The sequence below is a fragment of the Paenibacillus sp. PAMC 26794 genome (assembly GCF_000316035.1).
Taxonomy (GTDB): domain Bacteria; phylum Bacillota; class Bacilli; order Paenibacillales; family Paenibacillaceae; genus Paenibacillus.
Genome location: NZ_ANHX01000040.1, coordinates 1 through 57,671 on the forward strand (window position 1 = coordinate 1; position 57,671 = coordinate 57,671).

Below are 57,671 nucleotides of genomic sequence, written 5' to 3' on the forward strand. Positions count from 1 at the left end.
CTCACGTTATTTGACTCTTTATCTAGTTCTGCAGGCGTTTCTCCATCAGTGTCCGGATATTCAACACTTACGCCAAAATTTTGTAAGCGAAATAAAGAGAAAAACCATCTTGCGGTAATATTAAATATCTCATCCTTCCAATCATCTAATTCGCTTAGTCCTACATATTTAATATCTTTGTGATCTTTTAAATTACTATTAGTATTATGAAGTTCTATTGCTCGTTCTATTGGTGAATCAATTTTTATAAACTGATATTCGTGCCCATAACATCCTCCGAAGTGAGTAATTAAATTACTTACCCCTTCTAAATATCCATTGATTTTATTGAATAGTTCATGATTCATACAGTCACATCCAATATCTTAGTAAATTGATTTTATCTGTTTCACAATTAAATTCCTTATTTACTCCATAAACTCTTAATATCTTCTACTATAATTTTTGTAATATGTTTGGATGAATCCTGCGGATACAACCATACTGTTACGATAAGAGTTAAACATATCGTTAATCCTAGAATAACTCGCCCAACAACTTTAAATCCGGTGTATTTAAGCAAAAAATAAACTAAACTAGCTAAGATCAGAATAATCATACCATTCACCAAAAAGGTCATGGGCAAGCTTATAATCCTGCCTAATCCGGTGTTAGGATATTTTAATAAAAGTAAAATCTCTAATACTACAAATGGAACTGACAGTAGAACAATATAAAAAAAATGACTTTTGAATTTCCTCTTCACCACTGAGCTCTCCTACTCCAACTCTTTTAATACAATTGCACATAACATTTGGTGTTTACGAGCCCGAGAACCCTAACTGACCAGTAATTATTATTCTTGCTTCCATTGATGTGATTCGTGTAGTTTACCAGTTTCATAAAAATACTTTAGCACTTCAAGCATGGGTATTAATTCTATACAAATGTTATCGCAATAATTTCCCAACTGACCACCAATCACTAGAGAAATTTCACTATTTCCCCGCTTATCGTTCATAAGCGTAAATATATGTTCATCCATTGTAATAGACACTACAAAATATTCCGGTCCGCCTCCAACTAATGCTGAACCCGTGTCTGATACCTCAAAAAAAACTAATGTAAATTTATCTCCATCGAGTTTTCTCAAAACGTAAACTGTCTGCCCATGTAGGGTTCATAATGATCTCTTCATTAAATGTGGTCCCATTCCGTTCATCAATGCTAATAGAATTTATCACTTTTTCTTTTTATCTTCCTTCTTTCATCACACATATCCATCTTCAGGTTCACCAACATCAAAACCCAACACTTTTGTCGCTTCCAACTTAAATGTTTCTATCCAAGATATCCATACATCGCTATTCATCTGTGCATAAAATGATACCCCATTAGGCTCAACGGATGCTTCAATGAAAACATCATCCTCTTCAGTTCCAAACCAATATGGAATTCCGCTTTTATAACCAATCCACCCTGGCATGCGCTCATATACTTTAGAAACTTTAGCCCACACCTCATCAGGCAGGTCATACCTTATATTTAGGTTGCAATTATGAGAGTTTATGTTGTTCATTTACATTCTCTCCTTCTACCTTAGACGTATCTCAAAATTCATCCTCTATTTTTATGTAAAGTACTACAACTCTTCCACCACTTGCTCATAGTTGTATCTCTTGGTCCTTACACACTTTTCTCGTTATCATTTTTGTATATTTTAATCTCGTGATTTCAATCAGGTCATTTGACTGCATCATATTCAGAATAGGACTATCTTTGATTAAAACTTTGCTATTACCTCGTCCCAACCCTTTAACTATTATGATATTTTTATTCTTCTTCACATCTACAATTTGTCCGATCGTTATGAATTGCTCTTGTTTCTTGAGATCAAGATAAGTTACAAGGCCCAGTATACAAAATATAATAAAGCTACATGTTGATAATGCAGTTGTCCATGCAGGAGGATGATATACAAAGTATCTGGTAGCTAATTGAATTCCAATTATAAAAACAAATAAAACGATGAGTAGGAATTGCTTTTTTAATTTCCCTTTAGCTTTTTCGTTCATAGTCTCTCCTTCTAATCTTTACGGAGATGAATCACAAAGTCTTGATTCGACGTATGATATACAACGTTACCAGGCTCTACTCGAAAAAACTCTTTATTTGCATCTTGTTCTGATACGGTGCGAATTGGTGCAACTTCATCTACAATTTTTTTGTTATCTTCCTCATGATATTGAATGATAGAAACCAGAACAAATTGGTCAGGGAACAGTTCTCTAACCTCTTGCCATTTCATGTGTTATACCTCCTGTTATTCGTATTTGTTCAACTTACTATCATTTTAACATATAGGTTAGTCAAAATAGTCAACGGCTCGGCGACAGGCGAGTCTCACCTTTTCTAGGAGCAACTCATAAACTGCTTAGGCCACAGAAGCATTCAAAGGAGCCTAGAAGTAAAAAACAAATTGAAAGTTCTCAACCTTAGATGAGTAAAGAAAACAACGCCCCGTCTTTTTAAACGAGCGTTGCTTTTCATTATGCTTAAATGTTAGCTTTTCCTAGTTCACAACCAGCGATTATCAACTTATTTTATAGCATTGTAAAGCTCAGTCATTTGGTCTGCTAACTCTGATTGTGGCTGCATCCGCTGGTGATTTATATCAGTAGGCGTCATATATAACATTTCTTTCCCCTGCTCAAACATAGTGACATGAAACAGAACCCCTGTTGTATCTTCTTGTTCTTGATCAAGTACGATTTTTATGTGGCGTACTTTTCCAATCCATTCCTGAATAAGTGCTTGATCTGTAGTTGTTTTTTTTGTGCCATCACTGCCACTCATTATTTCAATAGAATCAACCTGTGTAATGTCGCCAGGATAGAAGGTTTCTAATTCCTTTGGTTCCTTGCTTACTCCCGCCTGATTGGACTGACTAGAAATCTGACAACCGCTAAGAATCAAAGTCAACAATAAAGCACAACTTAAGGTGTAAAGTGAATATTTTTTCATCATATTCCCCCCTTAATCATTAAACGAATTTTACATTTGAATTGTTCCATATGTTTAAAAAAAAACGCTGGGGTAACCAGCGTTTAACTTAGCACAACTTCTTTATTCTTTGATTTTCCACATATCAGTAACCGAACCATACTGCCCTAATAAAAGATAAACGTTAACCCCAGTGCTTGCCCAATTGTCATGTACAATTGCATATTGAGGGTTCGACCAGTCACTGGTATCTGTGTATGTTTCATAACCAACTAAATTTACTAGATGACCTCCATCTGAACCTTCAGGAGTATATCCATAGTTCACTAGACGTAAGAATGGAGGAGTTTTAGCATTAACTTCGGATTTCATTTTATTAAAAGTTGGTGATGAATCCCATGTTGTAGTGAAGTTCGAGTAACCCTTCTCAGAAGTGTATGAGTTCATCCCTGGAGCAATTTTACTAGAATATACTCCGTAGGTATCACTGTGGCTCATTAATACTCCTAAACGATCCGCAACATTTTTCCATAAACCACTAGATGATAAGTTGGTATAACCTTGATTCCGCCAGTACATAATTACATTGGCACCAGCCGTTGGAACACAGTCGTTACCCATACTAGTATTATCATTTTGTTGATAATCAGGCACTCCATTAACAAAACCATATTCATAATTAATAATTGTATTAATACTAACATCATTATTTAATGATTGGCTTTCACTTGAAGGAGCTAGATCCAATATATCTGCTGCTTTCAACCTGTTAACTTTTATCTCTTGCAATGAATCAGCTTCAAAGGTCTGATCTGTACTTAATTCTTCGAATGTATTGCTATCAACTTTGTTTGCGTAAAAAAGTGGGCCAAAGTAATAAAGATTGTTTTCATCCTCGCCTTGACCTGGATAGACACCTCCCGTAGCAAATTCAATGAGAAGTCCAGAGTTATTATCAATAATAAAATATCCCGCTATGCCGCTTTCTCTTTGTAAAACTACAAGAGATTTAGTGATTTCTTCATTCTCATCTTTCATTCCAATAATTTTACCGGCGGTAACTCCTTCAAATTCCGTATGTCCTAGCTGTATACGTTCTTCAATTTTTTGGTTTGCAATATTTAAAATGTCTTTACTCGCCGTTGTAGAATCCGCTGCAAACGCGCTAGGTACAAGAAGGGTAAACGCTAAAACTGCTGAAAGTGTTAATCTCGCAATTTTTTTCAATTGAATTCCTCCGTATCTTATTATAATTGGCGTGTAGCTGGATACTCATAGAGTATCAATTGCAAACCCACCCCCTCTTTCATAAAAATGCACGAGTGACTCGCCACAAAAAACTTATTTTCCCATTCTTGGTGAATATCTATAAAAACGCAGCAAAACACCAAAAGTTACAGTGATATTTTGAAATTAACAAAAAAATCTGATTATACAAAGTGGATACTATACAAAGTCAACTAAATGTAGTTTCACCGCAAAGGTATACCTTTGCGGTACAACAAAAAACGAATAAAGGACCGCTAATCACACATTGATGTAGACTTTGGTCTCAATTATGATACGTCTCTGTTTGAAGAAGCTCTCCACTAATTCAATGAATTCTGAATATATGGTAAATAGGGGGAGTCTCAATCATAACTCCCTCTCAAGCCAACAATGCCTGTTCAATCTGATCCACAATGCCATTGATGCCTGTTGGTCCATAACAACCGATCCATGTCGCGGCATCTACGGAGTGTATTTGCTGTCTCTCATCCGTATCGAGCATCCCCCAGACACGTTGCTCTGTTGCCGATATACCCTTCTGCATGATCTCATTGCTAAGCAGGAAGTAGTGGCTCGCCTGCACAGCCGGTAGTCTGTCAACGGAGATATGATAGGCCGTGTCGGTGGTATCTGCTACAAATAACGGAACGGGCAGACCCAGATCACGGTACAGCACAGCACCTGTACGATGCGAGGCAGAATGTACGCGAACGAGAGAATCTAGCGGACGAATCAGTGCCACGCTCTTACCTGCCAGTACTGGAGCAAGTTCTTCAGAAAGCAATGTGGTTCGTCGGTGATAATCCGCAAGTATACGTTTTGCCTCTGCTCGTTTACCAGTTAATTCACCGAACAGGCTAAGAATGGTCTGCCAGCTCTCATTGCGTTTAAACATAAGAACTGGAGCGATCCGGCTGAGCCGTTCATAGTACTGATCATGCACCTCGGTGCAAATAATCAGATCCGGCAACAGTCGTTCCACAGCAAGCAGATCAGGGTACTCATACGTTCCGAGTAATTCGGTACCCTGAAGTCCTGCCCTGATATATTGCGGGAAATGGAACGTTCCACTTCCTAGTCCCACACTTCCTGCTGGAGACAATCCAAGCGCAAGCAAATGATCTGCATATTGCACATCAAGTACAGCGATACGCTGTGGAGAACGGGTGACAGGATATTCACCTCGCATATGGCATATCACCGGACCTTGGGCCGACTCGTACGAAGAAGCCATCCGATTCCGCAGCAAGGATTGAGCATAGTTTGCATCTGTTTCCTTAGCGGCATCAAGCCGATAACGCAGCGGAGGAACCCCATAATATTTCTTAAAGGCCCTACTGAAATAATACATGTCGCGGTAGCCCATCTTGTCAGCAATTTCCCCAATGGACGCATCCGTATGATGCAGCATCCGCGATGCATTTTCCATACGTAGCTGGATGACGTACTCCATCGGTCCGAGCTGCTTCTCTTGTTTGAATCGTCGCTGCAACTGTCTTACGCTACATCCAGCGAGAGCTGCCAGCTCCTTAAGCTCCAGATTCTGGCGATAATGCGATGATATATATGACACGACTACATCCACCATGTCAGACTCTGCTCCCCCTTGACCACGTTCATACTCCATGATCAGTTCATAGATCATCCCCTGGAGCAACGCATGGGCATGAAACCGTTCCAGTCCTTCGCCACGACGCCATTTGGCAACAATTTTTTCCGCGTTCTGGATCCATTCTGCCTGAGTCACAGGGTTCTGAATAAACGAATTTTGCAGCGGATGTTTGCGATAGGAGGGCATGGCATGGGAGGCTCCTTCCATGGAAGAAGCCTCGTACATGATCACGATATAATAAAGTTCGTCTGATCTGGCCGTAAGCGTAAAGGATGACCCCTTCACCACATGACAGGCAAAAGAAGCTCCAATGTGGCAACCCTCGCCATCCATTGCAAGCTCCCCTTCCCCTCCATATGCCAGCAGCAGCACATTTGAAGTTAAATCCGTTTCGTGTAAAACGCTGCCTGTCTGCAAAGTACCGCTATACCCGTCAAGCATCTTGATCGTTGTATCACTCCATAGACTCGTCTGTTCTTGCAGCGGCATTTCTCTCATCTCCTGACAATCGCAAAGGTAAAGTTGTTGCTGTTGTCATTTTAGTTGAGATTCTTTCTCATTGTCAATTTTCGGACATTTCCGGCAATATTCCCCTGACATCTGATAATAGAAACAGCAGGTAATTCGCTCGCTTTTGGCAACATGCACATTGTCCTTACAATCGGTGAAGCGGGTTAACGGATTCTTCCTCTCACCAAACACTTCCCCGGATGCCACCTGCGTCAGATATGAAAAGTCCTCCCGAATGATCTTACTTTCCTGCTCATTCTCGGCTTCATCAGGAGCGAATAGTCGGCCTATGCGTACCATGACATTCTCCCAGAGAATACTCATCGAAAGAGGCGCAATCGCAGCAAGTGTCTTTAACAGGGGTGTAAGCTGTACCGCAAACATCTCCTGGGCCACCTTTTCCCGCCATACTGCCCTGTCTCCCTTAAGTCCTTCAGCCTGCAGTCCATTCACCGCTAGAAAAGGAAATCGTGTGCCGCCCTCATGATCTGAGAGCGCCGGATGATAGAGAAAGCTGTTCTCCAGCTGAAACGAGACATGCTGATGATGAAAAGTCATCGCGGTCACCAGCGGAGCCGTCCACAGATAGCCAATTCGCTTGGCTAACATCGAAGCGGCAACCTTCATGTCAGGCGCATCGATATACTCCTGAAACCAACCGATATACTCTCGGCATGCCGCTTCGTCATGCAACTCACTTAGAGCAATGGTACGGACACTATGTTCAGGCGGCTCACCAAGCAAAATCGAATGATCCTCCACGGTCTCTTTCCATATGTCTGTCGAGAGATACTGGTTCATATTAATTCGATCCGAGCAGGGCTTCCGATGCCTGATCTACAATCAGATTAATCGCAAGAGGTCCGTAGTATGCAATCCACAGTGTTGAGTTTACGTCATACGTGCGGTTATTTTTCACAGCATCAAGGGACTTCCACACGGGATTACTCACCATAGCTTCTGCCTCTGCCGCAAACAGCTCATCCGACAGCACAAAATAACGATCTGCCCCAATGTCAGGAACCTTCTCCATCGAGATTTCAACAGAGGTATCATCCTTGATCTCCTTAACGAGTTCAGGCATGTTCAAGCCCAAATCCTGATACAGAATGCCGCCTGTACGATGCTCGATCCCATGAACACGAATGCCTTCTTTTCTCGGACGAATAAGCGCTACCGTTTCATCTCCCATTTTCTCTGAAAGCTTCGTCTTCAGTCCAGCAACTTTCTCCTCATAGGCAGTGCGCACTTTCTCCGCTTCGTCCTGCTTGTCTGTAATCTTAGCAACTGTGGCTAACGTATCACGCCAGTCTTCGTAAAAATCAAGTACCAGGGTAGGTGCAATTTTGCTTACACTCTCATACTGTTTCTCCTGGAAGTCCGTCATGATAATCAGATCCGGATCCAACGCTACAATCGCTTCCAGATTAGGCTCGTCCCGTGTACCCAGTACCTGTACGTCACTCGGCTGATCTCCTAAGTACTCTGGAAAATCGGTGTTACCTCCAGCGATAACACTACCTGCCGGCTTCTCACCAACCGCTAACATCTGATCCAGAAACTTAACATCAAGCACTGCAATTCTCTGTGGTTTTTCGTTTAGCGTCAGCTCACCCTTCATGTGTGTGATCGTTACAGGAAAAGCTCCGTCTGTCTGTGTTTCTGCATTCGCAGGTGTCTCCGCTGGCGTTGCCGCAGATTGTTTACCGCTATCTGTACCTGTTCCAGCACCGCAAGCCGTCAGGACAAGAATAAGGGCCAACATCAAGCCCATGAATAATCGTGATTTGTGAGCAGCATATGCCTTGCTTCCAGCAGCCTGCCCCTTTGTTCCTTGATTCATGATGAATCCCCCTTATGTATAATACTGATAATGATTTTCATTATCGAAACATAAAGAGAGTATAAACGATCTCCGCATCGCGTTACCATGTACTTTTGCGACATTTGAGTCGGACTAATGCGACATCGTAAGCCGCTTATCCACCCTTTAATGTTTCAGTGATATATGCTTGCAGTCTCCCCCTATCTCTACAAAAAAAATAAATTAGTATATTATTTAAGTGAGCCTAATATTTCTAAACGTAGAATTCTGTTCTGATTAAATACAATAAATCGATGCCCAATGAATATTGAGACATCGATTCATATCATCTAATTATGAGGTGAATCATGAGTATGCGACCAAACATGAAGTATAGCATTATTATTAGCGCAGTTATTATTGTCGTTGTTCCTATTATCATTGGATTTTATATGTTGAACAAGGTTGTCGATCCTGACGAGACAATGGTTACGAGAACTGAAGTTTCTCCTGAGCTTATTACTATAGAAGGTGGATTTGCAGACAGTATTAGCAGATATCACGGCTACTACCTATCACATGATAACAATTCACTTTTCATTCAGATTAAAGGCAGTAAACTTCCTATCGGTGGTAGTAAAGACTTCACAATTTCATTTTCTAATCCTTATGGGAGTGTTGATGAAATCTACTTATTAGGTCCTGGCAACTCTAAGAAAAAGATTTGGCCGAATCCCTAACTTTCATTGAAATAGATATCATATTATCTGACGCAATCAGCTGCAGTCTCTTAGTCTCTTAGTCTCTTCTGCTTAACTTCTTAAATGCCGAGTATTCCTGATCGGACTTCATATAACTTAATATTTTTTCCGCACATGCAGCTGAGCTAAGCTCTTCCGTATTCACTTCCAGATCATATTCATCATAGGAGTAGATGTAGTCCAACTGGGAATGGGCAAGTCCAATCTCGCGATCTCCCCTGCTCTGCTCTCTTCTGGTAAGTTCTTCTTTCGAGGAATGCACGCCTACAAACAATATCGGATAATCCGAAAGCAAATTATAAAAATCGTTAAACCACTTGTCATTGCTGATAACCGTATCCACGATGACATTCAAACCCAGCTCCGAAAACAGCTTAATGGTTGCACAGTACAGCGAATTGATGGGGTCGAACAGGATATCGGTCATCACATGGTGTTCCACTTCTCTTGTTGGTTTCATATCTGGATATGTATTGTCGATAAACTGATCATAATTATGCAGAAATTGATCTACAGATAGATGATGAAACGGAATGTCTCCCTGATTTTTCATTTCCATCGCAATGCTTGTCTTCCCCGAACTTGACGTTCCGTTCAAAAATATAATGAGTCCTCGTTCCATATTGATCACCCTTATCATTAAAATTGGAAAACGCTGTTCAGCCGAATTACCACTCTCTCCATTCTTCCGTAATATCTTCATCCTCCTGAATGTCTAATCCAGCCAGCCTAGCCGCCTTGTCTATAAAATCAGCCAATTCTTCACGTTCCATCGTTTCAATAAAGTAACCATTGGCCTCATTCATTTCATTAAACCTAAGCACAACTTCCTCTACAGCCTTCATCATGCGCTTGGAATCTTTCGTTTCTTGTAATGCTATTAATTGGTGCAAATATGTATCCAGGGCTTGATCAGACATGAGTAATCTCTCTTCTGTGAAAAGCTCATCTCCGTGTTTAACCATTCTCTCGTTCCATAGTTTCGTTGGTTTTTCATGAAATAAGTTTTGTAACGTCATTGGAGTCACCCCTCTAAAATTCTATACTTTACCTGTAACCAAAATTATGAACAAGCGTTCTCGCTTATTCACTTTCACCCTATTCGCTCCATAGCCTTGTCACGTTCTCTAATTCCATCTCGTCAAATTGTAATCGATAAATGTCCGGTTTCTTGGTTTGATTCATAAAATCCAATCCGTAACTCGAATCAAAGTAGTTCATCATCAACGTCATTACATGTCCGTGTGTGCCGATCGCCACTTTTTCACCCTTGTATTCTTTTAAAATCTGTTTCAACACGCCCACTGCTCTATTCTGGCAAACCGTGTTCGATTCGCCTCCTGGCAATGCATAATCAGGGTCATCAAACATTTTCTTCGAAGCAGGCTCAAACTCTTCATCCGCAATCATATCATCTGAAAAATGCCTTTCCCGAAGATCCTCCATGATCTGAATATCTAATTCTAACGCTGCTGCCACACCCTCTAAGGTCAGAATAGCCCTGGCATAAGGACTTGAGACAATGGAATGTATTCCTTCATTCGTTAATATTTCAGTTATTCGTTCTGCATTCATCTTGCCCTCCAGAGTAAGTCCCCTCGTTCTTTCCGTTCCTTCCGTATACGGTGACTCCGCATGCCTTACCATATAAACGATGGTCTTCATAGGACCCTCCTTGAATTTCTTCTATCGAAATTTACTGCCTTCTTTAATCTATTTCACTTCTTTACAAGACTAACGTCAAATGATGAAGTTATCGATTTTTGTCTAAAATCATTGGGTATCACTTTAATCTCCACGTTTAGATGTATAGATTCAGGCAGATTCATTTCAGTTATATTCTCATAACCAATGAAGTAATAATGCTTTTCGTCCAGTTCTATCAAACCTCCACCTGTTGAGCCAGAAGTTGAAATTAAATGTCCGTCATGATAAAGCTCACAAGCAATATTATATTCCTCCAAACTGAACCCTTTCACTTCATATCCAACCTTGATTTGATTTTCCGTGTAATCAGCATTTCGTAAACTAATCGCACCACGATCGACCATTTGGGTCTGAATTGCAATATTTGCATCGGGCATCTCTGGTTTCCTTAATAAATAGCCTACTTTTAGGTACCATATAGCTCCTAATACAACTACAGCAAGTACAATCATTGCAATGATGAACTTCTTTTCTTTTTTATCCATAATCCTTACTCCTTACATCTTACATCTTTTCTGCCATACATCGTGAAGAAGTTAACATGCCAACTAAAGAGGGGATTGCTGTCTTCAATGGTCTCCTGTTTGACGTTCATATCTATTAATGTCAGTTGTGTTGCTTTGAAAATAATCATGCACGACTCCCCTGTTCATTTAGCTGATTATACATTAGTAAACGATCTCTGTAGCATCAATGTCTTCCTCTATATATTCCATACATGGCTCACATAATTGTTCTAATGACTCCGCTTCAAAATAATAAACATTGTATACAGCCACTTGTTTTTTACCCTTCAACTTGCATTGTTCACAGTACTTATTTCTTTGCTTATTCTTTTCAACGACTCTGGGATAAGCAACCCCAGCTTGCTCTGCCCCGATATCCATCAGTTCAACAAGACTTATATAACTTTCGCCCATATCATATATATATTCCAGCTTGTCTCCTGATTGAAATTTCAAATCTTGGATCTTCTTGTTTGCTCCCCTACCTTGTCCACCTGGTTCGATCTCTCCATACCCCTGTGCTGACCAAGCCTTTCCTCTGTAAAACGCACTCAAATGATCATCGTCGTAGCCGAATGACTCTCTAATCTTTTGATCGAAGTCACCTAATGTTTGAGTCTCCTGGATCTCTATCTTTCTCCAGATGGATTTTCTATGTTTGTTTGTTATTTTAAACAGATAAATTGCCATGGCAGATACACCTCTCTGCATATAAAATTTTAAAATATCCTATTGGCTGAATCATGTTCACACATTTCACTATTCTTTATACGTTATTCCATTTATTTCACACCACTCAATTGCGATCTCTCTGTAACACTGACCTTGATATCGATACCATGCTTCCAACAGTCCCAGATCTGCCGCTTTATCTTTGAATCTCCTAAAAGCCCCTTTACCCCGAATAGCATCGTCTAATATCGCGGATTGCTTGTCATCGATTAATGTAGCAATGAATCTCTCCATCATGCCGTATGCATTGTAATCCATTTCAGTTGGAAGGGCTGCATAATCGTCCTCATGTTCAATGAATTCGATTGCAATTTCCATATCCACTTGCCGCCAATCCGGTAATTCGCTTATTTCTTGCTCGTCAATGTCCTCTGCATCTCTCAGATCATCTTCGGATATGGAAACCACTTCACCCGTTTTCAGATTGATATACGCACCGGTCCCTTCAAACTGCATTTCAATATGGTCAATGATCTCTTGTAAATTCACTTTCATTTTACTCATCCCTTCAAAGATTCATCTATCTGACTAAAAAGTAATTCGATGTCTTCATCATCCTCAAGCTCTTCCATATACTCCGAGTAAAAGGGAGTTATATTTTGCTCATCTAAGACTTTCTTCTGTTTTATCATCTCCTTCCTTTTTATTTTATTTTGCAAGTCTGCTCTCAGCTCCTTTTTGTAGTTATCCTCTATGCTTATTCCGATCATCTCCAACTCTCTTACGGCACCCAATAGATCGATGGCAAAATGTTTACTGTAACCTCTGACAATGTTTTTTCCGTTATACGTACGTAACCATGATTTTACTGCACGAAGTCTGCCTTCACGGTTAAGTCTTTTATGTCTTGGTGTATTATTTTTCTTCAAATTAACCCCAGAACATTCCATTATGACCTTCGTCCACGATCTTGAGCTGTGTTTCAAAATCTTCATTCGGTTCAATATCATCGATGAAATGCCATTTGCCTTTACTGTCCTGCCAATACACTTTCCATACCTTCTCATCCAATCTGAACTGTGCTACCGGCATCTGTACCCATCGTTCACTTTGAAAGGCTTGTCTTTCTTCAATCAACGTCACATGGTTACCTCTGATTTTATAACTAATCTTCATCTGACTTTTCACATGCTCAGGTACTGCATTTCCAGTGTAATGGTCCATAATCTTTTGAATGCGTTTCTTCGTAAAATCATCCATGTTTTCTAACTATCCTTCCTTGATCCATTTTGCTTTGATTATATCACGATGTTTTCTCCGATTTAAATGATGCTTTTAGTGTTGTAAAGGTAAACCGGGACGCGACTTGTACAATGGTAAGCCGCGTCAGGGTGAGGTGCTGCGCCCAATGGGGCAGCGCCTCATGGGGATGCACCTCGTGCATCCGTGCGGTGCTCATGCTGCCATCTCGAGCAAACTTCCGTGATGGCAGCACTTGGTGCATCCACCGTTGCTACGCTGTGTGATGCACGCCACAAAGCGCCACGACCCCATAGCCGTGGCGCTTCCCCCTGCTGCATGATGCATTCGGCCATGCAGCTTGTGTTACGCTGCTGCGTCCCATAGGCGCAGCAGCTCTCGGGGAAAGCGCCGCGTCAATGATCGCGGTGCATCCCCCGAGGTAACTGATTGAGAATTATGTTATACGATGTCAACGACTTCTTTGCAAGTGCATTCTTTTTAGACTTTCAAATGCGTGAATACGTGTTAGAGCCCAGCTCCTTTGCGATCGCTCGTGAGTTTTTGCCCTGCTGGTGGAGGATTTCTTGCTACGTTTGATTATGCTAAGATGTGTGTAGCTCATGGTGGATTCTCCTTGTGTGAATGGTGTTGTGGTGACTTCATTCTACACGAATCCGGCCATGGCCCTTTTTTATTTATTTCCAATAGGTGTCGCACTTCATATTACAATCCATCGTCAAGAATGGATACCGATTAGAGTTGAAGGAGATGGAAGAAGTGATACTGATTTTTGCATAATTGGAGCATATAATACTTGGCTTCTTAACTAAGGCTATATAGAAACAGTCCACTCAATAATATATAGTTAAGATAAGTTGACGCCAATTGATGTTAGCTTCAACTACTTATTCAAAGGAGATATGATGTATAGAAAACTAATAATTTTTGCTTGTCTGATAGAAGTGTCTTTTTTAATTTTTTTACAATATCGTTACAATAATGTTTTGGATGTGATTGCTTTTATTGGATTGTTAGTTTTTTTCATGGTGTTGAGTTATTTCTTAAAAGTTAAACTAAGCAAAAGACGTAAAGAAATAGCACTTTTTTCACAAACACTCTCTTTGATATTCATTCCAATTTATGTAATTGCAACACTTCCTCAATACACGTATGAAAGTGCGGTAGATAAGGTTACTCAGAATTTAGAAGAGCCTTATGTGGTTAATAAGCAGAAGAATACGTTAATAAAAAATGAATCTAATGAAATAAAAAAAGGTTATATGTTTTCTGTGGAAAAAAATTCAAAAGTAAATTCATACGTTTTTGATCCGTGGACTGGTATCTATCATGAAGTACGAGATTGAGGTAAGACTGGCTACTCGGTTAAATTGTAATAATGAGACTTACTTTAAGAATCGGTTCGCCGATTCTTTTTTTCTTGTACGTTACGCTTCATATCATGCATACCTGCGAATACAAGACCTAGAACACCCCGAAAATCTTCCCGCAGACCAAGGCTCCGAAGGAGCCGCTGCTTAAATATTATGTTAGGTGATGTCGAATTAATCTTCATTGCTCTCACTTTCGAATTTCTTTTCCTGATTCTGCTTAAATGTCCTTCCAATAATATCTATCCACTCCACAGGGCCTGCTGCTTGACGCCCCAGTACTACAGCAGTCGCTGCACTAATACTTGAAAAAATCGCATTCTCATTAAATATATAGAATTCTCCGCTATCGATTAAAACTCCGGTTTCTATCAACTTATTTCGCTGCTTGATCCATCCTTCAGAGATTGAACTTGATGTTTGTTTACAGCTTTGAGATCCAGACAGAACTACATATCCTTTTTCAGTTTCAATTAATTTAGCAGAAGCTTTTTTGCTTTTCAGCGTATATACAATGTCGCTATTAACTGGTAGCGGCGCAACCACAGTCTCATTTGATTGTTTGAGAATAGAGGGAACCAAGAACATAAAATTAACTACTGGAAAAATCAACTTCATCTGTTCTAAAAAGTACTCCATGTCCGAAATATCAGCTTCAGGGAGAGTCGTTAGTTCCGGCTGATTCGAATTATCAATTTCGGCTGTTTTCGCATCTTTAGATAAAGAGATAATTCGAGATTCTTAATACTTTATATGAGACTTAGTAAGCATTTCGTCTTTGCTTATAAAAGCTACAATTTCAATAAAGTCCAGGTCTATTAAACTCAGAGCGCTCTATAATTTGGGGCAGAGAAGAGCGTTGTGAATATACAGCCTTTCCTGACCAATTACCGATTTCAATTGTTCTGGGCCCTGTTTCTGAGCCATCTACAAGAAATATAGTTAGTTTCTTTCCCACTTTTGTTTCTCCTTTAATTTGATTTCTTATAACGTAAATGTAGTCACGAACCCGAGAAGCTAAAGGCGCGTCAGCGCCGGGTCGAAGACTTAGCCTCGCAGGAGTTGATCGCCTGATTCCGCATCCTAACTTCTTACCTTTATTCCCTTCATCTATTTCGACCACTATATCATTCGTTATTGGTTTTATATTCATTTTGCAATGTTATTTTAATTTTTTTCGCATAACCAGTTTAGGTCCAATTTCATAATACGCAGAGAATCCTAATTTTTCATATACTTTGGCAGGTCCCATATAATCATATTCTGTATTTATAAATTCTCTATTAGGATACGCTTCTACAAAATCAAAACCCTCTTGTACCGCATCATCGCAAACGCTTTTCAAGAGTAATTTTGCAATGCCATTCCTTCTCATTTCAGGAGCAATTGCCAAACAGAACACAGCTTTAACTTTTATATCTGGAGAAGATTCCTTCTTATTAGCTGTACTCATATACATTTTTCCACATTGGCATTCAAGGCAATCTGCTTTTGTGTTAGCATTGCACCATCCAACAACCTTGTTATTATAATAAGCAAGATATCCTTGAATATTATTCTCGTTGACATAGGTAATTGCTATATTCCTTCTTTTATCCGCAGTAGAAAAGTCTTGACCTTCATAGGCAACATTGCACCAACACACACAGTAACATCTATCCTCCTCTTTATTAGTAAAGTGAGGTATCGTATCGAAAAAATGTAAATAGTCATCTAATAATTCAGGTGATAATTTTTTAATCTCAATATCCATTTTTTCATCTCCTCAAGTATAAATAATCTCCGGCAAAAAGCATTCATCTGAATCTAATTCTACAATTCCTTCAACATTACCTCTGCCTATTTAGACACGAATACAATCTAAAAGTTTATGACGCATATAAAATGAAGTTTTATCGCATACACCTACTGTGGCGGCACTTTTTCTTATGCTCTAACCCGAAATCATACATTGAGCATATGAGAATCACCTTTAATATTTAGTTTGCATTACTTTCGCCTAACGTTCTTGTGTTCACGAACCCGAGAGGCTTAAAGGAGCCAAATCGATTGGGTCCGACGGACTTAGCCTCGCACGGTTGTCTGCTGAAATTGCTTTCCCGATTACTCCTCTGTCAGACCGAGGGCGTCAGCCAGATGTGTGAAAACGTTGTTAGATGAGGTTATCTTGAGCTACTCACAAAATCCCTCATGCCCTCTCTTAGCATGCTAACCCCTTCTTCTACACTCTTCATATTCTCATCGTCATTCATATTATTCCTTGCATGTAATAACGCCGGTCTTAATGATTCTACTGAATTTCCAAATTGGTACATCCATTCATATCTAGGAACCATCCATAAATGAAAGTGATGTGTTGTATCTTCATTATAAAAATAATAGACCTTATCAATTCCCAATCGTTTTCTTTGTTCACTTCTGAGCTTATGGATTAACGAAATAAATTCTAATCGCTCTTCCTCTGTTAATTCATCCATGCAGTAAAAATGCCTCTTTGAAGCTAATATAACTAACCCTTTAATTGGGTAAGCAATATCTTGATGGACATGAAAGTTGCTTGATTCAAAAATCACTCCACCTGTTGAAGAAATCAAACCACTTGTCAATGCGCAGCTTACACATTCAACTTCTACTGATCTTCCATCAGCCAATGTAATTAGTCTTGGCATTATGCACCTCATAGTTTTTGATTTTGATAAGAACTTGCATCGTAATTTCATCTAACGTTACTGTATCCACGACGCCCCACCGACTTAAGCCACGTTAGGGGCGACCGCGATGCGGTTAGTCGGTGCGGATGTGTCGGCCTGATTCCACTTCCCTGCCAATTCCCTCCGGGCTGACCGAGGGAGCGTCAGGACCCAAAGCTTGGCCATAATGTTATCTGACGTAAACCTCTACTGTGAATTAGCTATAATCTTCTTTGCTAAGTTAAACTCATTACGGCATTCATAGTAATAACTTTTGAGTTTATATCCCCCAGCTTTAAATACAGGCTTATGTTGATACCACACTACAATTAGCGTTCCTTCAAAAAGGATTCTACGAAGGATATAAACTATTCTGTTAAAGAGAACGTTTCTATTTTGAGCAAATTTATGAAGTGTTTCGGATTGAAACTGAACATGTTTCTCCTCATCACTTAAAATCTGATTACATCTTCTAAATACATTGTCCACCCAATGTCTACGAAGGAGTGGGATTCCCTGTACCTTCATAAATCTGCCTAGATCTCTAGCGTGCCTCTGTTCTTCTTTAATGAATTCTATAAGCGCTTCATAGTAATCCTGATCTTGTGTCTGATGTACATATTCTTGCGCACGTTTAATTAGATGTTTACCTTCAGAGTTTTCTCCTAATTGAAACTGTTGAATTAACTTAATGATTATTTCTCTTTCATTAGTTGTTAATTTATAGTTGTCATCCCAATGAATATATTTGAGGTTTTGATTATTTCTTCGATAATATTGCACCCATTTCGATAATATTGCACCCATTTCGAGAATGTGATATTCATTATTTGCTCCTGAAATGTAATAGTTTTATGTCAGATAACGTTCATGTGTTTACGAACTTGCGTAGCAAGTTGTCACTGAATCTACTACTCAGCCAAAAGCATCAAAGTGACCAAGGCGTAGCCGCCGCGTGAACACTGTGTTAACTAAAGTTATTGCCATCCTTGATTATGCATCGAAATATTCTTTAGATTCTTATATGTTTTATTTTAGTAATTAAGCGGTCTATTTTCTTTTTTATGGTTCCCCTATTGTCTGGCTCTATCTCGACATTACACTCTCTTGCAATTCGACTAATTATTTCTTCTGGTGTCAAGCTATCCGTATGAATATGTATTTTAAACATATCCTGAGATAAAATAGAAATGCACCTATCAATTTGCTTTGCAGGCCAAGAGTTCTTATTATCACCTCTGCTTTTCAATCGCTTTAATAAAGTTTCACGGTTTGCAATTAAAGTAAAATGATTGACTACAACTCCATTTGATTTTAATTTAGTAATAATTTCATTAAAGTATTGAGGATTAACAATCGTCATAGGTATAATAATAATTCCGGGGAATTCATTGCTTATTGTGTGAAGAATTGAAAAGTTAATCTCTCTCCATATCGCATGATCTTGAAAATCGCCTTTCAATATTCGTTTAGGAACATTCTTTCTAATGAAGAATCCTACATTCTCGGGATCATAAACAAACGAATTTGGAATTCTTCTATTCAATTCGTAAGCTATTGTTGTCTTTCCTGATCCAAATGCCCCATTAATCCAAATGATCAATTGTTTCGCCCCTTTTGTTTTTATTATCATTGCAATAATTTAACCTAACGTTCCTGTATTCACGACCCGACGTATGTCGGGTGTCTGGCGAATGTCGGGCCAAGGACGAATGTCCGCAGCGTCAATATTATGTTAAGTGATGTTCCTCTGAATTACCTATCAAATACGTCTTGAAAATATTTATCCATTAATCCCTTATTCTTAAATCTATCTTTAATATGTTCTTTTGCTCTTAAACAAGCATTTTTATAACCTTCACTTCTCATACTATCCGCAAGAAAAACCATTTCAATTATTGGATCACTTGGTTCCAACTCGTATGCTTTTGAAAGCATGTTTTTCCCTATGCTTTCCCAATGCTCATAGTCTCCAAAATGATGAGGAAACAACGTTATCATATAACCGAAAATCAATAAAAATTGCGTTTCTGTCGAGAAATTATGTATCCCTTCCTCTGTAACTTCGTTTAATGTCAATTCAATCATTTCATAATCGTTTTCATTAAGACCCTGAGTAACAAACGTATTTCCAGATTCGACACTCAAATACCAGGATAAAAAACCTAAATTCAAGCATATACTCAAATCACGCTTCCCTTTGTCCCACTCTCTTTTCGTCGACAGAAAGGCTTCTTGATAATTTTTTGCAGTCTCAAATTCATTTATCTGATCTCCATCAAGCATCATTTACCTTCCTTTCAATTTCGCCTCGGAATTTCTTATAACGTTACTATATTCACGAACCCCGAAGGGGTTGACTGCTGAAATACCTCCTCGAAATCCATCTAGCAGACCAAGACTCCGAAAGGAGTCGCTGCTTGAATATGCTGTTAAGTGATGTTCCAGTCTTCCTCGAATCACCACTCAATCTCTAATGTCTTTTATCTATTATGAACGAAGTAATTTAAGTCTCTTTAAATCAATATCAAATTCTCCTTCTGTCAGTACATCGAGTCCCAAAAGTCCGTTAATGTTGTGATATTTAAATGAAGTAAAGTCTATGTATACATCCTTTAAAATGAAATCCCCTACCTGTATACCGTCGATTCGCTTACTGAAGGCATGCTCTTTACCTCCGATTCCGTAGCTGGTTATGATTTCATCGTCCATACTCACTAGTATCCCAATCTCATCCACTTCATCTTGTGAAAGCAAGCTATGACTAGCTCCTGTATCGATCACGATGTTCGATATCACTTTCTTCTGCTTATTAAAATGGACTGTTATTTCCGTGAATAACAGCCCATCTCTATATTCAATATTCATTTAAAGACTTCTCCTTAATCCTATATTTTTCCGTACCTTAACAACGATTTGATCTTTGGAAGTATGGTAAACCAGAGTCTTGTCTCTGCTGTTCAATAATTCGCGAGTTGCCTCTTCATCACTGATCGGGCCAATCACGGCCACATCATCAATGATCTCTTGATTGTCTGTTTCTTCAGAATGAAGAACTTCGAATTTTACGAATTGATTCGGAAAAATCTGTTGAACTTCTCGCCATTTCATCATTGTCCCTCCTCTATTTTGATGGTTATATCATACCATTTCTCAAGCCTATAGTTCTCACTGGAATTTCACTTAACGTTCCTGTATTCATGAACCCCGAAGGGGTTGTCTGCTGAAATGCCTCTTCGAAATCCACCTCGCAGACCAAGGCTCCATAAGGAGCCACAGCGTGAATATTATGTTATATGTAGTAGGCCGCTTCTTCGAATACTCCTTCAAATACTTCTTCTTAATTCCTGATTAAATAGTTTTGGCTTATTTGTTTCTATAGCTTTTAATAGTTCTTCTCCAAAAATACAAATTGATTTCTCCCATGGGTGACCTAAATACCCCCATGAAAAATCCTTCTTAATAAAAAAGTAGTAGTCCCCATTGGGATATAAAGGGATAGGCCATTCATTCAGCTCATTCCTGGGGCTATCAAGCCGTGGGTTAAACAAATATGATTCATGTTGCCAATCGAGTACATACAAATATTCATCTTCATCAGAGCACTTAATCATAGCCTTTGTTATACATGTCTCTAAATCACTATATAACTTCTCGAAATTTGGTCCATATAGATGAGCAATATTATAAACAATAAAGGGACTAGGCGGAGTAAAACTTGGCCATTCTTCCTTATAAATACTGGGTTTGAAATTAAAGTTTTTACATACTCTCTCCCATAATTGATAGTTAAGAGAAGAATCGATCTTCATCCAGTTTTTCATAGAATCACCCTCATATATTATTGTTTTCCGGCCTATTGCATATAACATCTAATTTATGCACTTCGTAAATACCACAGATCTTGTCTAATATCCGAACTACGTATATGATAACCTATGCGGTAATATTTGCGAAGAAAAAACTGGTGAAAAAGGGAGAATTATTGGGATGTTCAATCTCCCATATCCATACGATCCAGTGGGCTCTGAATACGCTGAATATTTTTCGTGCTGACATGCGTATAACGCTGTGTTGTTTTTGCACTCGTGTGACCAAGCAGCTCCTGAATGTAGCGCAAGTCTGTTCCGTTTTCCAGTAAATGCGTAGCGAAAGAGTGTCTTAAGGCATGAATACTAACTTTTTTTACAATGCCTCCACGTTGTCTGGCTTCTTCAAAAACCTTCTGCACGCTACGCTCGGTAAGATGCCGATCCGAAGATTGTCCTGGGAACAACCAACGGTTGGGTCTATACGCAGCAATATAATTCTGCACAATTTCCCAAGCAAGACTGGAAAGAAGAGTTCTCCGATCCTTCTGACCTTTGCCCTGCCTTACGATCAGTGTCTGACGCTCAGTATCCAGATCACTATAGCGTAGACGAACGACTTCGCCTACACGCAGCCCAGCCGAATAGGTGAGATACAGAATCGTCTTATGCTTGAGATTAGTTATGGATTTAAGCAATTGAGCAACTTCTTTTTCAGACATGACGTTGGGCAGTTTGGTTTGCTTCTTTGGACAAATATACTGGATCTCTGTCGGGTGATGAAGCACATGTCTGCAATAGAATCGGATCGCACTAATCGTCTGATTCACACTGGAATGGGAAACGCCTCGCTCAAGCAAACTCAAACAATATGTCTGGACATTGGATGTGCTGATGTCTGTATCTACTTGAGGAAGACTAGCCAGAAATCGTTCAATTTGACTACAGTATGCTTTAATGGTTTTGCGACTGTATCCTCTTAATTTTAGCGCTTGCTGTAATTGATCTCTTTTCCATTTGGGATGTTCTCCACTTATCTTCCAATTCCTCAATACGTCACTCTCCACTCACAACTCCGGGCTAATCTGCACATGTACTGCATCAAAAAGGTTCGTAAATTTCTGGATCGTTACAATCGTATTAGGGATGATCCACCGTTTCGCTTCGGATTCCCACCGTCTACTCGTTATCTGTCGAATGCGCTGAATATGTTCGTTGTTATAGGGAATTTGAATTGGACATGTGATTCTATAGAATTTGAAAAAACAAAAAAAGGAAGACCATTCTCATCCCGTACGGGATGAGAATGACCTTCCGATGCTTTCGGAAAAATAAGACGTTGTAAAATGTAAAGCTTAGCGCGGCTTGTGCAATGGAAGCCGCGTAAGGCTGAGGTGCTGCGCCCATTTCGGGCAGCACCTCACGGGGGTTGCACCGCGTCAATGATCGCGGTGCTCTTTCAAAGGCCGCTGCAACCTACATGGCAGCGGCTTCTTCTCCCAGCGGCAGCATGTAATACTGCGCCTGCTGCCCTTCATGCTGCTGGTATACAACGACCAGCAGCGTCCGGCCTTTCGCGGCAAGCGGGCTGGCGCCAGCTAGCACACGCTCAAGCCGGAACGGAAGCACATCCAATACGGTGTGCTTCTGCAGTTCCTTTTCGCCGAGACCGAGGTCGGCGAAAGCACGGGCACCCATGACCGTCTGTGCGGTCATGGCCGAGGTCATCGGCAACGCACGCGAAGCGTTGCCGTCTTCCCCGTCCGCCGCTCCATCCGCGGCGGACCCCGTTGCGTCGCCCGCAGCAAGCGACGCTTCAACCCCGGCTTCGCTGCCAATTACACCCGCCGCATCTGCGGCAGCGTCTTCCCCGGCAGCAGCCGAACTTCCCACAGCGGCACTCGGACCCGTGCCGCTGCTTTCCAGCCATGCCGTGCCTGCGGCGCCGGCAACACGTGGCAGTCGAACGTCTTCCGGACGTTCAGCCAACGTTTTCATGTAACCCGCCCACTGGTCTTTCTGAAGCGGATCTTCCCACCAGATTTTGCGTGGTTTGTATTTGTGACCGAGGAAATAATCCAGCTTCATCAGGCCGAGCACGATATCCATATGCGGCGTGTTGCGCGACTCCAGGAAGCTGTGCAGACGAGTGAACAGATCCTCCAGTTGGTGACCGATCTTCTGCCAACCTTGACCTTCCCAGTAATCCCCGAACGCCTGGAAGAAATCAAATGGCGAGTTGAACTCCTGCTCCATCAGATACTTCAGCGTATGGTCCATCCGGTGAGCGTTCCAGTATTTCTCCAGTACATCCTCCAGCCGCTTTAAGCGTACGATGTCGCTGAACGGCAGCACATCACTGCCCAGAATCTCATACGGCGCGTGATCCATATACGTATAGTTGTACTTTTCCGCATCCAGACGCAGACCCGTACCACGCAGCATTTTGAGGAATCCGAGCTGAAGCTCTTCCGGCCCCAGTGCAAACACATCATTAAATGTCTTGCGGAACGTATTGTAATCTTCCTCCGGCAATCCGGCGATGAGATCCAGATGCTGGTCGATTTTGCCGCTGGCTTTCACCTTGTTCACGGTCCGGCTCAGCTTGGTAAAGTTCTGGCGGCGTTTCACCAATTCATTTGTCGGATCGTTCGTAGACTGAACCCCGATCTCGAACCGGAATGTGCCTGGTGGCGCATTCTCTGCCAGATAGTCCAGTACTTCCGGACGCATGATATCCGCCGTAATTTCAAACTGAAACACCGTCCCCTGATGATTCTCGATCAGGAATTTGAACATTTCGAGCGCATAATCCCGCTTGATGTTGAACGTCCGGTCCACAAACTTGATCAGCTTCGCGCCCTTCTCGATCAGGTACAGAATATCCGACTTCGTCCGCTCAATATCGTAATATCGCACGCCGACCTCTATACTGGACAGACAGAACTGACAACTGAACGGACAGCCCCGACTGGTCTCAAAATAAACAACCCGTTTCCCAAGCTCCGGAATATCCTCTTCAAATCGGTGCGGTGACGGCAGATCGTTCAGATCCGCCTTCGGCCGTCCTGGCATGAGAATGACTTCTTCCCCTTTGCGATACGCCAGTCCATACACGAAGTGGAACTTCTTGCTTCCTTCCAGCTCCATTAAAAGCTGATGCAGCGTCTCTTCCCCTTCACCCATCACGATGAAATCCACATTTGGAATCCGGTTCATCCAATATTCCGTGTCGTAGGACACTTCCGGCCCGCCCAGCAGAATTTTCACGTTCGGCATAACCTTTTTCAGATTATCAATGACCTTGATCGTCTCTTCAGTGTTCCAGATGTAACACGAGAAACCAATTACGTCCGCCCCACGCTGGTACAGATCAGACACAATATTCATCACTGGGTCCTTGATCGTATACTCCGCCAGGTCAATATCAAAATCCTTCTCACTGTACGCCTTCAGACATCGCAAGGCCAAGGAGGTATGGATGTACTTTGCATTTAATGTAGAAAGAATAACCTTCATGGTTCACAACCTTTGCCTGGACACCCAGACCATATTTTTTGTAAAAGGAAAGCTGCACAGCCATCCTGCCCGGATGCTGTTCAAGCAACTCTCAAGGATAGCCATTCCATGCCTCATGGACATATCCATCTTTTGTCTTTTTGAAAAGAGTGGACACTCTTTTCAAAAAGACATATACACCCCGCCAAACCCAAACCACAACATACAGTATAAAATCAGTACATTCAGCCTACATGTTGTACAACATACAGTCAGCCATTTCTAACCCCAATGTCCACCCTTTGAATGACAATTCGCCACCATTTGTCCACTCTACAGAGACACGATAATCAACTTCAAACTCAACTTCAACTTGTAAAAGACCTCATTCGCATTCCATCCACAATTCGATATCCACATTTTACTGCCTTGAGCCTTGAGGCTTTAACCTCGAACCTCTTCCGGACACTTCACCCATATCATGGACGAACCATCGAACTCTTATAGAGCTTGTCTTCAAACTCAGGCAAGAGATACGTCGAAAGGATACCAGGGTCCAACACCTACCCCGCCCGGCAACTGTAGCATTAAACTCAGCCAAAGGATCGATCATTCCTTGCACCGGAGAAAATGGAACTGTCCAACGGATTGTGGAACAAAAGGATTGTACGGAGCAGGAAGATGCTGTGAATCAGAACACAGGCTAGCTAATTCTGGCGAATTTTCCAGACCATTTTCTAAGGAACCGAGGACGACTTATTTGGCCGTCGAGTCCTCCTTTTATTTTGTAAGGAACATCAGACACGTTATTGACCAAAATCACCCGACAAACATGCTGTAAACCGCTGTTTATTCCGATATAGCGAGTTTCAGATTTCTTAGATTGCTGCGGGCGCTTCAAACCCCTGAATAAGACGTCACAGGTTCGTTAACGCTTCCGCTCCATGTTCCGCCCCTGACACTCAATTGTGCTCCTGCTTTCGGCAGGTTTGAAGATACCCTCTAGATACATATCTATCATCTTTTCGAACATTTAGCTTTAAGCACATGAACTTCAAAGTTTGGAAAGTCAAATTTAACAATTCATACTCATTTCATACTCACTCATACTCGTAAAACGCATCATCATCCGTATCCACTTCTTCGCCCGATTGCTTCTGGAAAAACTCCAGGAACGGCAGTCCGTACTTGCGGTACTTGACCTCACCGACCCCTTTGATATCCAGCATGTCACGTTCTGTCTGTGGACATACCACACTCATCTCACGCAGGGTTGCATCATTGAAGATAATGTACGATGGTACATGCTCTTTGGCCGCCAGATCACGCCGAATCAGACGAAGCTGTTCAAATACCGTCTCATTAACCGCAGATGGCATCGCATCGCGTCCGCGGCGTCCACCATAGTTCGTACCCGAAGCTGTTGCCGCTGTCTTACGGACAACACGCTGCATCACTTCACGCTGGCCTTTGAGCACTTCCACCGCCAGTGGCTGCAAACGCACAACCGGATACTGTCCCTCAGACAGCATCAGATATCCTTCGGATACCATCACGTTGATGATCTCCGATATCTCGCGCTCTGTCCGATTGCCCATCACACCATAGGTTGGCAGAGAGTTGAAGCCATAATCGAGCACTTTTTTTGCACGGGAGCCTTTGAGCACTGAAGCGACCAGTGATACACCATACCGTTCACGCATACGGTGAATGCAGCTGAATATTTTCTGCGCATCAATCGTCATGTCTACCAGCTCGCGGTCGTCCGTACAGGAACTGCAAGTACCGCAAGGTGTATCGTCATGCACCTCACCGAAATAATCCAGCTGCGCACTGCGCAGACAACGCGTCGTGTAACAGTAATCCACCATCTGTTGCAGCTTCCTGTAATCGTTCTGTTTGCGGTCACCCTCCATCGGATTCTGTTCAATCAGGAACTTCTGAGTGATAATGTCCTGTGCCCCAAATAGCAGAATACACTGGCTTGGCTCTCCGTCCCGGCCCGCACGTCCGGCTTCCTGTACATATGCCTCCATATTCTTCGGCATGCTGTTATGAATCACGTATCGCACGTTCGATTTATCAATCCCCATCCCGAACGCATTGGTCGCTACCATCACTCGTATATCATCGTACAAAAAGGCTTCCTGGCTCTGGGATCGTTCATCGTCCGTCATGCCGGCATGGTAGCGTCCTGCAGGCAATCCCGCCTGCAACAAACGCTGATGCAGATCGTCCACGTCCTTACGGGTCGCGGCGTATACAATGCCTGGCTCGCTGGCATGCTCGCGCGCATAATTCAGGACAAAATCCTTCTTGCTCTCGCCACGCAGCACGCTAAACGCCAGATTATCTCGCCCAAGTCCGGTCACATACGTCTGCGGGTCCTGCAAACGCAGCAGCCGCAGAATATCGCCCATGACCTCGGGCGTCGCTGTAGCCGTAAAGGCCGCAACCACCGGCCGCTCCGGCAAACTGTCCACAAACGGCGCTACCGCCAGGTAGCTTGTCCGAAAATCATGCCCCCACTGCGACACACAGTGGGCCTCATCCACAGCAACGCAAGAGATCGGCAAATAGCCCATCTCCTCGCGGAACCAATCCAGCTCCAGTCGCTCAGGCGCGACATAGAGCAGCTTCAGCTCACCGCGCTGCGCCGCACGGATGCGATCATTCACTTCTTTGCCGCTAAGTGTACTATTAATATACGCGGCAGCAATTCCGGCGGTCGTCAACGCATCGACCTGGTCCTTCATTAATGAAATTAACGGAGAAACAACAAGCGTCAGTCCTGAATATAACAGAGCGGGGATCTGATAACAGATCGACTTACCGCCCCCGGTTGGCATAATGCCGAGCGTATCTTCGCGCTCCAGCAGGCTGGCTACGATCTTTTTCTGTCCCTCACGGAAGTCGGGGTAGCCATAATATTTTTGCAGGAGACCCTGCGCTTCTTCTAATGTAGGTGTTTGCACACTCATGTAAAGACTCCTTACTTATCACCGGCGTTCTTCCACCAGCTTGGTCCGATCCGATTCTGACATCCGAAAGTGGCTCATATGCCGCATCCTTGACAACAAAATGGCGTTCTCATGACTTGTCCGTCAAGCAAACGCCGCTCCCTTTAGTTTAACGGCCCAGCCCCGAATGAGCAACCGCGTTTTACTGTAAAACGTTTGAAGCTTCTTCATTTAAAATAAAAACAACCGTCCTGCCCTAGTTGGACAAAACGATTGCATTAATTTTGACAAAACTATTAAGTCATACAATAACTGTTTCACACTGGTGGTACTACTAATCTTTCAACGCCTCAACTTCAGACACAGTTAGACCACTTGTTTTGGCAATAACTGAAACTTCAATCCCCAATGAGAGCATGTTTTTTGCAATCTCAATTGCCTTTCTTTTTTCCCCTTCTACTAATCCCTTTTCTATCCCCTTAGCTATGCCCTTTTCCGTAGCCCACTCAATCATGGAAGCTTCGTCATGCAAATATTTCTGGCGCTCTTCATACAAACGACGCGCTTCCCGATCCTGACTCAAGAACTCCAGCGTATCCATTACTTTTTTAACCCCAGATTCATTCATGTTGTATCACCGCCTCTTGCATTCATACGATAATACAATCCTTTCCTCTGCATCAGTTGTTCATGCGTTCCATCCTCGGCAATTCGGCCATGCTCCATCACAAGGATGCGAGAGCACTGACGAGCAACCTCCATCCGATGTGTGACGAGTAACCCTATTCTGCCTTTCATAAAATTCAGCAAATGATTCATCACGTTCTGTTCTGTCTGAATATCCAGTGATGACGTTGGTTCGTCCAGAATATACAGATCCGATGACCTCGTAAAGAGTCTAGCAAGCGACAGTCGCTGTTGTTGGCCTCCAGATAGATTGGCCCCTTTCTCATGCAACATTGCTGCGTATTGTCCTTCCTGTGCCTCAATATATTCATGCATACCTGCCTGCTCTGCCGCAAGCTTTACCCTTTCCAACGTAGCGTCTATATTCAGACGGATATTGTCCTCAATCGTTCCTGAAAAGAAGGTTGGTGTCTGCGGCATATACGTCAGTCTGGATTGATTATCCATTTCTATGTACTCTGCAACATGTTTATTGCCCAGCAATACACTTCCTTTAGTCGGCTCGATCAGCCCTGCACACACTTGGCTTAAGGTAGATTTGCCTGCACCACTAGCGCCAACTACCGCAACCAGTTCACCAGGAACCAGATTAAGCGTAATCTGATCCAGAATCTTCCGACCACTGTCTTCATCGGTTACCGTAATCTGTTGAAGACGTAGCATAGCAATTTCGTACTCTTTATGTGCCCCTTTTTGTGTATTCCCTTGATCTTGGTTACACATTCCCTGTGCAAGCTCCTCGTGCTTAGTATTGGATGCATCTGTCTTCTTGTTCTCCGCCAATTTCAACCATGCAGAGATACGTCCAAATGCACCCACGCTGGCTTGCATCTGACTCCACTGGCTGGACAAGCCGAGTACTGGCCACACCACCAGTTCAAACAGCAGACTACTTGCAACAACCATGCCCGGAGACAAAGTTCCCCTAGCCGCTGACAAAGCAATAAGGAACAACGCTGCCAATTGAGCCAGACCAAACACCGCCATCGCCACATTATGCGACATGCTCAGGGTCATCTGCAACTTAGCCTGAACACGATTCAGTGATTGCTGTTGTGTCCGAAAACGTGCGAGAAACCACGGTGAAGAATTATACATCTGAATCACCGGTATCCCTTCAACATACTGTTGGATCTGTTCTTGGGACTCGCCTTCCCTGGATTCGACCTCATCGGACAGATGTACAATTCGCTGATCATACAACCTCGCCGTAAACCAGATTGCCCCTGCACTTACCAAGGCAATAACCGCAACCCATGCATCTGCTCTGTACAAGTATCCCAGCGATAGAGCAATGATGAATACAACCGTAACACCCTCTGCAATAGCCTCCACAACTTCTGCACCATGCTTGGTGTCTTCCTTGATGCGAAGCATCACATCCCCGGACTTCTGTCTGCGCACCCAGGAATAGGGCATCCGGTTTAACAGTTTCAACAGATCCATGGACATATCCCGTTGCATCGATTCCTTGAGCCATACCAGCACATAACGATGCATCGCGAGCAATACAATAAACCCTGCCAGAATGGCGATAAAGATCATCGCTGTAGCATTAAGCTTCTCCTGTCCCCCATCATGAATAGCATCCACGAAGAATCCCTGTACAAAGGCAAGTCCCCAATCAAAGACCGCATCTGCTGCGATAAAAATGAGCAAGATCGCTACAGCTAATCCATAAGGCTTCATCCAGCGAAAAATGACGGGCCATACCGTTGCCAATGATACAGCTTGCTTTGGGTCATCTGGAACATCACTTTCGTTCATCTGATGATGAGCTTCATTTTCATTATTTTCATTTATCTCATATGCTCCACTTTTCTCATGACTGCTTTTCATTTCAACATCATCGGCATATACTGCATCTTCGATCTTGTTACTCATGCTGTCCCTCCACTTCCGTATCCTGCTCCGCAATATAACTTCGATATCCGTTTGGCCGATCCAGCAATTCACGATGAGTCCCCGTATCTTCGACGCGTCCCTTCTGGATATAGATGACCTGATCTGCCCGTTCTATCAGCGATAATCGATGAGTAACTGCAATAACCGTTGTGCCTTTGTCAGCAGTGATTCGGGCAAAGAGATCATTCAATCGTTGCTCATGCCACGGGTCTTGAGATGACGTTGGTTCATCCAACAATAGAATATCCGGGTTCCTCAGCATCGCTCTGGCCAGACTAATACGCTGAAGTTCACCACCCGACATCGTCCCGCCTTGCGGCTGAAGCTCTGTCCCATAGCCGAGCGATTGACGCATAATCGCGTCATGTGCATGCGTCATATGGGCCGCAACCTTTACTTGATCGGCAGATATCTCCTCTTGTCCAAAAACAATATTCTCTTCCACGGTACCTGTGAAAATAAAGGCTTGTTGCGGAACATATACCTGATTGACATGCCCTGTCTGAACTTCATGCATATCCTTCAGTGAATTCTTCTGATTCATGACCTGGATAGAACCAGTAACAGGTGAATCTAATCCGGCTATTAATTTCAATAACGTGGTTTTCCCGCATCCACTTGGCCCCGTGATTACAGTAAGCTTTCCTTTCTTGGCCTCAAAAGAAATATCTGTTAACACTTCTTCTTGCTCCGCATACCTATAAGACACATGCTGCACGTTGATGCCAGCTGGTTTATATTGCTTTTCAAGCTGCCCTAAATGCGTATCGGACTGTACATATGTATTTGTACTGGTTTTAGCAATCGTGTTCTTTTTCTCCAAATCCAGCACCTCAAAGATTCTGGACGCATGAGAAGCCGAACCAATAAAATCATTCCACAACCCAGATAACGATTCAATCGGACGAGTTAACTGACTGCTTGCTACCAGAAAAGCTGCCAGTCCGCCTACATCCATATGTCCATTCAGGACCTGCATGCCGCCTAGATAGAGAATCAGAATCATGCCACCATACGTGGAGACCCGTCCGGCTGCTTCCGAAAGTCGTTGTAACACAGATACAGACATCGTATGTTTGAACACCTGATCCATTCGATCTTTAAAATGATGGTGTACATAACCCGCGAGTCCGTAACTTCGGATCTCAACCGGGGCTTGGATGATTTCAGTCAGTATCTCATCTCTTGACGCTGCGCTGGCATTCAACTGATCATGCTGTCTTTGTAGACGTTTACCGAGTCCTACCATTACAAGAGGATAGATCAATGTGAATGCAATGATAGCCAACGACAACGGCAAGTTCACCCAGCTGAAGTAAGCAAAAGCAAGAATCAGCTGAATGATATTTTTTGCAAGTTCAATGCCATGTTGGTTTATCCCCTTCTGTGCTTCCTTGGCTGAAGTCCAGATCCTAGAGGTTAGGTCACCCGTATGATAATGTGCCAGATCGCGTGTCTCTGTGTTGCTAAAGGATGAGAGCAGTAGAGACTGCACAGACAATAATGTCTTTTGCTGGAATAACGTCTCGACCCTCGTCATGAATACGGTTACAATCAATCGTAATACTACAATGCTAACGCCTATGATCAACCCTGAGTAGAGTAACGAAAACTGTGCTTCAGTCGCGCCTTTGACCAGTCTTCGGATCGATTCCAAATAACCGACCTCAATCAGTGAGACCATACATGCGGCGAAAAGTAACAGAATGATGAACATACGGTACTTGCCCGTTAGTGTCCATAATCGAGTTATCATGCCTAACGTTGTATAAGTTCTTTTGTCAGCAAACATGGATGGTTTCTCCAATCTTGTCATTAAATTATGTACTTGGTTATGATATCATCGGTGATAAGGAAAAAATGAACATTTATTGCTGAAAGTACTATTAGAAGTAGGGAGATTGATATGCAACACGATCTGCTAGACACATTGGATAAGCTATTCGACTACATAGAAGACCATATTCAAGACAAATTAACGCTGGATCATCTGGCATCTGTGACTCATATATCCAAATCCCACCTGCATCGCATGTTCAAACATGTAAGCGGACAATTGCCTGGAGAATACATTCGTTCACGCAAATTGGCACGCAGCCTGGAGCAATTGGTGAATCTGAACTGGAAGATTATCGATATCAGCGGACATTACGCTTTTGAACATGAACAATCCTACATACGTGCTTTCAAACAAGCCTTCGGCATTACACCCCTGCAGTATCGCAAACAGGGAGCTGGAGACCTTGAATTCACAGCCCGCATGACTTCGTCCATGATCACGATGCTTCCGTACGGATATATTTTCACACCAACGTATGTACGAAAACCGGCCATGAAACTCATTGGGCAACGATCCCACATTCGGTATGCAGACAATGAAGAACACTATGAAGCCAATTCAGCAGGCAACGACTTTTTTGAAAAACACTTTCATTCGATTCCTAACGTGTTGCAACCCAACGTATATATTGGATTTACCAATGAAATTAACGAGGATTACAGTACATACCAGCCGTCTGTAGAGGTCGCCAGTCTGGATCATATCCCTGAAGAACTGGACGGAATTGAGGTCCCGGCCAACCAGTATGCCGTATTCAAATTCGTCTGTGATTTCCATCCAAGTCTGATTAACATTGATCATCTGGACAGTGTCTGGACATTTATTGATGAATATTGGCAGAGCCATTCAGGGTACAAGAAGAGTGATCCATACTATTTTGAAAGAATTGATGGCAGTCTGGCTCAGGACCACTACGGAGAGTTGGACATTTATATTCCTGCAAAGCAAATTTCACTGTAGGTGGAGGTTCGATGCTTATGAATCAAAATACTCAAGCTAATTCAAGTTCATCAAATACAGATTCTCGCAAACCTTGGATACGTAGACACCCGATTCTCACTACAGTTACATTATTGATTCTTGTACTGTTTGCCGCCGTATTCCTGTATTTCTGGCTCCGTCCCTACTTCTCCACGTTTGACCGTTCTGAGAAAGGAGAATTGAGCTATTCGATGCCTTCGCGGAGCGGTGAATATACCGCCGAAATTTACGGTGTACCTTACGGTGGTGCGGCAGGCGGCGTTACAATCTGGGTCGATGTTAAGAAGACAAATGCCCCCGAGGATGCCACAAAAAAAACGATCTATCGTGCAGAGCACCACGGAAATAACCATCTCGAATGGGAAAGTGAAAACACACTCCGGATTGAAAACTGGAATGAATACACAGATGAGACCATTACCCTCAATATCGATGACGAAATATATGATGGATGGGGCTGGGCATGCAAAAGCTTACGAATGAAGGACCAGTCTGTGCGATGCCCGGCACGCGAAAAATAAAACAACTTAGCAGCTAATATGACGGCTCTGAACACTCGAGGTCTCATCTTGATGAGTAATCCTCACTGCACCGCATGTCAGGTTCTACGCTGTGTATGCCTTGTGAAAATCCCACCAAATGCTACTTTCATTACACCATGGCAAGAGATACACGCGGCACGAGAAGCGTAAAAAGCCCTACTCACCGAATCTTTCGGTTAAGTGGGGCTGCTCTTGTTCTACAAGTTATCGTTTATCAACTTATGCTTCATTGCGGTCTGCATAAGCTCAGTCACTAACAATATCGTAGCTATCAGACTTTAAACATATGGCAGCATTATAATTTATCTATTATATCTATTCTACCTCTTAATCCTCTTCTGCTTCTGCTTCTGCTTCTGCTTCTGCTTCTGCTTCTGCTTCTGCTTCTGCTCGCAATTGTGCCTTACACTCTATTTCCACTCAACCCTTATTTTCACCGATCCGCCCTATTGCATCCTACCAGCAACGGATTAGTTTTTGTTGTTATTTCACTTCTATTTCAATCTATTTTCTCTATTTCTACTCCCACTTCAAACTCTTCTGTCCTCATCTGTCCCAGTTCGTCTCCCTACTTACGCGGTGACACTTCACCACGTTCTTCCCGCTCTTTCATCTCTTTGCGTACCACCACTTCGAGCTTCTGCCGATTGGCAAGCAATCCGGGATCGTTTGGCAAGTACTCACGGGCTTTGGTGTTATGCATGAGTGCCTGCTCCCAGTTGCCCAGATGAGCATAACAAAGGGATAAACGGGCATGCGGCAACCATGTGCGGCAGGCCACAGGCACCGGGCGCAGACCCGGATCGCGGCTGCTCACGTCCACCGCCTGCATATACCAGTAGACCGCCGAGACGGGTTCCTGCCGTTCATGAAAACAGGCCGCAATGGCGCAGCAGAAGTCGGCATGTGGCAGATCATACTGGAACGACTGCAGCAATGCGCCGAGCTTACGGCCCGGCTCACCCAGTCGGTCATAACATTCCGCCAGCCGCGCGCAGGCAATCAGACGATCCTCGCGGTAACCGCTTGGCTGCTCCAGCAGCTTCGCGTATCCGCGTACCGCCGCCGCATAACGCTGGCGGTCATAACATTCGCCTGCATAATAAAACAGCAGGCGACCTTGGGCTACGCCCTCTTCGGCGATCCATTTGCGCAGAATGCGCACGTTTCGCGCCGAATGATGTCCCGCTTCGCGGCGATGCGTGACGGCAATGTCTGCCGTAATAACCTCGCCCCGCGGGAAGTTAAGCTGCTCGTGCAGCCGGCCATGCCAGCGGCACCCGGCATCCCGCTTGACCAAGCGAAGGCGTCGGTCCGTCACAAGTGGACTCCCCTCCGCTCCCTCGGCCAGCGTGTAGTTCAAGATCACAGCTTCCGTCTTCCCCCCGGACGGAAGCTGCTGCTTCAACACCGCAAGCTTCGCCCGTTCCGCGGGCAGCAGCACATCATCCGCGTCCAGCCACAGGATATACTCCTGCGTGGCCTTGGCGAATGACTCATTCCGCGCTGCGGCAAAGTCTTCCTTCCATTCATACGTGTAGACCTGGTCGGTATACTGCGCAGCCATGTCCATCGTGCGATCCGATGAACCGGTATCCACAATGACGATCTCGTCCGCGATGCCGGCAACCGAGTCCAGACAGCGCGCCAGCGTGCGTTCCTCGTTCTTCACAATCATGCACAGACTGATGGTGATCACGTTTTGAGCCCCTTCCTGTCGTACGCGTATTGCAAAATGTCATAACGGGTTTGTTCTTTCATTGACCAGGTACTGGTACTAAGCCACTCCAATTTTCTCTTCAAACTTACGATTAACTTGTAAACCAAGAATCAGCGCTACCACTACAAGAGGCTGCTTTAACACTCATTCTCCCAAATCTCAAAGTTCAATAAAGAATTCATTTCATTTCCACCTCGGCTAACGAACTGAGGTGACGCTATTTGGTGTATTTCAGCCACTTGGAAAATGTAACGAATCTGAGACCCGCTATTCTCGCATTATAGGCATCCATTCGTCGTTTATCGCAGCTTTCAGACGAAATAGCGTCGCTGAAATTCGTTACATTTCTCATCTCCCCAAAATCACCAAAATAAGGCGTGTGCGATTCGTTAGAATCCCCCTGCCCTTGCCGCTATCCATACCTTCACCATTACACTTCCCCACTCTCCTGACGACGAAACCGTTTCACCTGCTCCACCGCACTGTCCAGTGCCTTCTTGCGCTGTTTCATTACACGAAGGTGCTGTTGTTCTACCTCGGCAAAATGCACATGATCCAGCTCCATCCACTCCATCAGTTGATCCAACGTTGGCGACATATGCAGCTGTGTTCTCCGCCGTTTGCGGGCCACGCAACATAGATATTTATGATGAACTTCGAGTTTCAAGACTTCAAAATACGGCATCAGGGTCATCGCCAGGCTTCCCGCATAGAAGGTCTGCTTGTGGTCATAGAACGGGTGATACCCATACGGCACAGTCACAACCAGCGTCCCATCATCTTGCAACAGCCGATAAATCTGGATCAACAACGTCTCCGGATGAGCAAAATGCTCAAGCACTTCTCCAAGCAGCACAGTATCAAAGGTAGTCCTTACTTTCCATTGCGTAATATCCAGCATTCGAAAATCTACATTATTTCGAACCGGCCGGGATTCTTTCGCAAGCTCGCCTTGGGCATACCGGATACTCCCTTCCTCCAGATCAATGCCAGTGACACGAAACCCTTCCCGCGCCAGCAAAATAGACGTAATGCCCTGACTGCACCCGACATCCAGGATGCGTTTGCCTGTCGCCTCACGGCACATCCAGTGGATACGCGTTCTTGTCGCTTCATGAGAATCTTCCGAATTAATCTCGCCGTAGTAGCGTTCACTCACTCGATCATGATTCGCCATAGGTTTCTCCCGTTTTCACTCGGCGCATGGGCTGACCCAGTACCACAATATTTCCCCCATGGCATCCGGCCGTTGCATTGCGTGTATCGAAAATCAGCTTTGCATGATCTGCCATCTCCTGATAATTGAATCCCGAATGATCCGTCGTAATGATCACCAGATCAGCTCCTGTCCACAATTCCGGCACAGCAGGCCGAGACTGGAGCATCGTACCGTCATCCTTACGGAAGACAGGCACCATTGGATCGGTGAAAACCACATCTGCGCCCGCTACGCTCAGCAGCCGAAAAACGTCCAGCGCTGGTGATTCACGCAGGTCATCAATGTCTTTTTTGTAAGCCATACCCGCGAGTACAACACGAGCTCCCCGCACAGATACACCCTTCTGCTCCAGCAGCTCCGCGGCACGTTTCACCACTCTCTCTGGCATTTGCCGATTGGTTGCATCCGCCAGCTGAATGAATTGCAGCTCCGATCCCTGACGATTTGCAGCCCAGGACAGATAGATCGGATCGATTGGGATACAGTGCCCACCGATGCCAGGGCCGGGATAGAACGGCATATAACCGAACGGCTTGGTTGCCGCCGCATTCAGTACTTCCCAGATGTTTACCCCCATCTGTTCACAGGCCGGGGTCAGCTCATTCACAAGTGCAATATTGACACTGCGAAATGTATTTTCGAACAGCTTTGCCGTCTCCGCTACCGTTGTTGAACTGACCGGAACAACTTCGTTGAGGAACGAGCCGTAGAACTGTTTGCCATAATTCAGACAGGCGGGTGTGGAGCCGCCAATAATCTTTGGGGTATTTTTCACACCATAATGCACACTGCCCGGATCTACCCGCTCTGGAGAATAACAGACGTAGAACTGTTCTCCAGCTCGCCAGCCGTTTGCCGCTTCAATCGGTTGTTTCACGCGTTCCTCCGTTGTGCCCGGATAGGTCGTGCTTTCCAATATAACCAGGCTGCCTTCCTGCAAATACGGAGTCATGCCATCCACCGCGGCCGAGATATACGAGATATCCGGTTGATGCTCAGCGGTAAGTGGAGTGGGCACACAGATCACGATGACATTCGCCTGTCTCACCGCTGCATAATCGGTGCTTGCCGTGAATAATCCGGCCTGCATAAGCGACTGCAGGACATCATCTTCTATACCGATGACATACGAATGCCCGGCACCCAGCTTGGCTACCTTGGAGGTATCGATGTCAATCCCGTGGACTTGATAACCCGCCTGTGCCATCTCTACAGCCATGGGTAAACCCACGTAACCTAGACCGATGACGACAGCTTTCAGGGAGCGGTCATTAATATGTTGTATTAGGTTACGTTGCTGTAACTCTTCATTTCCTCCGTGCTGCTCATGCTGATGATTCTCTTCCATTCCTTCCACCTCCAAACGCTCCGCCTCCCTTCGATGGGCGTGTCTGAAAACTCCGAACGAGTTTTGAGACACACCCTAATCGATATAGCCACCTGCACGCAAAAACCGGGCAATCGCTGACTTGTTCATCATGGCACTGTCCGAGCGATAATCGGAGAAGTTCACACGAGACAGACTGCTGTACTGATCCGTCATGCTCTTGTCCTTGTGCTCCGGCAGGATGACATAATACTGCGCATCGTATTGGTACGTACGCGGCGCTTCAAAGGGCGAGATCAGCACTTCATGTAATTTCTCGCCTGGACGTATGCCCGTCACCTTATAATCGAAGGATGGACGACCTGCCTGTTCCAACATGACGGATGCAAGTTCCGTCATCTTGCAAGCTTTCATTTTCATCACAAAGGTCTCTCCGCCCACAGCCGCCTCAGCCGCCTTAAGCAATAAATGTATAGCTTCGGTACGCGTCAGGAAAAAACGGGTCATGCCTTTGTCCGTAATGGTCGGGCTTTTGCCTTCATCGATCTGACGACGGAACAGGGGCACGACACTACCGCTGGTTCCAAGCACATTGCCCCCACGGATACAGACAAACCGGGTACCTTCACTTAGCCAGTTGGCACGGATCATCATCTTTTCACCCAAGGCCTTTGTCATGCCGTATACGTTAATCGGATCTACTGCCTTATCAGTGGACACATCGATGACTTTGGCAACCTGCATACGTATCGCAGCCCGAATAATATTCTGCGTCCCGATCACATTGGTCTTGAACGCTTCATCCGGCTGGTCCTCGCAGACCGGAACATGCTTCAGCGCAGCCAGATGGAAGAGCACATCCACACCTCTGCATGCATCTTCCACTGCCCGATAATCGCGGATATCCCCAATGATGAATCGTAGACGCGGATCATGGTTGAACTCTCGCTGCATCGCAATCTGGGCGTATTCATTACGTGACAGGAGGCGAATCTCAGCCGGGTTCTGCTCCAGCAACACCTCAGTCAGCTTTTGACCCCAGGAGCCTGTTCCTCCAGTGATCAGAATCGTTTGTCCTTGAATCATGGATGAATCCCTCCCTGATCAGATCATGAATTCGCGTAGTACCTTTGCCATCTCATCCCGGCTTAACCGGTCTTTGGGCGGTACCTTTTTGGTTGAAGTATTGCTCGAATGCACGATGTTGACATAATTGCGCGGAGCAAGCAGCTCGTGCGGCAGTTCAATGACATTGCCATGTGTACCTCTGCCCGGAAGCTTGACCCGGTATCCTGCTGCGTATTCGGCTGTCTTATATAAGTAGACATAGAATTGCGGAGAACGGTGAAACGCTGGGGCCATCTCGTTATTCACACTGTCCCACAGATATCCGTTCTGGTTAATCAATGCCATCGTCTGAGGCTGGGGTTGAATATCGTAGAGCTGTTGAACAAAGGTTTTATGATACAGATCATCCGAATCCAGACGGGCAATATAGAGTTGCTCCGAACCTTTGGCAAACGCCAAAATGGCACGCACACTCTCCATGTTGGTTCCAAAACGAATATTCGAAGGAAGCGGCTCCTGATCCGCCAGAATCTCCCGCATCAAGTCCCCCGATTCCTTGGACAGCTTCACCACTGTGAGGAAATCCTGATTCGTCTGTGCCTTCAGGCAATGCAATGTGAACGTGCGGAAGATGCTCATCCGACGCTCCAGCCACTCCCGCGTTAATCGCTGCGGGTCCATTCCGTAATTGTTAAAGTTAATCTCAATCACAACTTTTCTGGACATAACATTCCTCCTCCTCATGAACGCTGCAAGTTACGTTTGTCGGATACTGACTCAGATTGTTTTCATAGTTTTGATGCCGTCTTCCTACCAAGACCATCTTCTATCTATCTGATCGCTTACAAGCGACATCTCGCTTGCCAATCCAGCACTCTATAACATATGAAACGTTGATAGAAGCGGTACCGACAGATGTACTAACTTTCATATAAATAGATTGATATTCAACCAAGGATGGCGCCCTTTGGGTCGAACGTACATATCGTTACGGTAGTCGCAACATAGAATAGAACAGTTCAATTTTCAAAGGAGGCAACCCATCAAATGAATTCGATCTATCTTGAAATGGAAGGTGTGCTTGATCAGCTCGAAGCGGCACTTCTGGAACACCGACCGCTGTCTCTTGTAAGAGTCGGTGATGGCGAGAATATCGTCATGTCTCAAGAAACGGTGTTGCCCACGGAACAGGTGCTTCAGGAGCGTTGGGCCATTAAGGCCAATTTAGGACAAAAGGGACTGCGCCTTCCCAACGTGCAGCTCCGTGACGAAGTGGCCGCTTCCCTGCAACGTGCGAGTATCGTCGGGATTCTTCCCCGTGGTGACAATACCATCAACGCTCCGGATTATCTCAAAAGACCCCTGACCGATATGGTGTTTGCACACTTTGGCATCTCTCCTCCGATGACTTGTCACGCCTGTGTCAATCGGGAACTGGCGCAGAATCCGCGTTTCTGGCAGATGCTTGCAGGCAAGCGTGTGTTACTCGTTACTCGTGAGATCGAGGCACTGCGTGACACGCTTGAACGTGAGCCGTATAATCTGAACATTGTGACTGCCCTGCCCTTCGACAGCTATGATCAAATGGATGAAACGCTGCACTGGATTCAGAATAATCAGCATACTTTCGATGTCGCTCTCTTCTCCTGCGGCGTCAACGCGGTTATCCTTGCTGAGCGAACAGCTGCACTCGCAGGCAAAGTTGCCATCGACTTTGGCAAAGCCAACAACATTATTCTGAAAGGCCGTGCCAACTGATTCTTGGGTCCCTCCACCTCCAGATCGGTAGCTGCTTCGAAACATGCATATGCTTGTATGACAAAAACCCCCGACTCCTTGTTGAGCCGGGGGTTTCATGCTGAGCGCTAGTCGAAACCTATCGCTACATTTTCGTGCATTTCTGGGGTTTCTAGGGTATGAAGCGAGCTCTACCTTGGGCGAAGCGATATTAAAGCACTCTGCGTGTTCACATGACATTTTTCATAACTAGCTGGTAGCTGCAATACCGTATAACATCTCCGGTCCGGTTCTTACTGCTGTGGACACGCCCGAGATGAACGAAGTATACACACTTTCCAATGCTGGTGGTGCAGACAGATCCTGGGCAGTGAACGAATGAAATTCGGCACCGCCATTCTGTCCAACCGTACCTTCAGCACGGTAGATGACATAGAATGGATCATATAGGAATCCCCGTACCAGCTCCACCACAAAGGTATCTCCCAGTTCTCCCGTAACACCTACTGTCCCGTTCAACGTAATAATAGGATTCGCCACACCCTGGGTCTGAAGACCAATTGCGCCGAATGCTTCCGGGGATGGACTTAGAGATAAACCGGGCTGTCCTACGGTTGCCGAGTTCATCGAAGTTCTCATATCGAGAAACACGCCCATCAGTAACACCTCCAATGCTATGGGATAACATATCCTATGAATCTCACAACTCTTCGGATTGGATGTATAGCAGATTCCATGAACCTATTTTTATTTGTCGACTGTTAGTGGTATATTGAACTGCATAACGAAATGAACGGATCGTATGCACACAAGCGGTACAGGCTGTTCAGAAGGAGATTATTATTCATGAATAAACGCAAACGTCCAACAGGCAAGACATCGGCCTCGGCCAAGGGAAAAACATACGCAGGTTCATCTACAGCACGTTCCGGCAAATCTAACTTCTCAAAATCATCAGGAGCTTCCGCATCACGCAATACGGAGGAGAATAAAAAACCAATAACTGCCAAATCATTGGCCGCACCGAAGAAAGCTGGAGGTAACAAATCCAAAAACGCCAGCGCATCCAAACGACCAGGCAATTCCTATTATCGCAAGCAGGAACCACCACGCCAGTACAAAGTGACCGAACCTGACGAACTGTTGAACTTCCTGTTGCAGCATTTGAAATCAGGACGGAACGCAGTGAAGTCCATTCTGGGTCGTGGACAGGTATCCGTGGATCAGAAGGTCGTAACCAAGTTTAATGAAGCGCTGACGCCAGGTCAGATTGTATATATCAAAAAAGAGGGTGCAGTCGCTGCTCCGTCCTTGACGGGTATTAACATTTTGCATGAAGACGATGATATCATTGTGATCCGCAAGGAAGCTGGACTGTTGTCCATTGCCGCTGACAAGACGGATGACCTGACGGCTTATCGCCAACTGACAGAGCATGTACGTCGCACCAATCCGCTGAACCGGATTTTTGTCGTCCATCGTCTGGATCGGGATACATCGGGTGTGATGATGTTTGCCAAAAGTGAAGAGGTGCAGCAGAAGATGCAAAACAACTGGAAGGAAAATGTGCAGGACCGCGTCTACGTTGCCCTTGTTGAAGGTTCAGTAGCCAAAGAAGAAGGCACCATCTCTTCCTGGTTGAAGGAAACCAAAACGCTGAAAATGTACTCTAGCTCTCGTCCGAATGATGGACAACATGCCATCACACATTACAAACGTCTGAAGTCGAACCGTGAGTTCTCCCTGTTGGAAGTGCGTCTGGAGACAGGGCGTAAAAATCAGATTCGTGTGCATATGGAAGATCTCGGACATCCGATTGCCGGTGACAGAAAATATGGTGCACGTACGAGAGACCTCGGCCGTCTCGGACTTCATGCACGCATACTCTCATTTATTCATCCGACAACGGATGAGTTGATGTCATTCGAAACGGATATTCCGAAGCCATTCCTGTATCCGTTCCGTGCAGATGCTCCACCTGCGAAATAACTGCACCTTGATCATGCCTGAAAGGAGGAACGGACACTGAAAAACCTGTTGATCACCGGTTACCGGGCACATGAATTGCAGATTTTTGGACAGAAGCATGAAGGTATTCCTTTTATTAAAAAAGCCATCTCCTCCCGCCTCACTCCCCTTGTCGAGGATGGTCTGGAATGGGTGCTGACGCCGGGACAATACGGTGTGGACCTGTGGGCCTGCGAAGTGGTGATTGATCTGAAGAAGACGTACCCACATCTGAAACTGTCGATCATCACTGCCTTTCAGAACCCGGAAGAGCAATGGAAAGAAGACAAGCAGGAGTATTACCGTTCCATCCTCTCGGGTGTGGACTATTACGGTGCGATTAGCAATCAACCTTATATCGGGCCGTGGCAGTTCACTGCACGGGATGACCTGTTGCTGCGCAAAAGTGACGGTCTTCTGCTCGTCTATGACGAAGATGCCGGGGAAGGCAGCCCCCGTTTTGTGAAGGAAAAAGCCGTGAAGAAACAGCAGAACGAGGACTATACAATCATCAGTGTCACTTCGGAGGATATCCAATCAGTAGCTGAGGATGAGCGCATGAATGATATTGCAGATTTCGACGATTCTTCATTCTGAAAAAATGTAGATCATCTCAAGTCCATTCATGCATAGCTGTCATCAGAGGGGAATCGTATTTTGAATGACGTACATATGTTTTTTTTCGAGGCAGGTTGGGTATAAGTAGTATTATAACTGCGATGATATGTCGTATGGGATAAGGGGAACTGCAGCCATGACAATTACGCCAGAGCAGCGCATTCAACTGCATGGATTCAACAACCTGACCAAGTCGCTCAGCTTTAATATGTACGATATCTGTTATACCAAAACCAAAGACGAACGCGAAGCTTACATTGAATATATTGATGAACAGTATAACGCCGACCGGTTGAGTAAAATTCTGAACAACGTCTCCGATATCATCGGAGCCCACGTTCTTAATGTTGCGCAGCAGGATTACGTGCCTCAAGGTGCGAGTGTGACGATGCTTGTCTCCGAAGGTCCAATCGTGGAGATCCCCGAAGAATCACTCGATGAATCTCCCGGCCCTCTGCCCGATAACGTTGTCATGCAGCTGGATAAAAGCCATATCACTGTGCACACCTACCCTGAATTTCATCCTAGTGAAGGTATCAGTACCTTCCGTGCGGACATTGATGTCTCCACCTGTGGTGAGATCTCACCGCTTAAGGCGCTGAATTATCTGATCCACTCATTTGATACGGACATTATGACGATGGATTACCGGGTGCGTGGCTTCACACGGGATACAAGTGGGCGCAAGCTGTTCATTGACCATGAGATCGGCTCAATTCAGAATTATATTCCGGACGAGATTAAGAGCAGCTTTGACATGATTGACGTGAACGTCTATCAGGAGAATATTTTTCACACCAAGTGTAAACTAAGGGAATTCGATCTCGACAATTATCTGTTTGGGTACACCAAGGATAAGCTCAGCAAGAAGGAACAACAGGAGATTACAGAATGGCTGAAGCTGGAGATGGACGAGATCTATTACGGCAAAAATATTAATCGTCCCTCTTAAAGAGGTTGTTCAACGCTGATCCATAAGGGCAAGGTCTAAGACAAGATTTCATGAAGGCAGGGTTCTTCTTTTCGGGGGACCTCCGGCATGTGCTTGTCTTTTTCTTAGTTATGTTGACAGTGTGCAACTTTATTTCTTATTATAGAAGTAACTGTATCAAACTGCAGTGAAGGAGACTGAGCCCGTGATCGAAACGAATACGACAAGACGTAACGAATCACTGTTACAAGCGCTTACTGCACAGCACAATGCCATTACCAACAACATAGCCAATGCAGACACGCCCAACTACAAAAAGAAAACGGTAGAGTTTCAGGAAGAGCTGAGACGGATCGTTGAGAATGGCAAAACAGATCAGCTCACCATGAAGCGGACTCATGACAAACACTTTCCTATCAGTGATCCCAATTCTTCCATCGTACAGTACCGAATTGTCGAGAACAACGAAACAGCCATGAACAATAACAACAATAACGTTGACATTGACAAGGAAATGGCGAATCTTTCGGAGAATCAGCTCATGTATAACTACATGGTTGATCGGGTCAGTGGACATTACAAAAAAATGAAGAATTTATTGAATGATCTGAAATAATGAATGTACAGCAGCCCGCGATGGCTGCTTTTTTTTGTTGTTTTTCACCGGAATATATCCAAATCGGTTCCATTTCTCGGTATCCTCTCCTGTTCGTAGTATAATGGGAAGAAACGAATGATTTCATATCGTATAAAAGAGGTGCAACATGTCTCCACGTCATTTAAATGGTTTTCTAGGTTCCAAAGTCAGATTAGCGGCCCCATGCCCGGAAGATTGCATGCGTCTCTCCCGCTTCACAGACGATTATGAATATTTACGCAACATGGATACCGATATCGCGATCCCGTTAACGCCGGATGAGACAGGGTCCTCCTCTGTCCGCCGAGACAACGGATTTGAATTTGCATTACGTACACTGGAGGGTAACCGATTCATTGGATTCACAGCCCTCTACCGGATTGAATGGAACAATCGCTCCGCTCGTCTGGCCATTGGTATCGGCGAAGAAAGTGATCGGGGTAAAGGTTACGGCAGTGATGCCCTTGCTCTAATTCTTCGATATGGATTCCACGAATTGAACCTGAACCGGATTGCGCTGGAAGTCATCGAATACAATGAAGCCGCGAGACGTGCGTACCTGAAAGCAGGATTCCGGGAAGAGGGTCGCCAGCGTTCTGCAGTTTTGCGGGATGGCATGCATTATGACCTGATCTCGATGAGTATCCTTGCCGAAGAATGGTCCGCACAGGCTGGGCTTCCCTTGTCATTCCAATCTACTCGTACTCCTGAATCTGGGGATAGGGTAGCGGGTGGTTTCTCACAGCGTAATGGGAACGAACAAGCTGCGCTGTCCTTGTCGGAATTAAGGTCAGATTCAAAAGGTGAATCTGAAATATCACCTCGCATCGGCGTAGGTGCGGTCATCCTGAATGAACGGGGCGAAGTGCTTCTCGCCTGGCGGAATCGTCAGCCCGAGCAGCACACCTGGAGTATTCCTGGCGGGAAAGTAGATCCCTATGAATCATTGGAAACTGCCGTCATCCGTGAAATCAAGGAGGAAGTGAATCTGGATATCGCCATTGACAGTCTGCTCTGCACGGCGGAGACGATCCAGCCACAACAGAAAGAACATTGGATATCCGTGCTCTATTCCACCAAGGTGATTGGCGGCCATGCTCGTAATCTGGAAGAAGGCGGAGCCATTGGTGAGATCGGCTGGTTCCCATTGAATGATCTTCCCTCTCCACTCGCCTGCTTTGCCGTGCCTGGGCTGGAAGCTGTGAAGAAGCTGTATGATGAATCCCTGTAAATTCTAATATTCTATCAGATGGAGGTATTCCTTTATGAATCATGCAGAACAGATGAATCAACTATTTCAGGCTGCACAGGCGGGAGATGTGGCCAACCTGCAATTATTGCTCGCTTCTCACCCGGAACTCACCAATACTGAAAATCAGGATGGGTTAACTCCGCTGGGATATGCCTCTCATTATGGACAAGCAGGCGCAGTTCGTCTTCTTCTGGAGCATGGAGCCGATGTTAACACCCTTTCTCATTCCAAGATTTCCTTTATTCCGTCCAATACTGCACTGCATGCCGCACTTGCGGGAGAACGTTCGCCAGAAGTTATCCAACTTTTACTCGAACATGGGGCATCCACGAGCATTCTGGATAGTGATGGACAATATGCGTTGCACTCCGCAGCATTTCATACGGATCAGATCGAACTTATCGAGATGTTACTTCAGCATGGAGCTGATCCAAACGTGCTAAACTCAGCGGGCCAAACCGCAATGGATATTTCACTTGAACGTGGTAACACGTCTACAGCTTCATGTCTGCGAGCAGCTATTACAGCACGTCAGCAATAATGATTAGATAACGTGAGCAATACCGCAAATAACCGTCAGGACTCTTTTTGGAGTACAAAGAGAAGGTCTGACGGTTATTTGTTGTTCGATTACATACCTTTTTTCAGAAAACAAGAACCGTTTGACGCTTTACACGGTCTAATACTCAACATATCCATGAAAGGAGGAGCCATGTGACCCCTATTCAGCTCACCATCGCCGCACAAAAAGGGGATGCCGAGGCTTTTGCAGCCTTAATGGAATTACATCAGAGCCAACTGTACCGTATCGCCTATGCCTACCTGCACAACGAAGGTGATGTGCTGGAAGCGATTCAGGAATCAACCTTCAGGGCGTTCCGTAAACTCAAAAAATTAAAAGAGCCATCTTACTTCGGTACTTGGCTCATCCGCATTCTGCTCAACTACTGTGCGGACGAACGCAAACGCAAAAGTCGGTTCAGTCCCGTCACCGAGATTCATGAATCCAGCAGTTGGGATCGTCCTGCGGACCCCGATCTTGCCGCCGCCGTCTCCACCCTTGACCGGGATTGCAAACAGATTATTATTCTGAGTTATTTCGAAGGCTTCTCCTTAACTGAAGTTGCCGATATTCTCGAAATCCCGACCGGAACTGTAAAATCCCGATTACATCGGGCACTCGGACAGCTCCGTGATCAACTGGAAACGAAAGGAGATACATCCTCATGACGGATGAACAAAAATCATTTGACGCATTGGAAAAACGGCTGAATGCTCGCAAGACAGAATACGAAACCATGCCTGTACCGGATGCTACCTATCAGGCTGTGCAAGCGGGAGTTCGCCAGGCGGCCCGTAAGCGCAAGTCCCGGCTGCGTTGGTATATGAGTTCCATCTCGGCAGCGGCCCTCATCCTGCTGTTTACCGGATGTATCCGTGTCTCTCCCGCTTTTGCGTCCTTGGTGGAACAATTGCCGGGAATGGAAGGCATTGTGAGCATGATTCGCCAGGACAAAGGATTAATGATGGCGATTGATAAGTCCCTCTTACAGCAGGTAGGTGTCACCGACGAGCATGATGGTACTTCATTGACCGTTGAAGGCATTATCACAGACGAGTCACGTATGGTCATTTTTTACACGATGAAAGGCATGAAAGATCTGGAGAAGGGTAGATATGATATCGATTTACTTGATAGAGATGGAAAACAACTGCCTGTTGCGTTTAGCTATTTCTCTCCTAAGCCCGCTTCAGAAAATGGCATTTATGAGGATAAAATCGATGTCTCATTCATAGAATCTTTACCGCCACAAGAGCTAACCGTTATATTTAAGGAACGAGGTAAGAAAACGAATAATAAGTGGAAGGTCACCTTCCCCGTGGATCACAGCTTAACAAAAGGTATGAAAAAAATCATTCCCGTAAACCAAACTATGACCGTGGACGGGCAGCGTATTCATGTAAAACAGGCCGTTCTGTATCCCACTCGCCTTGTACTTGACATCGAATATGATCGGAACAACACCAAAAAAATCTTTGGCATTCGTGATCTGCACTTGGTAGATGAGCAAGGCCGAGCATGGAGAACCGATTCATCTTCCATCGGAGGCTCTGGAAGTTCCGTCTTTTTCGAAAGCATGGACTTCTCCACTCCGAAAAAACTGACTCTGCAAGGATCTGGCCTTTCAGCAGTGAATAAGGATGAACTGGTTATCAGCATCGATCCATCTCCAGGTGAAATACATGGCGGCCCATCGAGTTTGAAATTGCTGCAAAGTACGGTCCAGGGCAAAAATCTGATCCTCGAGTTTTCAATTGCAGATGCTCAAAATGCTACTTCAGGGCTATCATTTACCAATATCGAGGACAGTAAAGGGAACCCTTTCGAGATTAATGAAGTAGGCTGGAGCCCTTCTGTCTTTGAAGCAAGAGTTGTCATTAAAAATGGAGCCGCAGCCAAAGGAAATCTGACAATGGAAATATTCTCTTACCCTGATCAAATTCGTGTACCGTTCTCTATCGAAATTCCTGTGACTCCCTAAAAGAAATGTAACAGCCATAATTGCAAGCCACATGAAGTAATCATGCACTATAATGATAATATTAAACATCTACATTACATCGATATGTTCACAGGAAAGGGTGTTTCCACAATGAATAATCGTTCCATCCGTTATCCGCAACCACTCGCGCAAGGGGACATGATCGGTGTGGCAGCCCCCTCCAGCGGTGTAGGCGAATCCCTATACCATTATCTTGAGGAGAGCAAACGCAATATGGAGCGCCTTGGTTTTGGCGTGATGGAGAGCCCATCGCTCCGCCATAACACCAAATGTGTGAGTGCCTCCAAAGAAGAACGCGCCGAAGAGATGAATGAATTTTTCCGCAATCCAAATATTCAAGCCATTATCCCTCCATGGGGTGGGGAGTTTCTCATGGATATCCTGCCCCTGCTGGATTGGGAAGCTTTGAAAACATTACCGCCCAAATGGGTCATGGGATATTCGGATATCAGCACCTTCCTGTTCGCATACACCCTGATCACCGGAACAGCATCCGCACATGGCACCAATTATGTTGATCTAAGATCAAACGCCCTCGATCCCGTGACTGCACGCTGGATTGATGTGTTACAGACCAAATACGGCGGACAGATCACACAATCGTCTTCCACACATTATCAATCAGCATGGAAACCGGAATTGCCTGGATTTAATCTGGATACACCTTCGCAATGGAAACAGCTCGGCCACTCGGAAGATGCAGATACCGCTGTGGCGTTCTCCGGTCGGCTGATCGGCGGCTGTATGGATACGATCACTTGTCTGATTGGTACGCCGTATGCACCCGTCCAATCGTATTTGGATCAGTACTGTGCAGACGAAGGAACCATCTGGTATCTGGAGAGCTGTGAGATGAACGCGGGGGATATCTATCGTCATCTGTGGCAGATGAAACAGGCTGGCTGGTTTGCAGGGGTGAAAGGTTTCATGTTCGGTCGACCTGCGGGTTATTCCGATACAGCCGATTTCAATTTTACCGATGCCCTATCCTCTGCGCTTGGGGATCTGGATGTCCCTGTACTGTACGATGTGGATCTCGGCCATATTCCGCCCCAGCTCACCTTTGTGAATGGAGCATTGGGCAAAGTCGCTTATGAAAATGGACGCGGGAGCCTTGAGATGGCGTTTGTGTAATCACCTTTTATAGGCAGATGCATACCTTGAAGTAAGAACTTATTTTGAGGAAGGGTTGTGCATCATGTCTGAATCCACATCCACGCCATCCATGCGTGTCGTGTATCAAGCCAATCAACCGACGCTTCAATCCGTGCAAAGTGTGCGGAATATGCTTCATCATACAGCCCGGCAGCATATAGGCAAGAAGGTACAAGTCCAGAATATCGATGGGCAAGTGTGGGAAGGTGTCATCATCAGTGCAGACCGGGGGATTTTGTATCTCCAGGTTACCCCGATGCATGGATACCCTGAACCGCGCGCCTTGTTTGGACCAACGATTTTGCCGCTTGTGCTGTATGAATTGTTAGTTATCACACTGTTAATGTAGTGGTACTGTGCCTTTATATCCGAACCTGTTCCAAGAAGCTTCGCTCCTGAGATCTTCAAGTATTGGGAACGAAGCTTTTTTATGGTCTTGGCAATGGTGCGGTATGATTCCTTGCGAGCGTGTGAAATATGATACAATGGTGTCGCACCACCCATATCTCATATGAAACGGAGCTTGATCCGGTTGGAATACATACGTCATGATTCATCACCCGTATCACAAGCCGAGACGGGTATGATTGACAGCAACCCTACTGAACAATCCCGCGTAATTGCAATCTGTCTGCTCGCAGGCAAAATCATGCTGCAAAGCGGTGGTGAAACCTACCGTGTGGAAGATACGATGAAACGTATGGCGGCAGCGCTGGGTTTACCCCATTCGCACAGTTACGTTGTTCCGACAGGCATCTTCTTCTCTGTTGATGCAACCGAACCCGCCAAGCTGATTCGTATCTCCGAGCGTACGACGGATCTGGACAAGGTCTCCGAGGTGAATGCAGTCTCCCGCCGCATCGGACAAGGTGAGCTATCCGCTCAGGAAGCCCATGATCTGTTGGTACAGATAGAAAGCAAGCCCTCCTCCTATTCAACGGCTGTGCAGCTTACAGCCGCAGCGTTATCCAGTGGTTGTTTTACCATTATGTTTGGCGGGGGCTGGAGCGACTTTCTTCCGGCGCTGATCTGCGGGGGTATAGGTTATGCAGCCGTTATTGCCTTTCACCGGTTGGTACGGGTCAAATTCTTTGCCGAGCTTACGGCATCCTTCGTCATTGGGTTACTCGCTTTTCTCCTGATCTATATGGGAGTGGGTCATGAACGGGACAAAATTATTATCGGTTCGGTTATGCCGCTGGTTCCGGGACTGCTGATTACCAACGCTGTACGCGACCTGATGGCCGGACATCTCGTATCCGGATTATCCAAGGGAGCCGAGGCATTTCTGACCGCCTTTGCCATAGGTACCGGCATTGCAGTTGTATTTTCACTTTTTATGTAAGACGGAGGAATGCAGGATATGCTCCATTTTATTGAACAAGCCTTAACCAGTTTTGTCGCTTCAGCCGCGTTTGGGATCATCTTCAACGCACCACGGCGCATGCTGCTCCACGGTGGATTTGTCGGCATGATCGGATGGATTATCTATATCGTGCTTGAATATGCAGCGGATGCGGTGCCTGCTACACTTGCAGCGACCATAGCCGTAGGTGTCATCAGTCAGCTATTCTCTCGCATGTTTCGAGCACCCGTTATCATCTTTAGCGTCGCAGGCATCATTCCTCTGGTTCCTGGTGGACTGGCGTATAATGCGATGCGAAGTTTTGTGCAAAATGACTACAGTGCCGCTATGGAGATGGCCGCCAAGGCACTCATGTTATCCGGCGCTATTGCCGTAGGCCTTGTGCTCTCTGAGGTATTAAACCAGATGATACGCCAAATTCCCGCCTCCCTTCGGGCAAAATCATCATCGAAATGACTATTCTTTTCACATATCAGCACACGTAAGGCCCGTTAGCATACAGGATAAAATCTTGTATAACAACGGGCCTTACGTGTCACTATCCTATAGAGCACTATAGTGCAGTGAGACAATCAAAGAAGTCTATTTACTTTACAAACGTATTTTTCACACGTACCGACTTTAGGAAATACGGGATAAAGATACAACATGTCAGAAGCGATCGGATTGTTAAATTAAATGCTGATGTTGGATCAAGCACATGCTGTTCTCTTGGAACTTCGATTCGTGCGATCATGATCCATGTCATGACTCCAATGAATACATTCACAATGCACAGCACAATCATCATGCGTGGAAACTGTTTCTTTTTCTTATACAACAATGCGAGATTCACGATAACAATCATTAGTAAAATGACGCTGCTTATGACCCCGAACCAAAGGAGCGGGCGTATCCCTTCAGTATAAAGTTCCGGATCAACACCACGGACACCCTCCCATCTTACCGGATCCATAATGACATTTACCTGCGACATATCCGCGATCAGAAGCACCAGTGAGACCCACAGGCCAATCTGAATTAAAATAAGCCAGCCGCCTAATCCTGAGATGACAGGCGGTTCGGGTCTGATACCAGTTTTAGGCTGCAGCGAGCTTGTATCCAGTTCCGAGTTCCTATATTTATAGTTCATTTCAGCCTCCTTTTACGATAGATAAGACACGTATTATACATTAGAAGCTATATTCTGTGTTATCCAAGAGAAGGAAAGAACCGTCTGGACTATGGTCTCTCTCTTGCATTCTATTGCGTAGCACGTTTCATTACCGTTGCAAACAACTCCGCTGCAACACCACTTCCTGACCTCATATAATGTTCTTCATCCGTATGATCAAATCCCATCCAGACCGCCGCAGTCCAGCTACTCGTATAGCCCACAAACCACAAATCCCGATTGCCCTCTCTTCCCACACCAGGTAATGCAGCCTGTGTTGTTCCCGTTTTCCCTGCTACCTTGTGCTGACCGAGTTGTGCCCGGCTTCCTGTTCCCTGACTGACTACATTTTGTAGCATTCTGGTCATGGCATTCGCCGTACTGGAGGAGATTACCTGCTTATTTTCCGACTTATGAGCAAATATTGTCCGTCCTTGTGAATCTGTAATCTCGCGTATCAGATGGGCTGTATTCAATTTGCCATGATTCGCAAACACCGTATAGGCCTGCGCCATCTTCATTGGCGACACTCCCTGATGCACACCTCCCAAGGCAATTGAGAGGTTTAGATCTTCTTTCCCCATTTCAATACCGAGCCGTGCTGCAAATTGATGTGCATCGTTCAGTCCGGTCTCATGAAGCAGCCATACGGCTGGGGCATTGATAGACTTTTGCAAGGCTTGGGACATGGCTATTGAACCACTGTAACGCCCACCGAGATTGGAAGGTTGATAGCTGCCATATTGCATGCGTTTATCCGGTAGTATGCTCTCTGGCTTGAACTTCCCCGACTCCAACGCAGGGCCATATGCAATAATCGGTTTAAAAGATGAACCTGGCTGCCTTGCATCCATAATCGCCCGGTTGATGCCCCCTTTTAAAGGATTACGTCCACCCATCATCGCTTTCACTTCACCGTTGTGCTGGTCGATAATAACCATACTTGCCTGGACCTGCTCGTCTTGGCGATCATCGGGGAATCGGGTAGCGTCTGCAAATGTTTCTTCCATCGCCAGTTGTGCCTGTTCGTCTAGCCCAGTTTGAATAACCCAACCTGCCGATTGAATCTCTGCTTCACTTTTACCTGTGAGCCGAGAAGCCTCCTGAATCACAGCATCCACGGCAGATACATATGCGGGCTCGCTCAAGCCCGGTGAAGTTGTTGCATTCAATACGGTTTCAGGCGGCGTGAAATCGACATCACGGGCTTGGAGCATCTGCTTTCGTGTAATTAGTCCCTGTTCATGCATTAGTCCAAGGATAACGGCACGTCTTTGTTTGGAAAGTTCAGGATGATCTACTGGATTGTATAGGGATGGACCTTTGGGCATTCCAGCTAATGTAGCAATCTGCCATAGTTTCAATTGGTGCATATCCTTCATTCCGAAATACCGCCAGGCTGCCGCTTTTACACCATACTGCTGGCGTCCCATGTAGATCTGATTCAGATACATTTCCAGAATTTCATCCTTGCTGTACTTCTTCTCCAGGGCCATCGCAATCGATATCTCATTCACCTTTCGACTCAACGTTTTATCCCCATTCAAATACAGATTTCTTGCCAGTTGCTGCGTAATGGAGCTTCCTCCCTGACTCAGATTCATATGTATAATATCTTGCACAACGGCCCTGCCGAGACCGATGAAATCCAGTCCATCATGGTTGTAGAAACGTCGATCTTCTGTAGCCAAAAAAGCCATCTTTAATAAATCTGGCATAGCGTTCAGGTCAGCATATTCGGAATACCCTTTGGTCTGCGTATGCGACCTCGAAATTTCAGTCCCCTCTGCATTCGTAATAATGGTTGAAGAGGACACCTGCATGGCCTCTGGACGATTGCGAAGCATTCCTTCGCCATAAGTAATTAGATAGAGATAGAAAAGGGTCAACATCAAAACTACAACCACTGCAGCATCAAAAACGTAATACATCCATCGCTTGCTCCCGTGCTTCAACATTCAGGCTCCTTGTGTACCCGTTCAATTGAAACTTCGTGTTCCTGTCTATCTCGTTGTGTAATCTCCAGAGCATGATGAAGCAGCAATGTCTGTTCATACGCCAACTTGACCCAATGCTGAACTTCCATCTCGTCCTGACACCGCCCTTGGATAATCTCATCCAGAGAAGATTGAATACCGTAGAGAGTAAGTTTTATCGGTAGGTCAACCTGTGTAGAAATAGTTTGAGTGTTCTCCTTGTCTTCTTCCTCATGCAGGAGAAACGTAATTACATTCAGATTGGCAGCAATTTGTCGTAGTTCACCACCACTTAGAACATCAATTCTTCCAGGATTGTGGCCCAATGCAAGTTCGGCTGTTCCGCGCGCAAGTTGACTCAGATCTTCCGCAATCTTCTGGGATCGAATCCAGAAAAAGATCGCAAACACGGCTCCCCCAATAAAGATGAAGAACGGCTTTGTTCCGATATGATTGATTCCCCAGTTCATCATACGCGTTATCCATGCTGTATCAGGAAGGACGTGGTTATGCGCAAATCGCAACACGTGATAAACGACAAAAAGGAGCGCTGCGCTGAGTAACGCGCTTGCTCCTGCAATGTATATGTATCTTAGTCTTACAGTACTGAATCGGGACTTCATGTTCGGTATCCTCCTCTATACAATAATATGGTAATAGAGGTAGCATACCGAATATTTCTTAATGAGATAGTCGTTAACTTCTTACCAAATTCTTAATTATTATTCCTCTGAGTAATTACTTGGTGAAGCAGCGGTTACAGGGAAACGGGTAACAAAATCCGTTCTGCCATTTTCACTGTAAGCAACGATACTTCCTCGATGTAATTCAATCATCGATTTGGCAATCGCTAGACCGAGACCGGTACCTCCCGTATCGCGGGAACGGGACTTATCTACCCGATAGAATCGATCGAATAGATGTGGCAGATCTTGTGCCGGAATCGGCTCACCATAATTACTGATGCGGACTACAGCCTCTTTACCTTCAAGGGCCAGCCCAATCTCCATTCGTTTACCTTGCGAACCATACCGAATGGCATTGCTGAACAGATTCTCATATGCTCGTACAAGCTCCCCCGGAGCAGCCCGTATCCATAGTGGATCTTGCCCGCCGATGATCTTGTAGGTCATGCCAGCATCCTCCAGCATGGGAGCAAACTCTTCAGCCAGCTGCATCAGAAACGAATTCAGGTTCAATGCTTGCAGCGATAACGGAAGACTCCCGCCACTCACACGCGTATATTCGAACAAGTCATCGATTAACTTGCGAAGGGTCAAGGATTTCTCATAGGCAATGCTAACGTAATAGCGCATCTCAATCTCATCCTGATAGCGATCCTTCTCGATGTACTCCAGAAATCCCAGAATAGAAGTGAGTGGTGTTCTCAGATCATGTGATATCCCCGTAATCAGATCGTTTTTGGCAGCAACTGCATTACGCTCTTCCTGAAGCGATAACTGCAATTGTTCAGCCATCTGATTAATGCTTGCAGCGACCACTCCGAATTCATCCGAGGTCTTCACTTCGATGCGATGGGATAACTCTCCTTTGGCAACCTCCTGAATTCCCGCCGTAATTTCATCCAGAACCCGCATCACCTTGCGTGAGAACAGGAAAAAAAACAACACAAAACCGAGCACGCCTACCACAATCATCAAAGGCACCGAACCGATATTATTCACCAACCACCTGATCCCTTGGGCTGGAATGGAATAATCTGGATACGTCTGAGCTTCCAGGATGGTCTGCCCCACCTGACTGCCACCGTACAAAATAACTGCAGTTAATATGCCGCTAAGCAGAAATGCATAGATAAATTTCCATCGGACTGTATTAATCAGCTTTGAATTCATAGTAGGAACTCCCTGCCTGTGTTCATGTCACATGACATCCTGTGGATGTACATGTTTATTGCGGTTTGATCATCTTGTAACCAACACCCCATACTGTCTGAATGAACTTGGGATGTTTGCTGTCGAGTTCAATCTTCTCACGAATCTTGCGAATATGCACCATGACGGTATTGTTCGACTCCATGAATTCTTCTTTCCAGACCTGACGATAGATCTGTTCCATACTGAGTACTGAACCTTGGTGACGAGCCAGTAATTCAAGAACAGCAAATTCACGCGGAGTCAGACGAACCGGCTGCTCATCCACCCAAACTTCATGTGTATCGGTATTAATGACCAGATCATCAATAACCCACTCGTGCTCTTTGTTCTCCCGACCTTCATTGAAGGTATGATACCTGCGCAGCTGGGATTTCGCCCGTGCGACAAGTTCAAGCGGGTTAAACGGCTTGGTCACATAATCATCAGCACCGATGCTTAACCCTGTGATTTTATCCATATCCATACTTTTGGCGGACAGCATAATAATCGGCATTTTCTGCTCTTCCCGAATTTTCATACAAGCTTCGATTCCGTCCATATTTGGCATCATAACATCCAGAATAATGAGATCAATCGACTCTTTTTTCAATTGCTCCAACGCTTCAAGCCCATCATTCGCAGTGAGAATCCGATAACCCTCGTTGCCAAAATAAATTTCCATCAGTTTAATAATCTCCTGCTCATCATCCACAAGCAGAATGGTTGCTGGCTGTGCCACGGCATTATTCCTTTCCCTTCCATAATTCATGATCTGTTCAAAGTATACCACCGAGGGATGAAACTGCGAAAATCATCATGATCTTCACGGCCATGTTCAATCTTGGTCATCATTTCAAGCGTCTCTTCCGGCTTCACCTGCCGGATCCATACCACACCCGAATCCTCCGTTATTTCACGTATAGCGTGTAGTATCGTCGGTCTATTCCTACTTTAGTCCACTGTGTTTCCTATAACATGCTTATATGTATTTTATCCGTTTCTATTTAAAAAGCACTGATTCGGGTTCTTTGCCCGTCAGGGTCAGCATCGTATACAATTGTCCTCTGTGATGATATACATGCCCCATAATCTCAAGTAACCACTCCAGCCGACTATAAGATGCTCCCCAGTAAGAATCCGTCACATGTAGTAACTCTTCCGTGTTAAACTGCCTGTAACGTTGGTATAGATACATCTGATTATCGATCAGAGCCTGCTTGATCTCACGGAGCGAATGCACCTGATTCTCTGCATAGAATTGAGCCATCTCTTCCTCCGATGCACCTTCGGAAATATAAACATCCGCTCGGCAGATCACAGACAGATGGGCTAGCAATTCTCCAACAGGCCGTTTACCTTCAATCGGAGTCAAAGCCAAATCTTCTTCCGACAACTGATCACATATATCAATCAACGATGTTACGGCCACGTCAATATGTTTGAACGCAGATTGAATCAACAGTCACACTTCCTTTTTATCCCATTATACAGAACATATGATCGGTTATCAACCAAGATATCCCTCCTTAAAATATAAACAAGTTATACCCCAAATCTATCAATCTACGAACAAAAAAGTCCTTCCTCCTTCTTATAGACGGGATTCAGGACATTTTGTTGCCTATATGAGTTCAAATCTTTGCTCAACTTGAGTATAACGAACAATACGTTTGCTCGAATCGTCCAGCCTCCAAGTCAG

At 44.7% G+C, this 57,671-nt stretch carries 65 protein-coding genes and 1 pseudogene (1 of these 66 running past the window's edge); 17 read left to right on the forward strand and 49 right to left on the reverse strand.

Going from position 1 to position 57,671, the window contains the following annotated elements; genetic code table 11:
- The 10 genes from D829_RS0115715 to D829_RS0115765 all read right to left on the reverse strand — a co-directional run.
- Positions 1-347 (reverse strand): hypothetical protein (locus D829_RS0115715; RefSeq protein ID WP_017689868.1); only part of this gene is annotated, 347 nt, incomplete at its 3' end.
- A 488-nt stretch (positions 348-835) separates the two neighbouring features.
- Positions 836-1,132: a hypothetical protein gene (locus D829_RS33440; RefSeq protein WP_152417050.1), complete on the reverse strand. Its 297-nt coding sequence runs from the start codon at positions 1,130-1,132 to the stop codon at positions 836-838.
- 117 nt (positions 1,133-1,249) lie between these two features.
- Positions 1,250-1,558: a hypothetical protein gene (locus D829_RS0115730; protein ID WP_017689871.1), complete on the reverse strand. Its 309-nt coding sequence runs from the start codon at positions 1,556-1,558 to the stop codon at positions 1,250-1,252.
- An 85-nt stretch (positions 1,559-1,643) separates the two neighbouring features.
- A complete protein-coding gene (locus D829_RS0115735) occupies positions 1,644-2,054 on the reverse strand; it encodes a hypothetical protein (RefSeq protein ID WP_017689872.1) in 411 nt (136 codons plus the stop codon).
- A gap of 11 nt (positions 2,055-2,065) precedes the next feature.
- Positions 2,066-2,287 (reverse strand): hypothetical protein, encoded by a 222-nt coding sequence (locus D829_RS0115740; RefSeq protein WP_017689873.1) that lies wholly within the window; start codon positions 2,285-2,287, stop codon positions 2,066-2,068.
- Between the two features lie 290 nt (positions 2,288-2,577).
- Entirely contained in the window at positions 2,578-3,006 is a 429-nt protein-coding gene (locus D829_RS0115745; RefSeq protein WP_152417051.1) for a hypothetical protein, read from the reverse strand.
- 99 nt (positions 3,007-3,105) lie between these two features.
- Entirely contained in the window at positions 3,106-4,209 is a 1,104-nt protein-coding gene (locus tag D829_RS0115750; RefSeq protein ID WP_017689875.1) for a hypothetical protein, read from the reverse strand.
- Between the two features lie 421 nt (positions 4,210-4,630).
- Positions 4,631-6,352 carry a helix-turn-helix domain-containing protein gene (locus D829_RS0115755; RefSeq protein ID WP_017689876.1) on the reverse strand — a complete coding sequence of 574 codons (1,722 nt, stop codon included), beginning with the start codon at positions 6,350-6,352 and terminating at the stop codon, positions 4,631-4,633.
- A gap of 45 nt (positions 6,353-6,397) precedes the next feature.
- Complete coding sequence (locus tag D829_RS0115760; protein WP_026081195.1) at positions 6,398-7,174, reverse strand: IucA/IucC family C-terminal-domain containing protein; 777 nt, start codon at positions 7,172-7,174, stop codon at positions 6,398-6,400.
- A gap of 1 nt (position 7,175) precedes the next feature.
- Entirely contained in the window at positions 7,176-8,216 is a 1,041-nt protein-coding gene (locus D829_RS0115765) for an iron-siderophore ABC transporter substrate-binding protein (RefSeq protein WP_017689878.1), read from the reverse strand.
- Between the two features lie 329 nt (positions 8,217-8,545).
- Here D829_RS0115765 and D829_RS0115770 point away from each other — a divergent pair, with 329 nt between their 5' ends.
- Positions 8,546-8,917 carry a hypothetical protein gene (locus D829_RS0115770; protein ID WP_017689879.1) on the forward strand — a complete coding sequence of 124 codons (372 nt, stop codon included), beginning with the start codon at positions 8,546-8,548 and terminating at the stop codon, positions 8,915-8,917.
- A gap of 58 nt (positions 8,918-8,975) precedes the next feature.
- Here D829_RS0115770 and D829_RS0115775 read toward each other — a convergent pair whose 3' ends face one another.
- The 9 genes from D829_RS0115775 to D829_RS34050 form a co-directional block, all read right to left on the reverse strand.
- Positions 8,976-9,560, reverse strand: coding sequence for an AAA family ATPase (locus D829_RS0115775; protein WP_026081196.1), 585 nt, complete (start codon positions 9,558-9,560; stop codon positions 8,976-8,978).
- Between the two features lie 46 nt (positions 9,561-9,606).
- The gene (locus tag D829_RS0115780; protein ID WP_017689881.1) at positions 9,607-9,957 is read right to left on the reverse strand and encodes a hypothetical protein; all 351 of its coding nucleotides are present in this window, start codon (positions 9,955-9,957) and stop codon (positions 9,607-9,609) included.
- Positions 9,958-10,036: 79 nt separating this feature from the next.
- A complete protein-coding gene (locus tag D829_RS0115785) occupies positions 10,037-10,603 on the reverse strand; it encodes a histidine phosphatase family protein (RefSeq protein ID WP_017689882.1) in 567 nt (188 codons plus the stop codon).
- A gap of 53 nt (positions 10,604-10,656) precedes the next feature.
- Entirely contained in the window at positions 10,657-11,130 is a 474-nt protein-coding gene (locus D829_RS0115790; RefSeq protein WP_017689883.1) for a hypothetical protein, read from the reverse strand.
- A gap of 5 nt (positions 11,131-11,135) precedes the next feature.
- The gene (locus tag D829_RS33730) at positions 11,136-11,279 is read right to left on the reverse strand and encodes a hypothetical protein (RefSeq protein WP_017689884.1); all 144 of its coding nucleotides are present in this window, start codon (positions 11,277-11,279) and stop codon (positions 11,136-11,138) included.
- 34 nt (positions 11,280-11,313) lie between these two features.
- Positions 11,314-11,841, reverse strand: a complete 528-nt coding sequence (locus tag D829_RS0115800) for a hypothetical protein (RefSeq protein WP_017689885.1) — start codon at positions 11,839-11,841, stop codon at positions 11,314-11,316.
- A gap of 69 nt (positions 11,842-11,910) precedes the next feature.
- Positions 11,911-12,378 (reverse strand): UPF0158 family protein, encoded by a 468-nt coding sequence (locus D829_RS0115805; protein WP_017689886.1) that lies wholly within the window; start codon positions 12,376-12,378, stop codon positions 11,911-11,913.
- 5 nt (positions 12,379-12,383) lie between these two features.
- Positions 12,384-12,752 (reverse strand): hypothetical protein, encoded by a 369-nt coding sequence (locus D829_RS0115810; RefSeq protein WP_026081197.1) that lies wholly within the window; start codon positions 12,750-12,752, stop codon positions 12,384-12,386.
- Between the two features lies 1 nt (position 12,753).
- Positions 12,754-13,083, reverse strand: a complete 330-nt coding sequence (locus D829_RS34050; RefSeq protein WP_017689888.1) for a DUF3024 domain-containing protein — start codon at positions 13,081-13,083, stop codon at positions 12,754-12,756.
- 902 nt (positions 13,084-13,985) lie between these two features.
- On the opposite strand from D829_RS34050, the gene D829_RS0115820 reads away from it, so the two are divergent.
- Positions 13,986-14,429 carry a hypothetical protein gene (locus D829_RS0115820; protein WP_152417052.1) on the forward strand — a complete coding sequence of 148 codons (444 nt, stop codon included), beginning with the start codon at positions 13,986-13,988 and terminating at the stop codon, positions 14,427-14,429.
- Between the two features lie 198 nt (positions 14,430-14,627).
- On the opposite strand, the gene D829_RS33910 is transcribed toward D829_RS0115820, so the two are convergent.
- The 16 genes and pseudogenes from D829_RS33910 to D829_RS32480 form a co-directional block, all read right to left on the reverse strand.
- Entirely contained in the window at positions 14,628-15,071 is a 444-nt protein-coding gene (locus tag D829_RS33910; protein ID WP_017689890.1) for a DUF4357 domain-containing protein, read from the reverse strand.
- 544 nt (positions 15,072-15,615) lie between these two features.
- On the reverse strand, positions 15,616-16,206 hold the full coding sequence (locus tag D829_RS0115830; protein ID WP_017689891.1) for a GNAT family N-acetyltransferase: 591 nt from the start codon (positions 16,204-16,206) through the stop codon (positions 15,616-15,618).
- A gap of 27 nt (positions 16,207-16,233) precedes the next feature.
- A pseudogene (locus D829_RS34055) lies at positions 16,234-16,413 on the reverse strand (IS1595 family transposase); the annotation flags it as partial.
- Between the two features lie 202 nt (positions 16,414-16,615).
- Positions 16,616-17,122 carry a diadenosine tetraphosphate hydrolase gene (locus tag D829_RS0115835; protein WP_026081199.1) on the reverse strand — a complete coding sequence of 169 codons (507 nt, stop codon included), beginning with the start codon at positions 17,120-17,122 and terminating at the stop codon, positions 16,616-16,618.
- 228 nt (positions 17,123-17,350) lie between these two features.
- The gene (locus D829_RS0115840) at positions 17,351-17,950 is read right to left on the reverse strand and encodes a hypothetical protein (protein ID WP_017689893.1); all 600 of its coding nucleotides are present in this window, start codon (positions 17,948-17,950) and stop codon (positions 17,351-17,353) included.
- A 205-nt stretch (positions 17,951-18,155) separates the two neighbouring features.
- Positions 18,156-18,746, reverse strand: coding sequence for an AAA family ATPase (locus D829_RS0115845; protein ID WP_026081200.1), 591 nt, complete (start codon positions 18,744-18,746; stop codon positions 18,156-18,158).
- 152 nt (positions 18,747-18,898) lie between these two features.
- Positions 18,899-19,432, reverse strand: coding sequence for a hypothetical protein (locus tag D829_RS0115850; protein ID WP_152417053.1), 534 nt, complete (start codon positions 19,430-19,432; stop codon positions 18,899-18,901).
- A gap of 201 nt (positions 19,433-19,633) precedes the next feature.
- Positions 19,634-20,011 carry a retropepsin-like aspartic protease gene (locus D829_RS0115855; protein WP_017689896.1) on the reverse strand — a complete coding sequence of 126 codons (378 nt, stop codon included), beginning with the start codon at positions 20,009-20,011 and terminating at the stop codon, positions 19,634-19,636.
- Entirely contained in the window at positions 20,012-20,254 is a 243-nt protein-coding gene (locus tag D829_RS0115860) for a hypothetical protein (RefSeq protein ID WP_017689897.1), read from the reverse strand.
- A 215-nt stretch (positions 20,255-20,469) separates the two neighbouring features.
- Complete coding sequence (locus tag D829_RS0115865) at positions 20,470-20,967, reverse strand: DUF2716 domain-containing protein (protein WP_017689898.1); 498 nt, start codon at positions 20,965-20,967, stop codon at positions 20,470-20,472.
- Between the two features lie 170 nt (positions 20,968-21,137).
- Entirely contained in the window at positions 21,138-22,004 is an 867-nt protein-coding gene (locus D829_RS31190; RefSeq protein ID WP_017689899.1) for a tyrosine-type recombinase/integrase, read from the reverse strand.
- A gap of 424 nt (positions 22,005-22,428) precedes the next feature.
- The gene (locus tag D829_RS0115880; RefSeq protein ID WP_017689901.1) at positions 22,429-24,471 is read right to left on the reverse strand and encodes a B12-binding domain-containing radical SAM protein; all 2,043 of its coding nucleotides are present in this window, start codon (positions 24,469-24,471) and stop codon (positions 22,429-22,431) included.
- 1,079 nt (positions 24,472-25,550) lie between these two features.
- Positions 25,551-27,431 (reverse strand): DNA helicase RecQ, encoded by a 1,881-nt coding sequence (recQ, locus tag D829_RS0115885; protein ID WP_017689902.1) that lies wholly within the window; start codon positions 27,429-27,431, stop codon positions 25,551-25,553.
- 313 nt (positions 27,432-27,744) lie between these two features.
- On the reverse strand, positions 27,745-28,038 hold the full coding sequence (locus D829_RS0115890; protein WP_017689903.1) for an Rpn family recombination-promoting nuclease/putative transposase: 294 nt from the start codon (positions 28,036-28,038) through the stop codon (positions 27,745-27,747).
- Positions 28,035-29,981 (reverse strand): ABC transporter ATP-binding protein, encoded by a 1,947-nt coding sequence (locus D829_RS0115895; RefSeq protein WP_017689904.1) that lies wholly within the window; start codon positions 29,979-29,981, stop codon positions 28,035-28,037. The genes D829_RS0115890 and D829_RS0115895 overlap by 4 nt, the downstream gene beginning before the upstream one ends.
- Complete coding sequence (locus D829_RS32480; RefSeq protein ID WP_017689905.1) at positions 29,974-31,794, reverse strand: ABC transporter ATP-binding protein; 1,821 nt, start codon at positions 31,792-31,794, stop codon at positions 29,974-29,976. Before D829_RS32480 ends, D829_RS0115895 begins: the two co-directional genes overlap by 8 nt.
- Before the next feature lie 114 nt (positions 31,795-31,908).
- On the opposite strand from D829_RS32480, the gene D829_RS0115905 reads away from it, so the two are divergent.
- Both D829_RS0115905 and D829_RS31200 read left to right on the forward strand, forming a co-directional pair.
- Positions 31,909-32,802, forward strand: a complete 894-nt coding sequence (locus tag D829_RS0115905; RefSeq protein ID WP_017689906.1) for a helix-turn-helix domain-containing protein — start codon at positions 31,909-31,911, stop codon at positions 32,800-32,802.
- Positions 32,803-32,819: 17 nt separating this feature from the next.
- The gene (locus D829_RS31200) at positions 32,820-33,344 is read left to right on the forward strand and encodes a DUF5412 family protein (RefSeq protein WP_152417054.1); all 525 of its coding nucleotides are present in this window, start codon (positions 32,820-32,822) and stop codon (positions 33,342-33,344) included.
- A gap of 589 nt (positions 33,345-33,933) precedes the next feature.
- On the opposite strand, the gene D829_RS0115920 is transcribed toward D829_RS31200, so the two are convergent.
- The 5 genes from D829_RS0115920 to D829_RS0115940 form a co-directional block, all read right to left on the reverse strand.
- Positions 33,934-35,064 carry a glycosyltransferase family 2 protein gene (locus D829_RS0115920; RefSeq protein WP_017689909.1) on the reverse strand — a complete coding sequence of 377 codons (1,131 nt, stop codon included), beginning with the start codon at positions 35,062-35,064 and terminating at the stop codon, positions 33,934-33,936.
- Between the two features lie 451 nt (positions 35,065-35,515).
- Positions 35,516-36,262, reverse strand: a complete 747-nt coding sequence (locus tag D829_RS0115925; protein ID WP_017689910.1) for a methyltransferase domain-containing protein — start codon at positions 36,260-36,262, stop codon at positions 35,516-35,518.
- The gene (locus D829_RS0115930; RefSeq protein ID WP_241230786.1) at positions 36,249-37,661 is read right to left on the reverse strand and encodes a nucleotide sugar dehydrogenase; all 1,413 of its coding nucleotides are present in this window, start codon (positions 37,659-37,661) and stop codon (positions 36,249-36,251) included. Before D829_RS0115930 ends, D829_RS0115925 begins: the two co-directional genes overlap by 14 nt.
- A 66-nt stretch (positions 37,662-37,727) precedes the next feature.
- Positions 37,728-38,717: an SDR family NAD(P)-dependent oxidoreductase gene (locus D829_RS0115935; RefSeq protein ID WP_017689912.1), complete on the reverse strand. Its 990-nt coding sequence runs from the start codon at positions 38,715-38,717 to the stop codon at positions 37,728-37,730.
- An 18-nt stretch (positions 38,718-38,735) separates the two neighbouring features.
- A complete protein-coding gene (locus D829_RS0115940) occupies positions 38,736-39,425 on the reverse strand; it encodes a glycosyltransferase (protein ID WP_017689913.1) in 690 nt (229 codons plus the stop codon).
- 321 nt (positions 39,426-39,746) lie between these two features.
- Between D829_RS0115940 and D829_RS0115945 the strand changes: the two genes are divergently transcribed.
- On the forward strand, positions 39,747-40,457 hold the full coding sequence (locus D829_RS0115945) for a GT-D fold domain-containing glycosyltransferase (protein ID WP_017689914.1): 711 nt from the start codon (positions 39,747-39,749) through the stop codon (positions 40,455-40,457).
- Between the two features lie 228 nt (positions 40,458-40,685).
- Here D829_RS0115945 and D829_RS0115950 read toward each other — a convergent pair whose 3' ends face one another.
- Complete coding sequence (locus D829_RS0115950) at positions 40,686-41,093, reverse strand: hypothetical protein (RefSeq protein ID WP_017689915.1); 408 nt, start codon at positions 41,091-41,093, stop codon at positions 40,686-40,688.
- A 189-nt stretch (positions 41,094-41,282) separates the two neighbouring features.
- Here D829_RS0115950 and D829_RS0115955 point away from each other — a divergent pair, with 189 nt between their 5' ends.
- From D829_RS0115955 to D829_RS0116015, 12 genes are all read left to right on the forward strand, one after another.
- On the forward strand, positions 41,283-42,425 hold the full coding sequence (locus D829_RS0115955; RefSeq protein WP_017689916.1) for an RluA family pseudouridine synthase: 1,143 nt from the start codon (positions 41,283-41,285) through the stop codon (positions 42,423-42,425).
- Positions 42,426-42,461: 36 nt separating this feature from the next.
- Entirely contained in the window at positions 42,462-43,040 is a 579-nt protein-coding gene (locus tag D829_RS0115960) for a DUF1273 domain-containing protein (RefSeq protein WP_026081201.1), read from the forward strand.
- 157 nt (positions 43,041-43,197) lie between these two features.
- Positions 43,198-44,013 carry an adenosylmethionine decarboxylase gene (gene speD, locus D829_RS0115965; protein WP_017689918.1) on the forward strand — a complete coding sequence of 272 codons (816 nt, stop codon included), beginning with the start codon at positions 43,198-43,200 and terminating at the stop codon, positions 44,011-44,013.
- A gap of 184 nt (positions 44,014-44,197) precedes the next feature.
- Positions 44,198-44,608 carry a flagellar basal body rod protein FlgB gene (flgB, locus tag D829_RS0115970; RefSeq protein ID WP_017689919.1) on the forward strand — a complete coding sequence of 137 codons (411 nt, stop codon included), beginning with the start codon at positions 44,198-44,200 and terminating at the stop codon, positions 44,606-44,608.
- A 148-nt stretch (positions 44,609-44,756) separates the two neighbouring features.
- The gene (locus D829_RS34375; RefSeq protein WP_346773280.1) at positions 44,757-45,860 is read left to right on the forward strand and encodes a GNAT family N-acetyltransferase; all 1,104 of its coding nucleotides are present in this window, start codon (positions 44,757-44,759) and stop codon (positions 45,858-45,860) included.
- A 34-nt stretch (positions 45,861-45,894) separates the two neighbouring features.
- Entirely contained in the window at positions 45,895-46,422 is a 528-nt protein-coding gene (locus D829_RS0115985) for an ankyrin repeat domain-containing protein (RefSeq protein WP_017689921.1), read from the forward strand.
- 173 nt (positions 46,423-46,595) lie between these two features.
- Positions 46,596-47,111: a sigma-70 family RNA polymerase sigma factor gene (locus D829_RS0115990; protein ID WP_017689922.1), complete on the forward strand. Its 516-nt coding sequence runs from the start codon at positions 46,596-46,598 to the stop codon at positions 47,109-47,111.
- Entirely contained in the window at positions 47,108-48,424 is a 1,317-nt protein-coding gene (locus D829_RS0115995; RefSeq protein WP_017689923.1) for a DUF4179 domain-containing protein, read from the forward strand. Before D829_RS0115990 ends, D829_RS0115995 begins: the two co-directional genes overlap by 4 nt.
- 111 nt (positions 48,425-48,535) lie before the next feature.
- Complete coding sequence (locus D829_RS0116000) at positions 48,536-49,579, forward strand: S66 peptidase family protein (protein ID WP_017689924.1); 1,044 nt, start codon at positions 48,536-48,538, stop codon at positions 49,577-49,579.
- A gap of 64 nt (positions 49,580-49,643) precedes the next feature.
- Positions 49,644-49,949: a hypothetical protein gene (locus tag D829_RS0116005; RefSeq protein WP_017689925.1), complete on the forward strand. Its 306-nt coding sequence runs from the start codon at positions 49,644-49,646 to the stop codon at positions 49,947-49,949.
- 234 nt (positions 49,950-50,183) lie between these two features.
- Positions 50,184-50,945, forward strand: a complete 762-nt coding sequence (locus D829_RS0116010) for a threonine/serine exporter family protein (RefSeq protein ID WP_036661278.1) — start codon at positions 50,184-50,186, stop codon at positions 50,943-50,945.
- Positions 50,946-50,963: 18 nt separating this feature from the next.
- Positions 50,964-51,422: a threonine/serine exporter family protein gene (locus D829_RS0116015; protein WP_017689927.1), complete on the forward strand. Its 459-nt coding sequence runs from the start codon at positions 50,964-50,966 to the stop codon at positions 51,420-51,422.
- Positions 51,423-51,552: 130 nt separating this feature from the next.
- Here the strand turns inward: D829_RS0116015 and D829_RS0116020 are convergent, their stop codons facing one another.
- The 8 genes from D829_RS0116020 to D829_RS0116055 all read right to left on the reverse strand — a co-directional run.
- Positions 51,553-52,098: a DUF2569 domain-containing protein gene (locus D829_RS0116020; protein WP_017689928.1), complete on the reverse strand. Its 546-nt coding sequence runs from the start codon at positions 52,096-52,098 to the stop codon at positions 51,553-51,555.
- 110 nt (positions 52,099-52,208) lie between these two features.
- A complete protein-coding gene (locus D829_RS0116025) occupies positions 52,209-54,050 on the reverse strand; it encodes a PBP1A family penicillin-binding protein (RefSeq protein ID WP_241230784.1) in 1,842 nt (613 codons plus the stop codon).
- Positions 54,051-54,070: 20 nt separating this feature from the next.
- Positions 54,071-54,718 carry a hypothetical protein gene (locus D829_RS0116030; protein ID WP_017689930.1) on the reverse strand — a complete coding sequence of 216 codons (648 nt, stop codon included), beginning with the start codon at positions 54,716-54,718 and terminating at the stop codon, positions 54,071-54,073.
- A gap of 99 nt (positions 54,719-54,817) precedes the next feature.
- On the reverse strand, positions 54,818-55,951 hold the full coding sequence (locus tag D829_RS0116035; RefSeq protein WP_017689931.1) for a HAMP domain-containing sensor histidine kinase: 1,134 nt from the start codon (positions 55,949-55,951) through the stop codon (positions 54,818-54,820).
- Positions 55,952-56,006: 55 nt separating this feature from the next.
- Positions 56,007-56,711 carry a response regulator transcription factor gene (locus D829_RS0116040; protein ID WP_026081203.1) on the reverse strand — a complete coding sequence of 235 codons (705 nt, stop codon included), beginning with the start codon at positions 56,709-56,711 and terminating at the stop codon, positions 56,007-56,009.
- Positions 56,712-56,737: 26 nt separating this feature from the next.
- The gene (locus D829_RS34275; RefSeq protein WP_017689933.1) at positions 56,738-56,866 is read right to left on the reverse strand and encodes a hypothetical protein; all 129 of its coding nucleotides are present in this window, start codon (positions 56,864-56,866) and stop codon (positions 56,738-56,740) included.
- 106 nt (positions 56,867-56,972) lie between these two features.
- Positions 56,973-57,431 carry a DinB family protein gene (locus D829_RS0116050; RefSeq protein ID WP_017689934.1) on the reverse strand — a complete coding sequence of 153 codons (459 nt, stop codon included), beginning with the start codon at positions 57,429-57,431 and terminating at the stop codon, positions 56,973-56,975.
- Positions 57,432-57,615: 184 nt separating this feature from the next.
- On the reverse strand, positions 57,616-57,671 hold the end of the coding sequence (locus tag D829_RS0116055) for a YwqG family protein (RefSeq protein WP_017689935.1). It continues 886 nt past the right edge of the window; 56 of the gene's 942 nt are visible here — the last part of the coding sequence; its start codon lies off the right edge, out of view; it ends in the stop codon at positions 57,616-57,618.

What these genes read in the sequence shown, in the direction of transcription:
- D829_RS0115835 (WP_026081199.1), bottom strand. Translation starts at nt 17,122, where the DNA reads ATGCCAAGACTAATTACATTGGCTGATGGAAGATCAGTAGAAGTTGAA.
- D829_RS0115850 (WP_152417053.1), bottom strand. Translation starts at nt 19,432, where the DNA reads ATGATGCTTGATGGAGATCAGATAAATGAATTTGAGACTGCAAAAAAT.
- D829_RS34050 (WP_017689888.1), bottom strand. Translation starts at nt 13,083, where the DNA reads ATGGATGATTTTACGAAGAAACGCATTCAAAAGATTATGGACCATTAC.
- D829_RS0115745 (WP_152417051.1), bottom strand. Translation starts at nt 3,006, where the DNA reads ATGATGAAAAAATATTCACTTTACACCTTAAGTTGTGCTTTATTGTTG.
- D829_RS0116030 (WP_017689930.1), bottom strand. Translation starts at nt 54,718, where the DNA reads ATGAAGTCCCGATTCAGTACTGTAAGACTAAGATACATATACATTGCA.
- D829_RS0115925 (WP_017689910.1), bottom strand. Translation starts at nt 36,262, where the DNA reads ATGGCGAATCATGATCGAGTGAGTGAACGCTACTACGGCGAGATTAAT.
- D829_RS0115955 (WP_017689916.1), top strand. Translation starts at nt 41,283, where the DNA reads ATGAATAAACGCAAACGTCCAACAGGCAAGACATCGGCCTCGGCCAAG.
- D829_RS0115760 (WP_026081195.1), bottom strand. Translation starts at nt 7,174, where the DNA reads ATGAACCAGTATCTCTCGACAGACATATGGAAAGAGACCGTGGAGGAT.
- D829_RS0115860 (WP_017689897.1), bottom strand. Translation starts at nt 20,254, where the DNA reads ATGAAATGGCGAGAAGTTCAACAGATTTTTCCGAATCAATTCGTAAAA.
- D829_RS0115735 (WP_017689872.1), bottom strand. Translation starts at nt 2,054, where the DNA reads ATGAACGAAAAAGCTAAAGGGAAATTAAAAAAGCAATTCCTACTCATC.
- D829_RS0116035 (WP_017689931.1), bottom strand. Translation starts at nt 55,951, where the DNA reads ATGAATTCAAAGCTGATTAATACAGTCCGATGGAAATTTATCTATGCA.
- D829_RS0116005 (WP_017689925.1), top strand. Translation starts at nt 49,644, where the DNA reads ATGTCTGAATCCACATCCACGCCATCCATGCGTGTCGTGTATCAAGCC.
- D829_RS0115855 (WP_017689896.1), bottom strand. Translation starts at nt 20,011, where the DNA reads ATGAATATTGAATATAGAGATGGGCTGTTATTCACGGAAATAACAGTC.
- D829_RS0116020 (WP_017689928.1), bottom strand. Translation starts at nt 52,098, where the DNA reads ATGAACTATAAATATAGGAACTCGGAACTGGATACAAGCTCGCTGCAG.
- D829_RS0115945 (WP_017689914.1), top strand. Translation starts at nt 39,747, where the DNA reads ATGAATTCGATCTATCTTGAAATGGAAGGTGTGCTTGATCAGCTCGAA.
- D829_RS0115985 (WP_017689921.1), top strand. Translation starts at nt 45,895, where the DNA reads ATGAATCATGCAGAACAGATGAATCAACTATTTCAGGCTGCACAGGCG.
- D829_RS0115775 (WP_026081196.1), bottom strand. Translation starts at nt 9,560, where the DNA reads ATGGAACGAGGACTCATTATATTTTTGAACGGAACGTCAAGTTCGGGG.
- D829_RS0115780 (WP_017689881.1), bottom strand. Translation starts at nt 9,957, where the DNA reads ATGACGTTACAAAACTTATTTCATGAAAAACCAACGAAACTATGGAAC.
- D829_RS0115830 (WP_017689891.1), bottom strand. Translation starts at nt 16,206, where the DNA reads ATGGATATTGAGATTAAAAAATTATCACCTGAATTATTAGATGACTAT.
- D829_RS34375 (WP_346773280.1), top strand. Translation starts at nt 44,757, where the DNA reads ATGTCTCCACGTCATTTAAATGGTTTTCTAGGTTCCAAAGTCAGATTA.
- D829_RS0115800 (WP_017689885.1), bottom strand. Translation starts at nt 11,841, where the DNA reads ATGGCAATTTATCTGTTTAAAATAACAAACAAACATAGAAAATCCATC.
- D829_RS0115730 (WP_017689871.1), bottom strand. Translation starts at nt 1,558, where the DNA reads ATGAACAACATAAACTCTCATAATTGCAACCTAAATATAAGGTATGAC.
- D829_RS0115895 (WP_017689904.1), bottom strand. Translation starts at nt 29,981, where the DNA reads ATGAGTAACAAGATCGAAGATGCAGTATATGCCGATGATGTTGAAATG.
- D829_RS0116010 (WP_036661278.1), top strand. Translation starts at nt 50,184, where the DNA reads ATGATTGACAGCAACCCTACTGAACAATCCCGCGTAATTGCAATCTGT.
- D829_RS32480 (WP_017689905.1), bottom strand. Translation starts at nt 31,794, where the DNA reads ATGTTTGCTGACAAAAGAACTTATACAACGTTAGGCATGATAACTCGA.
- D829_RS0115805 (WP_017689886.1), bottom strand. Translation starts at nt 12,378, where the DNA reads ATGAAAGTGAATTTACAAGAGATCATTGACCATATTGAAATGCAGTTT.
- D829_RS0115785 (WP_017689882.1), bottom strand. Translation starts at nt 10,603, where the DNA reads ATGAAGACCATCGTTTATATGGTAAGGCATGCGGAGTCACCGTATACG.
- D829_RS0115755 (WP_017689876.1), bottom strand. Translation starts at nt 6,352, where the DNA reads ATGCCGCTGCAAGAACAGACGAGTCTATGGAGTGATACAACGATCAAG.
- D829_RS0115995 (WP_017689923.1), top strand. Translation starts at nt 47,108, where the DNA reads ATGACGGATGAACAAAAATCATTTGACGCATTGGAAAAACGGCTGAAT.
- D829_RS0115865 (WP_017689898.1), bottom strand. Translation starts at nt 20,967, where the DNA reads ATGAAAAACTGGATGAAGATCGATTCTTCTCTTAACTATCAATTATGG.
- D829_RS0115950 (WP_017689915.1), bottom strand. Translation starts at nt 41,093, where the DNA reads ATGGGCGTGTTTCTCGATATGAGAACTTCGATGAACTCGGCAACCGTA.
- D829_RS0115940 (WP_017689913.1), bottom strand. Translation starts at nt 39,425, where the DNA reads ATGTCCAGAAAAGTTGTGATTGAGATTAACTTTAACAATTACGGAATG.
- D829_RS0116015 (WP_017689927.1), top strand. Translation starts at nt 50,964, where the DNA reads ATGCTCCATTTTATTGAACAAGCCTTAACCAGTTTTGTCGCTTCAGCC.
- speD (WP_017689918.1), top strand. Translation starts at nt 43,198, where the DNA reads ATGACAATTACGCCAGAGCAGCGCATTCAACTGCATGGATTCAACAAC.
- D829_RS33910 (WP_017689890.1), bottom strand. Translation starts at nt 15,071, where the DNA reads ATGAAGTTGATTTTTCCAGTAGTTAATTTTATGTTCTTGGTTCCCTCT.
- D829_RS0115840 (WP_017689893.1), bottom strand. Translation starts at nt 17,950, where the DNA reads ATGGGTGCAATATTATCGAAATGGGTGCAATATTATCGAAGAAATAAT.
- D829_RS0116000 (WP_017689924.1), top strand. Translation starts at nt 48,536, where the DNA reads ATGAATAATCGTTCCATCCGTTATCCGCAACCACTCGCGCAAGGGGAC.
- recQ (WP_017689902.1), bottom strand. Translation starts at nt 27,431, where the DNA reads ATGAGTGTGCAAACACCTACATTAGAAGAAGCGCAGGGTCTCCTGCAA.
- D829_RS0115880 (WP_017689901.1), bottom strand. Translation starts at nt 24,471, where the DNA reads ATGAAGGTTATTCTTTCTACATTAAATGCAAAGTACATCCATACCTCC.
- D829_RS31200 (WP_152417054.1), top strand. Translation starts at nt 32,820, where the DNA reads ATGAATCAAAATACTCAAGCTAATTCAAGTTCATCAAATACAGATTCT.
- D829_RS0115790 (WP_017689883.1), bottom strand. Translation starts at nt 11,130, where the DNA reads ATGGATAAAAAAGAAAAGAAGTTCATCATTGCAATGATTGTACTTGCT.
- D829_RS0115935 (WP_017689912.1), bottom strand. Translation starts at nt 38,717, where the DNA reads ATGATTCAAGGACAAACGATTCTGATCACTGGAGGAACAGGCTCCTGG.
- D829_RS0115905 (WP_017689906.1), top strand. Translation starts at nt 31,909, where the DNA reads ATGCAACACGATCTGCTAGACACATTGGATAAGCTATTCGACTACATA.
- D829_RS0115740 (WP_017689873.1), bottom strand. Translation starts at nt 2,287, where the DNA reads ATGAAATGGCAAGAGGTTAGAGAACTGTTCCCTGACCAATTTGTTCTG.
- D829_RS0115890 (WP_017689903.1), bottom strand. Translation starts at nt 28,038, where the DNA reads ATGAATGAATCTGGGGTTAAAAAAGTAATGGATACGCTGGAGTTCTTG.
- D829_RS0115765 (WP_017689878.1), bottom strand. Translation starts at nt 8,216, where the DNA reads ATGAATCAAGGAACAAAGGGGCAGGCTGCTGGAAGCAAGGCATATGCT.
- D829_RS0115770 (WP_017689879.1), top strand. Translation starts at nt 8,546, where the DNA reads ATGAGTATGCGACCAAACATGAAGTATAGCATTATTATTAGCGCAGTT.
- D829_RS0115820 (WP_152417052.1), top strand. Translation starts at nt 13,986, where the DNA reads ATGATGTATAGAAAACTAATAATTTTTGCTTGTCTGATAGAAGTGTCT.
- D829_RS33730 (WP_017689884.1), bottom strand. Translation starts at nt 11,279, where the DNA reads ATGATTATTTTCAAAGCAACACAACTGACATTAATAGATATGAACGTC.
- D829_RS0116025 (WP_241230784.1), bottom strand. Translation starts at nt 54,050, where the DNA reads ATGTATTACGTTTTTGATGCTGCAGTGGTTGTAGTTTTGATGTTGACC.